This is a genomic window from Pseudomonas sp. CCI4.2 (assembly GCF_034350045.1).
In the GTDB taxonomy this organism is placed as follows: domain Bacteria; phylum Pseudomonadota; class Gammaproteobacteria; order Pseudomonadales; family Pseudomonadaceae; genus Aquipseudomonas.
On sequence record NZ_CP133781.1, the window covers coordinates 1,195,272 to 1,252,942 of the forward strand.

General features: G+C 55.9%; 48 protein-coding genes, 1 tRNA gene and 2 pseudogenes (2 of these 51 cut by a window edge). 32 read left to right on the plus strand and 19 right to left on the minus strand.

Annotation, left to right across the window (positions count from 1 at the left end; all coding sequences use genetic code 11):
* The 6 genes and pseudogenes from RHM65_RS05255 to RHM65_RS05280 all read left to right on the plus strand — a co-directional run.
* Positions 1-194: the 3' end of an SfnB family sulfur acquisition oxidoreductase gene (locus RHM65_RS05255; protein ID WP_322166986.1), read on the plus strand. The gene continues 1,012 nt to the left of window position 1, outside the view; the window shows 194 of its 1,206 coding nt (coding positions 1,013-1,206); its start codon lies off the left edge, out of view; the stop codon is at positions 192-194.
* Positions 194-1,555, plus strand: a complete 1,362-nt coding sequence (locus RHM65_RS05260; protein WP_322184434.1) for an LLM class flavin-dependent oxidoreductase — start codon at positions 194-196, stop codon at positions 1,553-1,555. Before RHM65_RS05255 ends, RHM65_RS05260 begins: the two co-directional genes overlap by 1 nt.
* Before the next feature lie 170 nt (positions 1,556-1,725).
* Positions 1,726-2,460: pseudogene (locus tag RHM65_RS05265) on the plus strand (MetQ/NlpA family ABC transporter substrate-binding protein); the annotation flags it as partial.
* 2 nt (positions 2,461-2,462) lie between these two features.
* Complete coding sequence (locus tag RHM65_RS05270) at positions 2,463-3,584, plus strand: methionine ABC transporter ATP-binding protein (protein ID WP_322184435.1); 1,122 nt, start codon at positions 2,463-2,465, stop codon at positions 3,582-3,584.
* Positions 3,574-4,218 carry a methionine ABC transporter permease gene (locus RHM65_RS05275; protein ID WP_322166982.1) on the plus strand — a complete coding sequence of 215 codons (645 nt, stop codon included), beginning with the start codon at positions 3,574-3,576 and terminating at the stop codon, positions 4,216-4,218. The genes RHM65_RS05270 and RHM65_RS05275 overlap by 11 nt, the downstream gene beginning before the upstream one ends.
* A 44-nt stretch (positions 4,219-4,262) precedes the next feature.
* A complete protein-coding gene (locus tag RHM65_RS05280) occupies positions 4,263-4,889 on the plus strand; it encodes a class I SAM-dependent methyltransferase (RefSeq protein WP_322166981.1) in 627 nt (208 codons plus the stop codon).
* Positions 4,890-4,987: 98 nt separating this feature from the next.
* On the opposite strand, the gene RHM65_RS05285 is transcribed toward RHM65_RS05280, so the two are convergent.
* Genes RHM65_RS05285 through RHM65_RS05295 form a run of 3 tightly spaced genes read right to left on the minus strand, consistent with a single transcriptional unit; the run spans position 4,988 to position 10,277 of the window.
* Positions 4,988-8,095, minus strand: coding sequence for an efflux RND transporter permease subunit (locus RHM65_RS05285; RefSeq protein ID WP_322184436.1), 3,108 nt, complete (start codon positions 8,093-8,095; stop codon positions 4,988-4,990).
* Positions 8,092-9,162, minus strand: coding sequence for an efflux RND transporter periplasmic adaptor subunit (locus tag RHM65_RS05290; RefSeq protein ID WP_322184437.1), 1,071 nt, complete (start codon positions 9,160-9,162; stop codon positions 8,092-8,094). Before RHM65_RS05290 ends, RHM65_RS05285 begins: the two co-directional genes overlap by 4 nt.
* Positions 9,159-10,277, minus strand: a complete 1,119-nt coding sequence (locus RHM65_RS05295; protein WP_322166978.1) for an efflux RND transporter periplasmic adaptor subunit — start codon at positions 10,275-10,277, stop codon at positions 9,159-9,161. The genes RHM65_RS05290 and RHM65_RS05295 overlap by 4 nt, the downstream gene beginning before the upstream one ends.
* A 164-nt stretch (positions 10,278-10,441) precedes the next feature.
* Here RHM65_RS05295 and RHM65_RS05300 point away from each other — a divergent pair, with 164 nt between their 5' ends.
* The gene (locus tag RHM65_RS05300; protein ID WP_322166977.1) at positions 10,442-10,825 is read left to right on the plus strand and encodes an AAA family ATPase; all 384 of its coding nucleotides are present in this window, start codon (positions 10,442-10,444) and stop codon (positions 10,823-10,825) included.
* Between the two features lie 46 nt (positions 10,826-10,871).
* Positions 10,872-10,949: pseudogene (locus tag RHM65_RS05305) on the plus strand (DUF1249 domain-containing protein); the annotation flags it as partial.
* Between the two features lie 192 nt (positions 10,950-11,141).
* Here RHM65_RS05305 and RHM65_RS05310 read toward each other — a convergent pair.
* From RHM65_RS05310 to RHM65_RS05320, 4 genes are all read right to left on the minus strand, one after another.
* Positions 11,142-11,750, minus strand: coding sequence for a hypothetical protein (locus tag RHM65_RS05310; RefSeq protein WP_322166976.1), 609 nt, complete (start codon positions 11,748-11,750; stop codon positions 11,142-11,144).
* Positions 11,751-11,957: 207 nt separating this feature from the next.
* Positions 11,958-12,404, minus strand: coding sequence for a HipA domain-containing protein (locus tag RHM65_RS05315; protein ID WP_416194745.1), 447 nt, complete (start codon positions 12,402-12,404; stop codon positions 11,958-11,960).
* 89 nt (positions 12,405-12,493) lie between these two features.
* Positions 12,494-12,643, minus strand: coding sequence for a hypothetical protein (locus RHM65_RS25285; RefSeq protein ID WP_416194744.1), 150 nt, complete (start codon positions 12,641-12,643; stop codon positions 12,494-12,496).
* A complete protein-coding gene (locus RHM65_RS05320; protein ID WP_322166975.1) occupies positions 12,643-12,987 on the minus strand; it encodes a helix-turn-helix domain-containing protein in 345 nt (114 codons plus the stop codon). Before RHM65_RS05320 ends, RHM65_RS25285 begins: the two co-directional genes overlap by 1 nt.
* A gap of 465 nt (positions 12,988-13,452) precedes the next feature.
* Here RHM65_RS05320 and RHM65_RS05325 point away from each other — a divergent pair, with 465 nt between their 5' ends.
* Complete coding sequence (locus RHM65_RS05325; protein WP_322166974.1) at positions 13,453-15,132, plus strand: putative bifunctional diguanylate cyclase/phosphodiesterase; 1,680 nt, start codon at positions 13,453-13,455, stop codon at positions 15,130-15,132.
* Between the two features lie 79 nt (positions 15,133-15,211).
* On the plus strand, positions 15,212-19,078 hold the full coding sequence (locus RHM65_RS05330; RefSeq protein ID WP_322166973.1) for a CHASE domain-containing protein: 3,867 nt from the start codon (positions 15,212-15,214) through the stop codon (positions 19,076-19,078).
* Positions 19,079-19,272: 194 nt separating this feature from the next.
* On the opposite strand, the gene RHM65_RS05335 is transcribed toward RHM65_RS05330, so the two are convergent.
* A tRNA-Arg gene (locus tag RHM65_RS05335) sits at positions 19,273-19,349 on the minus strand.
* Between the two features lie 351 nt (positions 19,350-19,700).
* Here RHM65_RS05335 and gabD point away from each other — a divergent pair.
* The 3 genes from gabD (at position 19,701) to RHM65_RS05350 (ending at position 23,869) form a co-directional block, all read left to right on the plus strand.
* Positions 19,701-21,143 (plus strand): NADP-dependent succinate-semialdehyde dehydrogenase, encoded by a 1,443-nt coding sequence (gabD, locus tag RHM65_RS05340; RefSeq protein WP_322184438.1) that lies wholly within the window; start codon positions 19,701-19,703, stop codon positions 21,141-21,143.
* 139 nt (positions 21,144-21,282) lie between these two features.
* On the plus strand, positions 21,283-22,563 hold the full coding sequence (gabT, locus tag RHM65_RS05345; protein ID WP_322166971.1) for a 4-aminobutyrate--2-oxoglutarate transaminase: 1,281 nt from the start codon (positions 21,283-21,285) through the stop codon (positions 22,561-22,563).
* 94 nt (positions 22,564-22,657) lie between these two features.
* Positions 22,658-23,869, plus strand: coding sequence for an HDOD domain-containing protein (locus RHM65_RS05350; protein ID WP_322184439.1), 1,212 nt, complete (start codon positions 22,658-22,660; stop codon positions 23,867-23,869).
* 32 nt (positions 23,870-23,901) lie between these two features.
* On the opposite strand, the gene RHM65_RS05355 is transcribed toward RHM65_RS05350, so the two are convergent.
* Positions 23,902-24,894, minus strand: a complete 993-nt coding sequence (locus RHM65_RS05355) for a sensor domain-containing diguanylate cyclase (RefSeq protein WP_322166969.1) — start codon at positions 24,892-24,894, stop codon at positions 23,902-23,904.
* A gap of 137 nt (positions 24,895-25,031) precedes the next feature.
* On the minus strand, positions 25,032-26,213 hold the full coding sequence (gene desA / locus RHM65_RS05360) for a delta-9 fatty acid desaturase DesA (protein ID WP_322166968.1): 1,182 nt from the start codon (positions 26,211-26,213) through the stop codon (positions 25,032-25,034).
* 156 nt (positions 26,214-26,369) lie between these two features.
* Here desA and dibA point away from each other — a divergent pair, with 156 nt between their 5' ends.
* The 8 genes from dibA (at position 26,370) to RHM65_RS05400 (ending at position 33,938) form a co-directional block, all read left to right on the plus strand.
* Entirely contained in the window at positions 26,370-28,289 is a 1,920-nt protein-coding gene (gene dibA / locus RHM65_RS05365; protein ID WP_322184440.1) for a phosphodiesterase DibA, read from the plus strand.
* Positions 28,290-28,483: 194 nt separating this feature from the next.
* Positions 28,484-28,666 carry a sulfur starvation response protein OscA gene (gene oscA / locus RHM65_RS05370; protein ID WP_322166966.1) on the plus strand — a complete coding sequence of 61 codons (183 nt, stop codon included), beginning with the start codon at positions 28,484-28,486 and terminating at the stop codon, positions 28,664-28,666.
* Between the two features lie 47 nt (positions 28,667-28,713).
* On the plus strand, positions 28,714-29,721 hold the full coding sequence (locus RHM65_RS05375) for a sulfate ABC transporter substrate-binding protein (protein WP_322166965.1): 1,008 nt from the start codon (positions 28,714-28,716) through the stop codon (positions 29,719-29,721).
* A gap of 90 nt (positions 29,722-29,811) precedes the next feature.
* Complete coding sequence (gene cysT, locus RHM65_RS05380; protein ID WP_322166964.1) at positions 29,812-30,630, plus strand: sulfate ABC transporter permease subunit CysT; 819 nt, start codon at positions 29,812-29,814, stop codon at positions 30,628-30,630.
* A gap of 13 nt (positions 30,631-30,643) precedes the next feature.
* A complete protein-coding gene (cysW, locus tag RHM65_RS05385) occupies positions 30,644-31,516 on the plus strand; it encodes a sulfate ABC transporter permease subunit CysW (RefSeq protein ID WP_322166963.1) in 873 nt (290 codons plus the stop codon).
* A 3-nt stretch (positions 31,517-31,519) separates the two neighbouring features.
* Positions 31,520-32,509, plus strand: a complete 990-nt coding sequence (locus RHM65_RS05390) for a sulfate ABC transporter ATP-binding protein (protein WP_322166962.1) — start codon at positions 31,520-31,522, stop codon at positions 32,507-32,509.
* A 45-nt stretch (positions 32,510-32,554) separates the two neighbouring features.
* Positions 32,555-33,238 (plus strand): Crp/Fnr family transcriptional regulator, encoded by a 684-nt coding sequence (locus tag RHM65_RS05395; protein WP_322166961.1) that lies wholly within the window; start codon positions 32,555-32,557, stop codon positions 33,236-33,238.
* A gap of 37 nt (positions 33,239-33,275) precedes the next feature.
* Positions 33,276-33,938 carry a response regulator gene (locus RHM65_RS05400; protein WP_322184441.1) on the plus strand — a complete coding sequence of 221 codons (663 nt, stop codon included), beginning with the start codon at positions 33,276-33,278 and terminating at the stop codon, positions 33,936-33,938.
* A gap of 472 nt (positions 33,939-34,410) precedes the next feature.
* Here the strand turns inward: RHM65_RS05400 and RHM65_RS05405 are convergent, their stop codons facing one another.
* A complete protein-coding gene (locus RHM65_RS05405) occupies positions 34,411-35,418 on the minus strand; it encodes an AraC family transcriptional regulator (protein ID WP_322184442.1) in 1,008 nt (335 codons plus the stop codon).
* 126 nt (positions 35,419-35,544) lie between these two features.
* Between RHM65_RS05405 and RHM65_RS05410 the strand changes: the two genes are divergently transcribed.
* The 4 genes from RHM65_RS05410 to RHM65_RS05425 all read left to right on the plus strand — a co-directional run bounded on the left by RHM65_RS05410 (position 35,545) and on the right by RHM65_RS05425 (position 39,686).
* Positions 35,545-36,618, plus strand: a complete 1,074-nt coding sequence (locus RHM65_RS05410; protein ID WP_322184443.1) for a fatty acid desaturase — start codon at positions 35,545-35,547, stop codon at positions 36,616-36,618.
* A gap of 486 nt (positions 36,619-37,104) precedes the next feature.
* Positions 37,105-37,686, plus strand: a complete 582-nt coding sequence (locus tag RHM65_RS05415; protein ID WP_322184444.1) for an alpha/beta hydrolase — start codon at positions 37,105-37,107, stop codon at positions 37,684-37,686.
* An 84-nt stretch (positions 37,687-37,770) separates the two neighbouring features.
* Positions 37,771-38,709: a sigma 54-interacting transcriptional regulator gene (locus RHM65_RS05420; protein WP_322166956.1), complete on the plus strand. Its 939-nt coding sequence runs from the start codon at positions 37,771-37,773 to the stop codon at positions 38,707-38,709.
* Positions 38,710-38,903: 194 nt separating this feature from the next.
* Complete coding sequence (locus RHM65_RS05425; RefSeq protein WP_322184445.1) at positions 38,904-39,686, plus strand: MetQ/NlpA family ABC transporter substrate-binding protein; 783 nt, start codon at positions 38,904-38,906, stop codon at positions 39,684-39,686.
* Between the two features lie 307 nt (positions 39,687-39,993).
* On the opposite strand, the gene RHM65_RS05430 is transcribed toward RHM65_RS05425, so the two are convergent.
* The 4 genes from RHM65_RS05430 to RHM65_RS05445 form a co-directional block, all read right to left on the minus strand.
* Entirely contained in the window at positions 39,994-41,169 is a 1,176-nt protein-coding gene (locus RHM65_RS05430) for a Wadjet anti-phage system protein JetD domain-containing protein (protein ID WP_322166954.1), read from the minus strand.
* Positions 41,166-44,528: an ATP-binding protein gene (locus RHM65_RS05435; protein ID WP_322184446.1), complete on the minus strand. Its 3,363-nt coding sequence runs from the start codon at positions 44,526-44,528 to the stop codon at positions 41,166-41,168. Before RHM65_RS05435 ends, RHM65_RS05430 begins: the two co-directional genes overlap by 4 nt.
* Positions 44,529-44,596: 68 nt before the next feature.
* A complete protein-coding gene (locus tag RHM65_RS05440) occupies positions 44,597-45,232 on the minus strand; it encodes a DUF4194 domain-containing protein (protein ID WP_322166952.1) in 636 nt (211 codons plus the stop codon).
* A 2-nt stretch (positions 45,233-45,234) separates the two neighbouring features.
* A complete protein-coding gene (locus RHM65_RS05445; RefSeq protein WP_322166951.1) occupies positions 45,235-46,686 on the minus strand; it encodes a DUF3375 domain-containing protein in 1,452 nt (483 codons plus the stop codon).
* A gap of 360 nt (positions 46,687-47,046) precedes the next feature.
* Here RHM65_RS05445 and RHM65_RS05450 point away from each other — a divergent pair, with 360 nt between their 5' ends.
* On the plus strand, positions 47,047-47,745 hold the full coding sequence (locus RHM65_RS05450) for a sulfotransferase family 2 domain-containing protein (RefSeq protein WP_322185264.1): 699 nt from the start codon (positions 47,047-47,049) through the stop codon (positions 47,743-47,745).
* A complete protein-coding gene (gene cysC / locus RHM65_RS05455; protein WP_322166950.1) occupies positions 47,738-48,334 on the plus strand; it encodes an adenylyl-sulfate kinase in 597 nt (198 codons plus the stop codon). The genes RHM65_RS05450 and cysC overlap by 8 nt, the downstream gene beginning before the upstream one ends.
* Before the next feature lie 101 nt (positions 48,335-48,435).
* Here the strand turns inward: cysC and RHM65_RS05460 are convergent, their stop codons facing one another.
* A complete protein-coding gene (locus RHM65_RS05460; RefSeq protein WP_322166949.1) occupies positions 48,436-49,392 on the minus strand; it encodes a threonine dehydratase in 957 nt (318 codons plus the stop codon).
* A gap of 99 nt (positions 49,393-49,491) precedes the next feature.
* Between RHM65_RS05460 and RHM65_RS05465 the strand changes: the two genes are divergently transcribed.
* Positions 49,492-50,847: a PLP-dependent aminotransferase family protein gene (locus tag RHM65_RS05465; protein WP_322166948.1), complete on the plus strand. Its 1,356-nt coding sequence runs from the start codon at positions 49,492-49,494 to the stop codon at positions 50,845-50,847.
* Here RHM65_RS05465 and RHM65_RS05470 read toward each other — a convergent pair.
* Entirely contained in the window at positions 50,841-51,779 is a 939-nt protein-coding gene (locus RHM65_RS05470) for a LysR family transcriptional regulator (protein WP_322166947.1), read from the minus strand. The two genes, RHM65_RS05465 and RHM65_RS05470, sit on opposite strands and share 7 nt — an antisense overlap.
* A gap of 210 nt (positions 51,780-51,989) precedes the next feature.
* Complete coding sequence (locus RHM65_RS05475; protein ID WP_322184447.1) at positions 51,990-53,483, minus strand: YdgA family protein; 1,494 nt, start codon at positions 53,481-53,483, stop codon at positions 51,990-51,992.
* A 115-nt stretch (positions 53,484-53,598) separates the two neighbouring features.
* Between RHM65_RS05475 and RHM65_RS05480 the strand changes: the two genes are divergently transcribed.
* The 4 genes from RHM65_RS05480 to RHM65_RS05495 all read left to right on the plus strand — a co-directional run bounded on the left by RHM65_RS05480 (position 53,599) and on the right by RHM65_RS05495 (position 56,717).
* Positions 53,599-54,285, plus strand: coding sequence for an HAD-IA family hydrolase (locus RHM65_RS05480; RefSeq protein WP_322184448.1), 687 nt, complete (start codon positions 53,599-53,601; stop codon positions 54,283-54,285).
* A gap of 364 nt (positions 54,286-54,649) precedes the next feature.
* A complete protein-coding gene (locus tag RHM65_RS05485) occupies positions 54,650-54,925 on the plus strand; it encodes a hypothetical protein (RefSeq protein ID WP_322166944.1) in 276 nt (91 codons plus the stop codon).
* A 190-nt stretch (positions 54,926-55,115) separates the two neighbouring features.
* The gene (locus RHM65_RS05490; protein ID WP_322166943.1) at positions 55,116-56,123 is read left to right on the plus strand and encodes an aldo/keto reductase; all 1,008 of its coding nucleotides are present in this window, start codon (positions 55,116-55,118) and stop codon (positions 56,121-56,123) included.
* Between the two features lie 255 nt (positions 56,124-56,378).
* Positions 56,379-56,717 (plus strand): tryptophan synthase subunit beta, encoded by a 339-nt coding sequence (locus RHM65_RS05495; RefSeq protein ID WP_322166942.1) that lies wholly within the window; start codon positions 56,379-56,381, stop codon positions 56,715-56,717.
* Between the two features lie 22 nt (positions 56,718-56,739).
* Here RHM65_RS05495 and lapD read toward each other — a convergent pair whose 3' ends face one another.
* Positions 56,740-57,671 carry the end of a cyclic di-GMP receptor LapD gene (gene lapD, locus RHM65_RS05500; protein WP_322184449.1) on the minus strand. Its footprint extends 1,015 nt past the window's final position, so only the last 932 of its 1,947 coding nucleotides appear in the window; the start codon falls outside the window, past its right edge — the gene reads right to left on this strand; it ends in the stop codon at positions 56,740-56,742.

Genomic DNA, 57,671 nt, shown 5'->3' on the forward strand with positions numbered 1-57,671 from the left:
ATATTTCCCTCGCCGCAGGCAGCACCTTGTTTGAATTGGCCGGCAGTCAGGCGACCTTGGCTGAACACGGCCTCGACCGTCATTGGCGCAACGCCCGGGTGCATACGCTGCACGACCCGGTGCGCTGGAAATTCCACGCCATCGGCAACTACTACCTCAATCACGAAAATCCTCCACTGCGGGGGACGATCTGATGCCAAAGAAAAAGATTCTGCTTAACGCGTTCAACATGAATTGCATTGGACACATCAACCACGGCCTGTGGACCCACCCACGGGACACTTCGACCGAGTACAAAACCCTCGAATACTGGACCGAACTGGCGCAATTGCTGGAGCGCGGTTTGTTCGACGGGCTGTTTATCGCCGATATCGTCGGCGTGTATGACGTCTACCAGCATTCGGTTGATGTCCCGCTTAAAGAGGCGATCCAGTTGCCGGTCAACGACCCGCTGCTGCTGTTATCGGCCATGGCCGCCGTCACGAAAAACCTCGGCTTCGGCCTGACCGTCAACCTCACGTATGAGGCGCCCTATCTGTTCGCCCGACGCATGTCGACCCTGGATCACCTGAGTCGGGGTCGAGTGGGCTGGAACATTGTCACCGGTTATCTGGACAGCGCGGCCAAAGCCATGGGCCTCACCGAACAGATCGAACATGACCGTCGCTACGACCAGGCCGACGAGTACCTGGAAGTGCTCTACAAACTCTGGGAAGGCAGTTGGGAAGACGACGCGGTCATCAATGATCGCCAACAACGGGTCTACGCCCAGCCAAGCAAAGTGCATAAGGTCGAACACAAGGGCGAGTTCTATCAGGTCGAGGGTTATCACCTGTGCGAACCGTCGATTCAGCGTACGCCGGTGTTATTTCAGGCGGGCACGTCCGAGCGCGGTATACAGTTCGGCGGGCGGCACGCTGAGTGCGTATTCATCAGCGGTCAAAACAAAGCCGCGACCCGAGAACAGGTGGACAAGGTCCGCAAAAGCGCGGTCGCCGCCGGCCGCAAACCGGAAGACGTGAGGATATTCATGGGCCTCAACGTGATCGTCGGCGCCACTGAAGAGCTGGCCCGGGCCAAGCAGCGTGAGTACCAGGAATACGCCAGTGCTGAAGCCGGGGTCGCGCATTTCGCGGCCTCGACCGGAATCGACTTCGCCGAGTACGAACTGGACGAGCCCATTCAGTACGTGAAGAGCAACGCGATTCAATCCGCCACCAAAACCCTGAAAAACAACGACTGGACCCGTCGTCACTTGCTCGACCAGCACGCCTTGGGCGGACGCTATATCACCTTGGTCGGCTCGCCTGAGCAAGTGGCGGATGAACTGGAATCCTGGATCGCCGAAACCGGCCTCGACGGCTTCAACCTGACCCGGATCGTGACCCCGGAAAGCTACGTCGACTTTATCGATTTGGTGATCCCGGAGCTGCAACACCGTGGCTCGTACAAGACGGCGTATGACGCCGGGAGCTTGCGCGAGAAATTGTTTCATCAGGGACCACGGTTGCCTGACTCGCATGCGGGTGCTGGGTATCGCCATGTTTCTGAGTAAAGCCAGACCCATTCGCAGGCAAGCCTGCTCCCACAATTCCCGTGCAGGCTGTGTGGGAGCAGGCTTGCCTGCGAAGGCGGCCTAACAAACAACATCAATTCATCTGGAACGCACCCATGACAAAAACCCTGATCGCCCTCGCCTTAAGCGTACTCACCCTGACCGCTCACGCCGACGACAAACCGCTCAAAATCGGCACCACTGCTGCGTTCTCGATTCCATTGGAAGCCGCTGTTGAAGAAGCCGGCAGGCAGGGCCTGAAAGTCGAACTGGTGGAGTTCAGCGACTGGATCGCACCCAATGTCAGCCTCGCGGCGGGCGACATCGATGTGAACTACTTTCAGCACATTCCTTTCCTGGAAAACGCCAACGCAGCAGCAGGCTTCCATCTGGTGCCGTTCGCACCGGGGATTATCAACAACGTCGGGTTGTACTCGAAACGCTACAAAAGCTTTGATGAGCTGCCAGTGGGCGCCACCGTGGCCATCGCCAACGACCCGATCAATAGCGGGCGCGGCCTGCAACTGTTGGCCAAGGCCGGGCTGATCACGCTCAAACCGGGCGTCGGTTACAAAGCCACCGAAGAAGACATCACAGCCAACCCGAAAAAAATCAAACTGATTCAGGTCGAGGCCGTGCAGCTGGTCCGCGCCTATGACGATGCCGATCTGGTGCAAGGCTACCCGGCGTACATTCGTCTCTCGAAGACCTTCGACGCAGGCTCGGCTTTGTTGTTTGACGGGCTGGACCACAAGGAATACGTGATCCAGTTTGTGATCAAGCCCGAAAGCAAAACCGACCCACGCATAGCCAAGTTCGTTGATATCTACCAGCACTCACCGGTGGTCCGCGCGGCGCTCGATAAAGCCCACGGCAAGCTGTATCAAGCTGGCTGGGAAAGCTGAATATGAGCGCAACCGCCCAACGTCGACTGATACTTGAACCGTCCGGGGCTACAGCGACGACAGCACTGCACCCGGACTTGAACCGCGCCCACGTTCGCTTCATTCATCTGGGCAAAACCTACGACAGCAAACAGGGCCCGGTGGACGCTTTACAGAACATCGACCTGGCGATTCAGCGCGGTGAAGTATTTGGCATCATCGGCCGCAGCGGCGCGGGCAAATCGTCGCTGATTCGCACCATCAATCGCCTGGAGCGTCCGAGCAGCGGGTGGGTGTTGATCGACCACGTGGACATCGCCGAGTTCGACGAAGACCACTTGGTGCAGCTGCGTCGGCGCATCGGCATGATCTTTCAGCACTTCAACTTGATGTCCGCCAAAACCGTGTGGCAGAACGTTGAATTGCCCTTGAAAGTCGCCGGAGTACCCCGTGAACAGCGCCAGCGCAAAGTCACCGAATTGCTGGAATTGGTAGGTTTGCAGGACAAACACAAGGTCTATCCGGCGCAGTTGTCCGGCGGCCAGAAACAGCGTGTGGGGATTGCCCGCGCGCTGGTGCATGACCCGGCGATTTTGCTGTGCGACGAAGCCACGTCGGCGCTGGACCCAGAGACCACGCAATCAATCCTCGGCCTGCTGCGCGAGATCAACCAGCGGCTGGGCCTTACGATCATTTTGATCACCCATGAGATGGCGGTGATTCGCGATATCTGTGACCGCGTTGTGGTGCTGGAACAGGGCCAAGTGGTTGAGCAAGGCCCGGTCTGGCAAGTGTTCGGTAACCCGCAGCACGACGTCAGTAAAACCCTGCTCGCACCCTTGCAACACGGACTGCCCGAGGATTTATTGGCGCGGATGAGATCGCAGCCGCAGCAAGCCCATGCCGCCGTAGTGTTGGACCTGCATTTCACTGGCGTCAGCGGCGAAGAGCCGGATCTAGCGGAGTTGTTTAATACGCTCGGTGGGCGAGTCAGTCTGATGCAGGGCGGCGTCCAGCGCATTCAGGGCCGTGCGCTGGGGCATCTGATTTTGTCGGTATCTCGGTCGCCCCATGGTCGCGAAGAATTGCTGGCCCGCGCCCGCACCGTGGCGCAACGTGCGGAGGTATTAGGCTATGTGGTTTGACCGATTGCTACAGGGCACCCTCGATACGTTTTTGATGGTGGGCGTGTCGTCATTAATTGCTTTGTTGGTGGGCGTTCCGCTGGCGGTTTTGCTGGTCACCAGCGGCAAGGGCGGGATATACGAAGCGCCCGCACTGAACCGCGTACTGGGGGTGGTCGTTAACCTGTTCCGTTCGATTCCGTTTCTGATTTTGATGGTGGCGCTGATCCCGTTCACCCGACTGATCGTCGGTACAACGTATGGGGTGTGGGCTGCCGTCGTACCGCTGACCATCGCCGCCACGCCGTTCTTTGCGCGCATCGCCGAGGTCAGTGTGCGGGAAGTCGATCACGGGTTGATCGAAGCCGCTCAGGCCATGGGGTGCCGTCGTTGGCACATCATCTGGCACGTCCTGCTGCCCGAATCGCTGCCGGGCATCGTTGGCGGCTTCACGATTACTCTGGTGACCATGATCAATTCATCCGCCATGGCCGGGGCCATTGGTGCAGGCGGTTTAGGTGACATTGCTTACCGCTACGGCTATCAGCGCTTCGACAGCCAGGTGATGCTGACGGTAATCGTGCTGTTGGTGGTGGTGGTTGCGGTGATTCAAATGGGGGGCGATCGACTGGCGCACGTCTTGAACAAACGCTGAGCAAGGGTATATTCACCGCTTATCTATGCCCAGACAGACTCGCCATGAAACTCGATCCGCAGGACCTCGCACAAATAACCGCTGCCACCGTCGGTCATTACAACGCTGTGGCCGACGACTTTCGCGAAGGAACCTGGGGTCACGACGTCAGCCAGAACATTGCCGCGTTGCTGCGGCATATCGAAGGTAACGCGCCGTTTCAGATTCTCGACTTCGGCTGCGGGCCGGGGCGTGATCTGAAGACGTTTACGGCGATGGGGCATATTGCAGTCGGACTCGATGGCTCAGAGCGCTTTGCCCAGATGGCCCGTGAAGAAACCGGCTGCGAGGTGCTGCAACAGAACTTCCTTGAGCTTGACCTGCCCGCCTGGCGCTTCGATGGAATCTTCGCCAACGCCGTGCTATTCCACGTGCCACGCCAGGAACTGCCCCGCGTCTTGCGCCAATTGCACGAAGCATTGAAACCTCGCGGTGTTCTGTTCAGCTCCAACCCTCGGGGCGAGAACGAAGAAGGCTGGAACGGCAGTCGATACGGCTCTTATCACGACCTAAAGAACTGGCGCGAACTGCTTAATGGGGCGGGGTTTGTGGAGTTGGAACATTATTACCGGCCCGAAGGACTGCCCTTGGATCAACAGCCTTGGCTGGCGAGTGTGTGGCGTAAGGTTTGAAGGAATGCGCGGTTTGAACTGACCCCTTCCCGAATAAATTCGGTCCCACAGATTTAATTTTCGATCACCCTGTGGGACCGAACTTGTTCGGGAAGAATTCAACGCGGTGTATCTGGCTGACCATCGAGTTCAGCTTGCTTGGCTTGGGCCTCGTCACGCTGCTCTTCGCTCGGTTCTTCAATCCGATACCACGCCACATACAGCGCAGGCAGGAACAGTAACGTCAGCAGCGTGGCGATAATAATTCCGCCAATCATCGCGTAGGCCATGGGGCCCCAGAACACTTCCCGGGCGATGGGGATCATGGCCAAGCTGGCGGCGGCAGCGGTGAGCAGGATGGGGCGACGACGATGTTGGGTCGCTTTGACCACCGCGTCCCACGGCAAGTAATCGCCGCGTTCATAGGCGTCAATCTGCGTCACCAAAATCACCGAGTTGCGGATGATGATACCGATCAACGCCAGAATTCCGAGGATCGCCACAAAACCCAAGGGCGTGCCGGTCGGAATCAGCGCCAGCACCACGCCGATTAGCCCCAGTGGCGCAACGCTCGCAACCAAAAACATCTTCTGCACACTCTGCAGTTGAATCATCAAGAACGTCGCCATGAGGAACGCCATCAACGGTACTACTTTGGCAATCGGTCCTTGGGCCTTGCCGCTTTCTTCCACGGTGCCACCGGTGGCGACTTTAAAGCCCACCGGTAAGCCGCTGGCGAATTTATCGATGTCGGGTTTGAGCTGTTTTACCAAGTCAGTCGGTTGAATCGAATCGCGCACGGCCGCTTTGACGGTGATGGTCGGTTTACGGTCTCGACGCCACACCAGCGGTTGTTCCAATTCATAACGCACCGTGGCAAACGCCAACAACGGAATCGAGGTGCCGCTTGGCGTGACAATTTGCAGGTTTTGCAATGTCTCCGGCGTACCGCGCTCGGCGTCTTCTGCGCGGCCGACGACGTTGATCAGGTAAATATCGTCCCGTACTTGGGTGACGGGCGAGCCGGTGACGATGCTGTTCATCAATTGCGCCACGTCCTGGGACGACAACCCCAACTGTCGGGCCTTGTCTTGGGCGATATCGATGCGCAGCACTTTGCCGGGCTCGTTCCAATCGTAGATGATTTCGCCAATGTGCGAATTTTGACCCAGTAAGGTCGCCAGCTCGATAGCGTGCTGGCGAACTTTGTCGATGTCTTTGCCGCTCACCCTGTACTGAATCGGACGCCCCACCGGCGGCCCCATTTCCAGCGGTTGCACGTAGCTGCCGATGCCAACGAAGTCATCGCGCAGGCGGTTTTTCAGGCGTTGGGTCAATGCGCCACGCTGCTCCAGACCTTTGCTGACGATCACCAGTTGCGCGTAGTACGGGTTTTCCAGTTGCTGATCCAGCGGCAAATAAAAGCGCACCGCGCCCTGACCTATGTAAGTGCTCCAGCGCGCAATGTCCGGGTCGTCCTTGAGTGTGGCTTCAAGCCGATCCACCGCTTTGCGGGTTTTATTGATCGAAGCGTTTTGCGGCAGGTTCAAGTCCACTAGAATTTCCGGCCGGTCTGACGACGGAAAAAACTGATTCTGGACGAAGCGCATTGAAAACACTGCCATCGCAAACAACAGCACGGTGATGAGGATCGTCCACCACCGGTTGCGCATCGCCAACAGCATGCCGCCGTTGAACGCCCGTGCGAGGCGTCCCGGTTTTTCTGATTTCTTTTTGATGTTCTCGCTGAGGATGTGAACGCCAAGCACCGGCGCGAACAACACTGCAACCACCCACGACACCAGCATCGCCACGGCAATGACCGCGAACAGAGTGAACGTGTATTCCCCGGCAGAGCTGGCGTTGAGGCCAATTGGCACGAACCCGGCCACGGTGACCAAGGTGCCGGTCAACATCGGAAACGCCGTCGAGGTGTAGGCGAAGGTAGCGGCTTGTTCTTTAGTTTCCCCCAGCTCCAGGCGGGTGACCATCATCTCCACCGTGATCATGGCGTCGTCCACCAACAGGCCGAGGGCGATGATCAACGCGCCGAGGGAAATTCGCTGCATGGTGATGCCGCTGTATTCCATGAAGACGAAGACCATCGCCAACACCAACGGAATCGAACACGCGACCACCAATCCGGCGCGCACGCCGAGACTGATAAAGCTGACGATCAATACGATGGCCACCGCCTCGAACAGTGCGCTGGTGAAGCCGCCGACGGCCTTCTCCACCACTTGCGCCTGATCCGACACGTTGTGTACGCCGACGCCCACTGGCAGGTCGGCGGTAGCGGCGTCCATCTGTGAATGCAGGGCGTTACCGAATGTCTGGATGTTGCCGCCTTTCTGCATGGCGATGGCCAAGCCAATGGCGGGCTTGCCGTTGAAGCGGAACATCGGTGTAGGCGGGTCGGTGTAACCTCGGCTGATGTCGGCAATGTCGCTCAGGCGATAGAAGCGGTCATTAAGCCGTAAGTTGACCGTCTCAAGGTCTTTTTCCGAGGCGAACTGGCCCGACGTGCGCACGGTAATCCGTTCCGGCCCGGCTTCGATGACCCCGGCCGGCGTGACCGTGTTTTGCGATTGCAGACTTTGCACGACTTGCCGCTGATCCAGGCCTAACGCAGCCAACTTGCGGGTGGAGAAATTCAGGTACAGCACCTCGTCCTGCTGGCCTATCATCTCGACCTTGCCCAGACCCGGTACCGCGCGGATGCCAGCCCTGACTTGCTCCACGTAGTCACGCAACTGGCGCATGGACAAGCCATCAGCGGTAAACGCATAGATTGAGCCGTACACGTCGCCGAATTCGTCGTTAAACGCCGGCCCTTGAATGCCCTGGGGAAAGTTGCCGCGAATGTCGTTGATCTTCTTGCGAACCTGGTACCAGATTTCCGGAATGGCCTTGGCATTGGTGGTGTCGCGCAGATAAACAAACACCGTCGATTCGCCAGGCCGGGTGTAGCTTTTGACGTAATCAAGGGAGTCCAGTTCTTCTAGTTTTTTCTCGATACGGTCGGTGACTTGCTCCAGGGTTTCATCCACTGTGGCACCGGGCCACCGGGTTTGAATGACCATAGTTTTGATGGTGAACGAAGGGTCTTCTTCACGCCCAAGATTCAGGTACGAAAACACCCCCATCAACAACGCGACGAACATCAGGTACCAAACAAACGATTGGTGTTTGATGGCCCAATCGGACAGGTTGAAGTTCCCTTTCATCGTGGGGCATCCTTATCGACTTTAACTTTTTGGCCAGGCTTGAGGCTGTTCACACCGGCACTGACCACGCGCTCGCCGGCCTTCACGCCCGCCACCAAAACCACGCTGTCATCGTCGCGGCTTATAACGTTGACCTCTCGCGGGGCGACGGTTTGGTTTTGCACGTCGACGATCCAGATTTGGGTCTTACCATCGACGTTCTGCACGGCGTTGATCGGCAGCTGTACCCGGGGTTCGATCGCGGTGGTGAGGGTAACGCTGATGGCAGTGCCGAGACGAAATGCGGTGGGAGTGTCAGTTAACGTCAGGCGCGCACGGCGGGTACGGGTCGAGCGTTCAGCTTGGGGCTCAATTTCGCGAAGCGTAGCGGTGGTGTTGATCTCCGGCGCCAACTGAGCCGCCACCTTGAATTCCACGCCTTCGTGCAGCTCATCGGCCAGCGACGCAGGCAGGTCAATTACCGCTTCTTTGATGTCGGGCCGTGCCAGTGTCACCACTTTTTGTCCGGCACTGACCACTTGCCCGGCCTCGACTTTCCAGTTGGTCACCACCGCCGCGTGATCGGCACGCAGGTCGCTGTAGTTGAGCTGATCCTGGGCCTGAGTGACCGCCGCCCTCGCTTGCTCCAGCGAGGCGCGGGTGGTACGCAAATCCGTCTGGGCAATATCGAGTTGGGCCTGAGCCCCTACGCCCCGGTCGAACAACTCTTGTTGGCGGCGTGCATTGGCCTGAGTGTTGATCCACTGCGCTTCGATTCGCGCCAAATCGCCTTGGCGGGCCCGCAGGTTATTTTGCTGATCGGTGGGATCAAGGGTCGCCAACAGCTGGCCGTTCTCCACTTCACTGCCAACGTCGACACTGCGTTGGGCGATGCGGCCTGACACACGAAACCCCAGCGTGCTTTCGTAGCGGGCCTGAATATTTCCGGCAAAGCGCCCGAGGTTTTCCACGGATTGCGGCTGGACCTCGATGGACAACACCGGGCGCACCGGTTCAGGCGGTGGCTCGGGTTTGCTACAAGCACTGATCATCAGGCTGCTCAGCACCATCAATGACAGGCGCTTCATGGCTGCGCCTTCGCGGTGGCGGGCTGGGGCGGTTGGGCAATCTCGACCTGCATATCGGGGTGCAATAACTGGCCACCGGCAACCACTGCTTTTTCGTCAGCGTTCAACCCCTCGCTGATGACCACGCTGCCGGTCAAATAGCGGGCGACTTTAACGGCGTGCAAATTAGCAATGCCTTGGTCGTCAACCACCCAAACGGCCGGTTGCCCCAGTTGATCACCGAGGCCTTTGGTCAGTGCCGCCCACGGCAGTTGGACGCTGGCTTTGGCCGGCACGCTCAAGGCTGCACTGACCACCGAGCCCAGCTCCATACCCGCCGGTAATTGCGTCAGTGTGATTTTGACTTGCAGCGTGCCGGTCTGCGCGGAGACGGCGGGCGTTACTTCACGGACTTTGCCAGACACCTTGATGGCCGGGTTGTCGAGCAAGGTCACCTGCACCGCCTGATCAGTAGGAGGGTCGACGAACAGCGATTCATAGACGTTGAATACCGCATCACGCTCGCCATCGCGCGCCAAGCCAAAAATCGGCACGGTGGCTTGCACCACTTGCCCGACTTCCGCCTGCCGCGAGGTAATAATGCCCGGCGCATCCGCCACCAGCGCGGTGTAACCCAACTGCTCACGGGCATTGGCCAACTGCGCCTGAGCCGCCTTCAGCGCGCTTTGGCTGCTGCGCAACGCCGCCTGTGCCGAATCGTATTCGCTGCGGCTGGTATACCCTTTGGGCAGTAATTTTTCCTGGCGCACAAACGCTGCGCTGGTCTGTTGGACTCTCGCTTGCTCAGCGGCTTGGGCGGCGACAGCTGAGTCAACGCTGGTTTGTAGGTCTTTGGGGTCAAGTTTGGCCAGAACTTGTTTGGCCGAGACCCGATCACCGACGTCGACCATCCGCTGAATGATTTTGCCGCCCACGCGGAATGACAATTGAGTCTGCACCCGTGCCTGAATATCGCCCGTCAGCGACACGGCGGCGGCGAAGTCGGCGGTTTTCACCTGCTGGACGTAAACCCTGGGGCGCTGCGGTTCTTGCGGTTTTTTGTCGCCACAACCGACCAATAAGCCAAGCACCACGCTCAAGCTGACCACGGCATATTTTGATCGATGAGCGGGCATGCAGACTCCTTTGCAAATGCCGTGACAGACACGCGGTACAGGTTGTAGGAAATCATTTCTAAATCTGAGGTATGCGACTGTGAGCGTAGATCAGGGTTCCGTCACTGACTAAACTCATGGTTTATGGAAATAGGTGGGCCTCATACGCCCTCAAGGACGTCAGCATGTTGAAAACTCTCGCCGTGGCCAATTACCGCTCGATCAATTCGTTGGTAATGCCTCTTGGGCGCCTTAACGTCATCACCGGACCCAATGGCAGCGGCAAATCAAACCTCTACCGAGCGCTGCGCCTGTTAGCCGAAACCGCTCAAGGCGGCGTCATTAATGCGCTGGCACGCGAAGGCGGTCTGTTGCCCGCGCTGGCCCGGTTGATTATTCAAGCGTCGCAGCATTGCCAAGTCTGGGTGGTCTCCCACGCCAGCCGCTTGATCGCCGCGCTGGAAAACGACCCAAGCTGCAACCCCATCGTGCTGGAAAAAAACTTCGGCCAAACCGCAATCGTGGGGCAAGGCATGCTCGATGCCCCAGCTTGGCATTGGCCGGATTGAATGAGATGTTTAGGGACGGCCTGAAGTAAGCCGTTCTTTTTCCGGAAAGTCAGGTGTCCCATTGTTCTTGGGTGAGTGGCTGAGTCACTGTTTGGCGTGTGGGCATGAGTGTGAAGTGGTGCGCTGGGTGTTCTTCCAGGGGACGACGTTGTCAATCTCGCTCAGGAAATATCACGGCGGGTTCGCTTACGTTTATCTGCGTACTCGGCATCGGCGAAAGAAATCTGCCCCATCGGAGTACCAACCATTCAGCTCATGTGATGGAAGACATTTCACCAGATTTTAAAACCTTTTTCAGAGTTTCCCCTAGGCACTATTAATTGCCGCTTATACCACCCGTATTCGCAATGGAGAAAAACCTGACACACGAAAGTTTACCGTCAATTCCGTTATGGTAAGCGCCTGAAATATACTTAACGCCAGGTGTCACTTCTTGACCTATGCCGACGCCAGTATCGAGACGTTTCACAATGCCTGTTGTAGTGTGGTGCGCCATCACTTTGTACTCAAAGTAATCATCATCATACAAATGACTGTCACCGCATTTCTTATCATAGAAACCAAAACTCATTATCCCCGCGTCAATAAGCCTATAGCCATAGGCTTCGTCGTTATTGCAGCCATAAATATGGCTGTCCAGATACACGTCTACCTCTCCTTTTGTCCCAATTTCCGGAAGGGGAATCGTACATCTTAACTGCCAGGTTCCGTTGCCTGTAGTCGGAGCGGTATTTTTGTACAGTTCAAGTGATCCGTTGGCCATGGGTGTGGCGCTAGCGGCAGACACGCCCTCATCTGCCCCCATCGCTAAACCACCCGTAAACAAAAGGCTTGTACATACCGCTAACACGCTACAACGCCGTTTATTAAATCGATTGATGGCAACCCGGCTGTTCAATACTTCCTTTTTTTTCAAAATATCCATATTTTTCTACTCAACAAGTATTTAATGGCTTAACCCAGCCTTAATAAAACACTTATGGGCGAACGAGAACAACTGCCATTAATGACAGTCACTAGAACGTCTCGCAACAATAATTTATTAACAGATCGCGATCCGCTATATCGTCAGCGCGAGTTAGTCTCTGTTGATTCCCATTGAAACCGATTCAATTGCAAAGGCGTCGCACTGTTAATCGTGCAGGCGCACGGCGCTAGTAGCCTCCCGCGCCATTTCCAACTCAGCGCCTTGCAGCCACTGTCCGTAGTATTCTTTCAACTCCTGCTCCCATCCAGCCACTTCATCAAGCACGTGTTCGGCGTAGTCAAGCGACAGCGCGAAATGGGCGTGGTGACTTAGCAGGTTCTTGCGGCTGATCTTGGTTCCTTCCCGGCCAACCGCCATCACCAACGTTTGAGCAGGCCCTTCACCCAAGACCGGCAACACGTCGTAAATCGGCGATAGACGCCATTGTCCATCCAGCCAAATGATTGCGTGGTTGCGAGGATGGTCGTCGCTGTTTCCCACCAAAGCGGTGTAGCACATGGGCTTGAAGAATACGGTCGTTGTTCGGTGACTTGAGCAAAAAATCGATGGGCGCCAGATCTTGACCGTAAACGCGATGAAGTAATCGCTCACCCCAGCCGTCAGGCATGGCGTCGTTGATGAAGCCTGGAATGCCCCGTTTTTTTGAAACGCCTGTGTAGGCTTCTGCGCGCAATGGATAGTTAACGGGGTCGGGCACCCACCCACCCACCGCGCGCCACGTAGTCGGGCGCATAGATAAACTCACCGACTTTACCCTGCAAGGTCAGCCTGCCAAGCGTCAGCAGCTCGCGCGTGACCGGATGCTCCATGTAGATGTAGGCACGAGACATCAAAAATCCTCCGCCTTAGGCTTAGACAGTCGGACACGCTTGGAAGCAAGGTTCGTTTGAGCATCTTGATGAGCGGCATACCGAATCATCTGTGACGTATTTTCGATGCCTTCCAGTGAACTGAAAAGCATCTCGCTAATACCCAAGCGCCACAGCACCAACATGAACGACCTAAGGTCAACGTGCTCCGACCCATTCTCAATTTTGCGCAGCGTATGCTCTGAAATTCCGAGGCTGGTTTTGAGGTCGGTCTGGCGCAGGCCCAGGTCCACGCGCTTAGCCTTTACTAAAAGCCCGATTTTACTAAGCGAATCGCCGCAACCTACTGGGAAAAAGTCTTTCATAACACGCCTCAGATTGAGCTTTATCTGCAATAAGGCTGACTGTAGCACGGCTTATAAATTCAGATGAGGGGGGTAAAGTTGATGATGGCGGGGGGTTACTTACGCTGTAGGCCTCTTAGAGGCTGGTAACAGTAGCGAGCAAATTTTGACGAGGTGAGACTGGCAAAAAAAGCATGTTTCCAGAAAAGTGGGGGGATACCGCATCATCTACGACGCGCCCGTGATGCCTTCCACTCTGCATGCGCTCGCAAACAGCTGGGCCTAAACGCTAAGGATTCTAGATAGGTGTACAGCTAAATCTATGAAAGCCCCGTGCAGCGTGCTATCTATATCCGGCAGTTTCTAGGCGCCATCAAAATGACATTGATCTGACTGAGGGCCCTTTGCCAACTAATAGCCGTATACATAGACACGCCCGGCACCCAATTAGCGACGGCTCCTCAGGTCCGAGTCAGGAGCAACAGCATGCGCAACAAAATATTTGGCGAACCAGTCATTCTGGTGGTCGACGATCAAGCTACAGATGTCAGGATTCTGACTGAAGCGGTGCGCGATCTAGGCCAAGTATATTTTGTCACCGATGGCCGGTCCGCCTTGGAAGCCGCCAGGCGTTGGCGACCCGATGTGGTTTTACTCGACATCCAGATGCCGGACATGAATGGTTTTGCGGTGTGCAAGGCGCTCAAATCCGACCCGAAGACATGTGACAGCGCTGTTATTTTCGTGACATCCCACACGCAAACTGAAAACGAGCTACGGGCGCTCGAGTACGGCGGTGTCCATTTTTTACAGAAACCGTTGAACATTCCGGTAGCCCGAGCGCACATCAAGGCGCATATCGCGCTTCGTTCGGAGGCAAAAAAACTCGCTAACCATGATGCATTGACTGAGCTTCCCAACCGCACCCTTTTGTACGATCGCACGGATCAGGCGTTGCAACAGGCTCGGCATAGCCGAGGAAAGGTGGCCTTGCTACTGATCGATTTAGATCATTTCAAGGCGATCAACGATGCGGTCGGCCATGCCATCGGTGATGCGGTCTTGCAAGTGGTCGCGACTCGCCTGAAAGAATACGTGCGCGTGATCGACACGGTTAGTCGTCAAGGCGGCGATTCATTTATGGTGCTCATGCCGGAGTTGGAGAACTTCGACGCGGTGGGCGATTTTTCTGCTGAACTGCTCTCAATCATCAGTAAGCGGATTTACGTGGAGGATATGCACTACGACGTCACCGCTAGCATTGGCATCGGTTTGTTCCCAGATGACAGCGACACGCTGGAGTCGCTGTATTGGCACGCCGATACAGCCATGTATCAAGCCAAGCAACACGGTAGAAATACCTACTGTTTCTTTTCTGCAGAAATCGAAACCAGCCTGCGTGCCCGGCACCAGCTCGAGCTAAGTCTGCGTAGCGCCCTTGAACAGGGTGACTTTCGGGTCTTCTACCAAAGTAAGGTGGACGCCAGAACCTGCCAGGTGGTGGGCATTGAGGCCTTGGTGCGCTTGTGCAGTAACGGCGTTATCGTGCTCCCAAATCAATTCATCCCGCTGGCTGAGGAAACTGGACTGATCATCCCCATTGGCGAATTCGTTCTCAGGCAGGCCTGTTACGACGCCAAGTCTTTATCCGATCGCGGCCATGCAATCCCGGTGAGCGTCAATATTTCTGCCCAACAATTTCAGGTCCACTCCTTCCTTGACATGGTTAAGGCGATTCTTAGCGAATCAGGGCTGGAGCCCAACATGTTGGAGCTGGAAATAACGGAAGGTGTTTTGGTTCAGGATATCGATATCACGTGCGAAACACTGGCGGCCCTAAGGAGTATGGGGATACGCATTTCGGTGGATGACTTCGGCACAGGATATTCAAGCCTGGCGTACTTGAAGCGCTTTCCAGTGAACATCCTGAAGATTGACCAAAGCTTCGTGCGGACCATGCTTGAAGATAAAAGTGATGCAGCCATCGTGGCCACGATTATCAAGCTTGCCCAGGTGCTTGGACTCGAGCTGGTCGCGGAGGGTGTAGAAACCGAAGAGCAGGCACAGGCCCTTTTATCATTGGGCTGCCATGTCATGCAGGGCTACCTCTATTGCCGCCCGATTCCTTTCTCCGGGATGTCCGTGCTGCTCGACAATAACAAATAGTAACGAGCGTCAAAGGCCCGCCCGTGCTCATGACTAGGGGCCTTTTGATTGACGCCGCTGTCTATTGGAGCTTCATACAATGAATAAAAATAACAGCGTGGCCCCTATCAGCCTTGGGGCGTTCTTAACGCTGGTGGTTGGATTACTGGCGACGGCTTTAGGTGCCTGGGCGTTGCGCGAAGCCAATGACAATCAAGCACGGACGGCGGTCCAGACTGAAACGCTAGAAGCCGCCGATGCGGTAGCGGATAGATTGAAGCTCTACGAATATGGCTTACGCGGTGCGCGCGGGGTCGTGTTAACCGCAGGGGAGGATTTGATTACGCTCGACGCGTTCCACCGCTATAGCCAGACGCGCGACCTGGCTGTTGAATTTCCTGGTGCAAGGGGCTTTGGTTTTATTCGCAGGGTGCCGGTGGCGCAAGAAAAGCAATTCCTGGCGGAGGCGAGACATGATGGACAGCCCAACTTTTCAATCAAGCAGCTGACCCCGCAAACAGATGAACGTTTTGTAATTCAGTACATTGAACCCTTGGAGCAAAATCAGCGTGCTCTGGGCCTTGATATAGCATCGGACCCTAGTCGTCGAGAGGCCGCGCGCAAGGCCATCCGCACTGGCAAGGCCCAACTCACCGCACCGATTACGTTGGTTCAGGCTGATGATAAACAGCATCAAGGGTTTTTGATGCTTATGCCCATCTACCGAGACACGTTGGCCCCTACTAGCGTTGCCCAGCGTGAGCAGAGTGCATTTGGCTGGAGTTATGCTCCATTGGTGATTGCCGACGTGCTGGCTAGTTTCCCCGGAAAAAATGATTCGATCCATCTAACGCTGACCGACATTACCGTGCCAGGGCAGGAAATACCGTTCTACGACAACGCCAACGCCCCACCCAGTCCCCAGAGCCGTTTCACGAACAAGGTTCAACTTGACCTGTATGGCCGTCATTGGCTGCTGGAGGTCAGCCCCTCTCCTGCGTTTATTCAACGATTGAACTTGGTATCGCCCAGGCTGGTATTTTCCATCGGAGTCCTGATTACCTTGCTGCTCACCGTGTTAGTCGGCCTTGGTAGCGTGAGCCGTCAGCGTCGATCACTCGTGGTTGCCCAGCAAGCCTGGTTGGCAGCGATCGTCGAAAGCTCGTCGGATGGCATTATCGGCAAGACCCTCGAAGGCATCGTGACGAGCTGGAATAAAGGCGCCGAGCAGCTATTTGGCTACACCTCTTTAGAAGCCGTCGGTCAGCCGTTGTCCAAGCTGATCATGCCGGACGGTTACGAGCGGGAGAAAATCGACATCCTGGAAAAAATTAGTCAGGGAGAACATATATCCAGCTTCCAGACCAAACGTCACCGCCGAGACAACAGTTTGATCGATGTCTCGGTGACTATCTCACCCATCCGTGACGAGACCGGGTTAATTGTCGGTGCCTCAAAAACGGTACGGGATATCACCACTGAAAAAAATAACGAAGCAAAAATCCTGGAGCTGAACTCAAGTCTCGAAGAGCAGGTTATCCAGCGCACATCACAATTGAGCGAGCTGAACATGCTGCTCACCGGCGTGCTGAACTCTGCCTCTCAAGTGTCGATCATCGCCACGGATCTTGATGGAGTGATTCAGGTATTCAACAAGGGGTCCGAGAGACTCTTAGGTTACAAGGCCGATGAGATGGTAAACAGGCACACACCCTCAATCATCCATGTGCCCGAGGAAGTTGCGGCTCGCGGCGTGGAGTTGAGCGCCGAATACGGCCAGCCTATCGAAGGTTTCCGCGCACTGGTGTACAAGGCGAAAATTGAAGGCGTGGCGCAAACCCATGAGTGGAGTTATGTACGCAAGGATGGTTCGCGTTTCCCAGTGATATTGGTCGTGACCGCCATGCGCGATGGCAACGGTCAGCTCAGTGGTTACTTGGGCATTGCGATAGACATTACCGTGCGCAGAGAACTGGAATCCAGCCTACGACACGCGAAAGAGCAGGCGGATGCCGCGAGTGCTGCCAAATCTACTTTTTTGGCGAATATGAGCCACGAAATCCGCACACCGATGAATGCGGTATTGGGCATGTTGCAGTTGGTGCTGCGCACCGAAATGAACGTTCGCCAATACGAATACGTGACCAAGGCGCAGACAGCTGCCAAGTCACTGCTGAGGCTACTTAATGACATCCTCGATTACTCTAAAATTGAGGCCAATAAGTTACAACTGGACCTGCACCCCTTTGAACTTGAGGCGCTATTGCGCGATCTCGCCGTGATACTGGCAGGGAACCAAGAGGGGGAAGAGGTCGAAGTGATGTTCGATCTTGATGTCGGACTGCCTAGCATGTTGATTGGAGACAGTTTTCGCCTGCAACAAATCTTGATCAACCTGGCGGGAAACGCCCTCAAATTTACCTCCCACGGACAGGTGGTCGTCAGCGTCAAACAGCTCGATGGCTCGGCGCAAAGCGTCCGTTTACGCATCGCGATTACCGACACCGGAATCGGCATTAGTCCTGAACAGCTCGAACGAATATTCGATGGGTTCACTCAAGCTGAGGCCTCGACTTCACGCCGCTTTGGTGGGACGGGGCTGGGGCTGGTGATCTGTCAAAAGATGGTCAGGCTAATGGGCGGAGTACTCCAGGTAGACAGCCAGCCGGGTATAGGCAGCCGCTTCTGGTTTGACCTTGAACTCGATGTTGCACAAGACACCCCGTTGGGGGCTAGCGACGTTGTCGAGTTCCCGGCGATGCGTATTTTGATTGTCGACGATAACGCCATTGCCTGCGAAATCATGATGCGTACCGTCAATGCGTTGGGCTGGCAGGCGGACTGTGTGATGGACGGCGCATTGGCCGTTGAGCATGTCCGGGAAGCCCGAGAACAAGGGCAAGGCTATGGCGTGGTCTTGATGGATTGGCGCATGCCCGGAATGGATGGCCTAAGCGCGGCTGAAGTCATTCATCGCCAAGGCACCCATCAGCCTGCGCCTATCGTGATTATGATCACCGCTTGTGGTCGAGAGGCGCTCAACGATGTCCACGAGGAAGGCAACGCACCTTTCGTTGGGCTGCTTACAAAACCCGTAACCCCCCATCAGTTGGCCGCCACGATACGGGATGCGGTCAACGGGACTCGGATGCCACACCCTGGTGCCTATTCCCCGGCATTTCAACGTTCGACGCGCTTGGCGGGGCTTCGGTTATTGGTCGTGGAAGACAATATGATCAATCGGCAGATTGCCGAGTCGCTGCTCAGCAGCGAGGGCGCGACTGTTGCCTTGGCCGAAAGCGGCATTGAAGGCGTCAACCGGGTCATTGCGACTACCGAGGTTTTCGATGCGGTGTTGATGGATATGCAGATGCCGGATATCGACGGACTTGAAGCCACCCGGCGCATCCGCGCAGACCCGCGTTTCGCGAATCTGCCCATCGTGGCAATGACGGCGAACGCGTCGAAAACCGACCGGGAAGCTTGCCTTGCGGCGGGCATGAATGAGCATCTCGGCAAACCCATCGACCTTGAGCAACTGATTGCGACCTTGTTAGCTCAGACTGGAAAATCGCCTGATGGGCTGACTGCGGAAGCAGAAGAAGAACACGACCACGTCCTGGAATCACGTGCATCGATATCCCGGCGTATGGGCGGCAACCTCGAACTGATCAGAAATGGACTAAAAGATTTTGGTTCTGACATGCACCGGCAGTTCGCAAAACTGCACGACCACATTAACAGCCAAGATACCGCCGGCGCGAAGTCGGTCCTGCATGCCGTCAAGGGCAGTGCGGGGACGATGGGGGCAATGGCACTATCATTACGAGCCGGGCAGTTGGAGTCGCAACTGCTGCAGCCGGGTGTTCATGTGCTGAGTGATGTTCTGACCGACACGGGGCTTGAGCAGTTGAACGGGTTGATGATCCTTAGCCTTGAACGATTGAATGTCGAATATGCGCAGTGAGCCGTCCATTTGACTGATGGTGCATCGGATCGGACTCGTCATGACGGTTGAGCCTTTCGGCTGAAAGGTAGCACAGCAGGTGAAGTCAACTTCCGTTGACGCAGTTGTACTTGAGGCCGCGATTTGGTTTTGGAGGTTTTGCTGGGCCGGACAGCCACTGTTGCGGATTTGCACTGTAGTGCAAAGGAAGAAGATGGTGCACCAGGCGGGATTCGAACCCACGACCACTGCCTTCGGAGGGCAGTACTCTATCCAGCTGAGCTACTGGTGCGACGCGGGCGCCATGATACTCATCTGGCTGCCGGGCGTCCATGCCGGTGAGTGCTGTTGTTGATATCGCACGTTACCGGATGTAAGGGTGACGTTGATCCGAAATTTTCAGCGCTTTTCACGTTTTTGTTCTTTTTTTCGAACAGACTATTGTCCTTTACCCCAGCAGACCCTAGGATTCGTTTGAGATTTCAAACGCTTTTGGCGGGATGCTGAAGCGCACGGTCTACACTGAGTGCGCGCTGAGTACTGAGTACGGTGAATGATTTCCTGACGGCAGCCTTTATAGAGGCGCCTTTGAACAATCAAAAAATTCGCTCCGCGCCTGCGCGGTGCTGTTTAGGAGGCCGACATGCAGCTTAAAGACACCCAATTGTTTCGCCAGCAAGCCTTTATCGATGGCGTTTGGCTGGATGCGGACAATGGCCAGACGATCAAAGTCAACAACCCGGCCACCAACGAGATTCTCGGGACTGTGCCGAAGATGGGTGCTGTTGAAACCCGTCGCGCGATTGAGGCAGCCAACAATGCGTTGCCGGCCTGGCGTGGACTGACCGCCAAAGAACGTTCGAACAAGCTGCGTCGCTGGTTCGAATTGATTATTGAAAACCAGGACGACCTCGCTCGCCTGATGACCCTTGAACAGGGTAAGCCGCTGGCCGAAGCCAAAGGCGAAATCGTTTACGCCGCTTCCTTTATTGAATGGTTTGCCGAAGAAGCCAAGCGCGTCTACGGCGACGTAATCCCTGGCCACCAACCCGACAAGCGCTTGATCGTAATCAAGCAGCCGATTGGTGTGACTGCTGCCATTACTCCGTGGAACTTCCCGGCGGCGATGATCACCCGTAAAGCCGGCCCGGCATTGGCCGCCGGTTGCACCATGGTGCTCAAGCCGGCGTCGCAAACCCCGTTTTCGGCGTTGGCGTTGGCTGAGCTAGCGCACCGTGCGGGCATTCCGAAAGGCGTGTTCAGCGTTGTAACTGGCAGTGCCGGCGACATCGGTGGCGAGCTGACCAGCAACCCGATCGTGCGTAAATTGTCCTTCACCGGCTCGACCGAAGTCGGTCGCCAATTGATGGCTGAATGCGCCAAGGACATCAAAAAAGTGTCCCTGGAATTGGGCGGCAACGCGCCATTCATCGTGTTCGACGACGCAGACCTGGATAAGGCCGTCGAAGGCGCGATCATCTCCAAATACCGCAACAACGGTCAGACCTGTGTCTGCGCCAACCGCTTGTACATTCAAGACGCTGTTTACGACACCTTCGCCGAAAAACTGAAAGTCGCGGTGGCTAAACTCAAGATCGGCAACGGTCTGGAAGACGGCACCACCACTGGCCCGTTGATCGACGAAAAAGCCGTGGCCAAGGTCAAGGAACACATCGCTGACGCCATCAGCAAAGGCGCCACCGTTTTATTGGGCGGCAACAGCATGGAAGGCAACTTCTTCGAGCCGACCATTTTGGTCAACGTGTCGAAAGACGCGGCAGTCTCCAAAGAAGAAACCTTCGGCCCCTTGGCGCCGCTGTTCCGCTTCAAAGACGAAGCTGAAGTCATCGCGATGGCCAACGACACTGAGTTCGGTCTGGCGTCGTACTTCTATGCCCGTGACCTGAGCCGCGTGTTCCGTGTATCCGAAGCATTGGAATACGGCATGGTTGGCGTCAACACCGGGCTGATCTCCAACGAAGTCGCGCCCTTTGGCGGGATCAAGGCGTCGGGCCTGGGCCGTGAAGGCTCCAAGTACGGCATCGAAGATTATCTGGAAATCAAATACCTGTGCCTGGGCATCTAATTCTGTCAGCACAGTAGCGTTACGCACTTCAGTGGTAGCCGGGAAGGTGCAGCAGTCGATCATCGAATGCTGCTGCACCTTTCAACCGGCCGCTTAATCCTTGAACCACACCGCCCGATGAGCGGTGAATGAGGAAACCATGTCCCAAACTAACGAATCCTTGATGAAACGCCGCAACGCCGCTGTTCCGCGCGGTGTTGGTCAGATCCACCCGATTTTTGCTGCTTCGGCGAAAAACGCCACCGTTACTGACGTTGAAGGGCGCGAGTTCATCGACTTTGCTGGCGGTATCGCGGTATTGAACACCGGTCACCTGCACCCGAAAATTATCGCGGCTGTACAGGAACAACTGACCAAGCTGACTCACACCTGCTTCCAGGTGTTGGCTTACGAGCCTTACGTTGAGCTGTGCGAAAAGATCAACGCTCTGGTACCGGGTGATTTCGACAAAAAAACCCTGCTGGTGACTACCGGTTCCGAAGCGGTAGAAAACGCCGTCAAGATCGCCCGCGCCGCCACTGGCCGCACCGGCGTGATCGCGTTCACCGGCGCGTATCATGGCCGCACCATGATGACCTTAGGTCTGACCGGTAAAGTCGTGCCGTATTCGGCAGGCATGGGCTTGATGCCCGGCGGCATCTTCCGCGCAGTGTTCCCGTGCGCGCTGCATGGCGTGACGTCTGACGATTCCATCGCCAGCATCGAACGGATTTTCAAGAACGATGCCGAGCCACGTGACATCGCCGCGATCATCATCGAGCCTGTTCAGGGCGAAGGTGGTTTCTACGTTGCGCCGAAAGACTTCATGCTTCGCCTGCGTGCGCTGTGCGACAAGCACGGCATTTTGCTGATCGCTGATGAAGTGCAAACCGGCGCTGGCCGTACCGGTACGTTCTTCGCCATGGAACAAATGGGCGTTGTTGCTGACCTGACCACCTTTGCCAAATCCATCGCGGGCGGTTTCCCGTTGGCGGGCGTTTGCGGCAAAGCCGAATACATGGACTCCATTATTCCAGGCGGCTTGGGCGGCACGTATGCCGGTAGCCCGGTTGCTTGCGCTGCTGCACTGGCGGTTCTGCAAGTATTCGAAGAAGAACACTTGCTCGACCGTTGCAAAGCCGTCGGCGAACGCCTGGTGACTGGCCTGAAAGCTATTCAGGCCAAACATCCGGTGATCGGTGAAGTGCGTGCCTTGGGCGCAATGATTGCGCTGGAGCTGTTTGAAGATGGCGACTCGCATAAGCCAAACGCTGCGGCGGTTGCTCAAATCGTCGCCAAAGCCCGCGACAAGGGTTTGATCCTGCTGTCGTGCGGCACGTACGGCAATGTGTTGCGCGTGCTGGTGCCGCTCACTGCTGATGACGCGTTGTTAGACAAAGGTTTGGCGATTCTAGAAGAGTGCTTCGCCGAACTCGTGTAAAACGTGTCCGAGCAGACAGAAAAACCCGCCTCGGCGGGTTTTTTCCGTTTCAGGCCTTGGCTGAAGTACAGATACCGTCGTTGGAGAGTATTGAATGACCGCTGTAGATTTACCCGCTGCACCGCGCGTACTGATCGCGGATGCAGACCCTGGGGTACGAAACGCGCTGATTGAACTGGTCCTGAGCGTACGCCGTGATGCGTACCTGGAAGTCTGTTCAGACGGACCGCGTGCACTGGAGTGGCTTGACCTTCACCCCGTCAACCTGATCATTGCCGATTGGGACTTGCCGGGTTCCGATGGCTTGAGTTTGTTGCGCGGGGTTCGGGAGCAGCAGCAACAGCCGGCGGTCCCTTTCATATTGCTGAGCAACCGTAGCGACAGCGCCAGCGTGCGCGAAGCCGTTCTTCAGTCGCCTACGGCTTATCTGACCAAACCACTGAACCTGGAGGGTTTGCGTCTGCGCTTGGAAAGTTTATTGCTGCCTGCCGACGAGTACATTGACCCTGAAGCTCGCACGCTCATCCAAGGAATCACGCTGTCTCAGTTTCTCGAAAAACGTCGTGAAACTGCTGAAGGCGCGCCGCTGTCGTTGAATGTGCGCGAAGCGGTTTCAAGCAGCCAAGGTAAGGCGGGTGTTGATCTGGCACTGCTGGAAAAGGCACTGCACGTAGATCCTCACGTTGCCGCCGTGTTGATTGCTGCTGCCAACAGCGCCGCCCAACACTTGGGCAAAGCGGCTCAAACCTTGCCACAGGCTTTGCAGTCGCTGGGGCCCACTGCGAGCATTAATCTGTTGCTTGGGTTGCCCAAGAAGCAAAACGCAATGCTTAAGAGCCCCGCGCTGATCGAGCATGCCCGCAAGCTGTGGTCGTCATCCCTGCTCACCGCCAACTACGCCCGCTCGCTGGCACGTCTGCTGGAGCTGGATCAGGAGCGCTGCTTTTGCGCTGGTTTACTGCACAACCTGGGTGATCTGAGTGTGCTGCGCTGCCTACAGGAGTGGCTGTCGTGCGGGGGGCAACTGGACGAAGACGCCGTGGAAAACGCGCTCACGAAATTCGGTGCCGGCTTTGGTTCCGCCCTGCGCACTCGCTGGCGTTTGCCGCTGGAGTTGCGAGAGCTGATTGCGGCGGTGTATCAATTCTCGGCCGGCGTTCAATCCCGCGAAGCTTTGGTCATGACCGTCGCAGCACAATTGGCAAGGTTAGGCCCGGACGAAGAAGTCGACGCCTTGGCAAGCAGCAAGGCTGCCCGCCTGTTGAAAGTCGGGACGTCGGAACTAGGTCGGTTGCGCAAAAAATAGACACATTTGGCAGACAAGCCTGCGTCAGTTAATCAAACCAGCACGATTTGATTTTTGCCCTGACGCTTGGCCTGATACATCGCCGCATCCGCGCGGGCGTACAGGACTTCAAGCCCGGTATCGTCTTCGCCCAGATTGGTCAGGCCTTGGCTGACAGTGATGCCAAATGCTTTATCGTCGCATTGAAAACTCAAACGCTGAATTTCCCGCTGCAACCGTTCGGCGATCTGCTGGGCCATGTCTGGCGCGCAGCCTGGGAACACCGCAGCAAACTCTTCGCCGCCGATGCGCCCGAACAAGTCGCCCCGGCGCAGCGCGGTTCGTCCACATTCAGCAATGCGTTGCAGCACTTGATCGCCTTCCTGATGCCCGTAACTGTCGTTCACCAACTTGAAGTCATCAATGTCCAGCAACAGGAAGGCCAGTGGTCGGCCCAACAAGCGGGCTTGTTCGAACTCGTGCTGGGCGCAGTCGAAGAAGTGACGCCGATTGCTGCTTTGAGTCAGAACGTCGGTGGTCGCGAGGCGTTGCAGTTCGCCTTCCAGCTGTTTCTTCTCGGTGATGTCTTCAGCGATACCCACCACGGTCAGGCGATGGTCGCGTTCCTGGCGGTTGATAAAGCATTTGTCGCTCAGCCAGCGAACCTCACCATCTGCGCGAATGATCCTGTATTCCCGATCTTCAATGGAGCCCTTATCGAGGACGTTCATCAAGCTTCGTTCGGCGTAGTCCAGATCGTCTGGGTAAATACTGTCGCGCCATTCGTTGTAGTCGGCCAGCAGAAGGCCCGCTGAGCGACCAAAAATTCGCTCGTAGGCAGGGCTGACATAAATCATCTGCTGGGTTTCCCAATCGAACGCCCACAACACGGCGTTAACACTACCCAATAGCGAACTAAATAAATGTTCGCGCTCACTCAAGCGCGCAACTTCGGCTTGAGCATGCATTAACGCGAGCAGCGTTTCGGCCGCCGCCGGTAGATCGATGGGTAAGGGAGTAGCCGTAAGGAGTTTCGGATTATCCATGGGCACGGCATCTCACAAAGACGTGCGGCGCTCAGCCACAACTAAACCCATTAACTAGCGAGTTGAGGTTCAGATTGATTGTAGGAGACGAAGTTCCGGAAGGCGCGCTCCCAGGCGGGGCGCGCCGATCAACGGTGTCAGGCAGAAGGGCGAAGCGAGTACGTTTTTAGTTGATTAGCAAATTCACGCAGTGACTGGATGCCACTGGCTTCAGCTTCATGTACCCAATCCTTGATCGCGGCCAGCATGTCATGCCCGTTAGTACTGGTTTTAAGCCATATTTGTTGCAGCGCCAGGCGCTTTTCGTAGATCACTTTCAGCGCTTGGCTGTGTTCCAGCATGGACTGAATGTGCTGCAGATGTTTCTCGTCGAGCAAGCTGGTCTCACGTGAAAGCAACCGCTTGGCGCGATGAAACTGATGCCGTACCGACGCATCGGCTTTGGCCAGTTCTTGGGCAACCAGCGGCCCAATCACCAATTTGCGGTATTGAGCCATGATCTGGAAGCGATTGTTCAGAATCGCCATCGCGGTGTCCATGTCCAGCGAACCTTTGCCTTCCACCCGATGGGCGATGGGCGCGACCCGCTGAACCTTGGCCAAATGCAGAAGGCTGAACAGTTTTATCCAGGCCCAGCCGATGTCGAATTCCCATTTCTTGACCGACAATTTGGCCGAATTAGGGTACGTGTGGTGGTTGTTATGTAGCTCTTCACCGCCGATCAAAATGCCCCATGGCACCAGATTGGTCGCCGCATCACGGCATTCGAAGTTGCGATAACCCACCGCATGCCCCAGCCCATTGACCACGCCTGCGGCCCAGAAGGGGATCCACATCATCTGAATTGCCCACACGGTGATACCGATCACGCCAAACAGCGCTACATCGATCAGCGCCATGAGGGTAATACCTAGAACCGGGAAGCGGGTGTAAAGATTGCGCTCAACCCAGTCGTTGGGACAGTTCTTGCCATAGATGCGCAAGGTTTCCGGATTTTGTGCTTCTGCACGGTATAACTCGGCACCTTTACGCAGCACTGTAGATAAGCCTAGGATCACCGGACTGTGAGGATCGTCGACGGTTTCGCATTTAGCGTGATGTTTGCGGTGAATCGCAGTCCACTCACGCGTATTCTGTGCTGTGCTTAGCCACAGCCAGAAGCGGAAAAAATGTTTAAGGCCCGAGTTGAGTTCCAGCGCACGGTGGGCCGAGTAGCGATGCAGGTAGACCGTGACACCAATAATGGTCACATGGGTCATGATTAAAGTGACCGCCACCAGTTGCCACACCGATAGGTCAAGTAGACCGTTGTTCCACATAGACTCAGTAGCCCTCAATTAGCGCTCGATAAAGATAAAAACAGCAACGCGCATTATCACTAAGCCACCAGATAAAACCAGTCGCCCTTTTAGATAAGAGTCGCCGGATGTTTCTACCCTATAATCCGCGCCTTTCGTGAGGACTTTCGTATATTTATGTCACTTTCGTCCCGGGATGCCTTACGCACGGCCCTTTTCTACACATTGCTGTCGATTCTGTGGCTGGAGCTCAGCACGCTTGTACTCCCAGTGCTTATCGAAGATCCGGCTGGATTGCTTCGCTGGCAGCTGATCAATGGCTGTGGGTGGATGGCTTTCAGCGCTGCGTTCGTCTATTTCGCTCGCGCCCGCTTGCTGAACATCATGGGCGTGGGCGCTCGCCTGGGTCAGCAGAAAAAAGACCAGGAACGCTTGCGCCAGGCCGCTGTAGTGTTCGACAGCACCAGTGAAGGGGTGTTGGTCAGTGACAGCCACGGTTTGATCGTCCACGTGAACCGTGCCTTCATGGAAATTACCGGGTATCAGGAAGAGGAAGTCCTCGGGCTGAACCCGAACAAATTCAAGTCCGGCCGCCATGACCTGGCGTTCTATCAAGTAATGTTCAAGTCGCTGCACGACACCGGTCAGTGGAGTGGCGAAATCTGGAACCGACGCAAAAGCGGTGAGGTTTACCCGCAATGGCAAAATATTCGCAGCATCAAGGATGACCACGGTGTCATCACGCACTACGTGGCCGTGTTTTCCGACATCTCCGCGATCAAGCGCTCGCAAAGCGAATTCATGCACCTCGCGCACCACGATCCACTGACCGATTTGCCCAATCGCCTGCTTTTCACCGACCGTACCCGTCAGGCCTTGGCGCACGCCCAAGCGCAAAAACGTGGCTGTGCCCTGCTGTTAATCGACCTGGATCACTTCAAAAATATCAACGACAGCCTGGGTCACAACGTTGGCGACCAAGTGCTGAAAATCGTCGCGCAGCGGTTGCACACGTTATTCGACAACGGTATGACCTTGGCCCGGCTCGGCGGTGATGAATTTGCCGTGCTGGCTGAGAACTGCCAGCAAGTGATGCAAGCCGCAGAACTGGCCCAGAAAATCATTGATGGCCTGAAACAACCGTTCACGGTTGATCAGCATCAGCTGTTCATCAGCGCCAGCATCGGTATCAGCCTGTTTCCCAACGACGCGCTGAATGCCGAGCAGTTGTTGCGCAACGCCGACTCTGCGCTGTTCAAAGCCAAAAACGATGGCCGCGAAGGGTACGCCCTGTATACCGAAGAACTGACTGCCCACGCCCAGCAACGGGTCGAACTCGCCGGTGAGCTGCGTCGCGCTATCGAGCATGAAGAACTACGAGTGTTTTATCAGCCGGTACACGATCTTTACAGTGGTCGCATGCTGGGGGTCGAAGCGCTGGTGCGTTGGCAGCATCCTGAGCGTGGGCTGGTGTCACCCGGTGAGTTTATTCCGATTGCCGAACAAAGTGGCCTGATCGCCGACATCGACGCCTGGGTACTGAAAACGTCCTGTCGGCAGATGCGTGAATGGCGCGAATCGGGTTTTGATCTCGAATTTGTCGCGGTGAACGTCTCCAGCCGGGTGTTTGGTCACAGTGATTTGTACCAACAAGTGGCGCGGGTACTGAGCGAAACCGGGCTCGATCCAGCGTTTCTGGAATTGGAAGTCACCGAAAGTGCGGTGATGGAAGACCCCGAAATGGCCCTTGAGCAGCTGCACCGCCTGCGTGAGCTGGGCTTGCGATTGGCCATAGACGATTTCGGTACCGGCTACTCTTCGCTGTTGCGGCTCAAGAGCATGCCGGTGCATAAGCTCAAAATTGATCAGGGGTTTGTCGCCGGGCTTCCTCATGACGAAGACGACGCCGCCATTGTCCGGATCATCATTGCGCTGGGGCAGGCGTTAGGCATGAAGGTACTTGCAGAGGGCATTGAACGACCTGAACAAGCGAGTTTTCTGTTGGAAAACCACTGTGAACTAGGCCAAGGCTACTTATTCGGCCGTCCACAACCGCCGGAAGAGTTGAATAGCAAGTTGCAGCGCGTGCCTCACTAAGCCGCAAATACAAGGTGTTGGAGCTGCGCAATGCGCTCTAAGCCTAGCCAAAAATCTAATTATTCTTTTTAGTTATATCTGCATTCTTAAACAGTCTTTTTAAGAATAACCGCGCATCTCTAAGATTAGCGTCACGCCGCAAGTAGTCGCCTTCGAACCGCTACTGCAGGCACCTCTATTCAAGGAGCAGCACCATGAGCGCATCTGTGCGTAGCGTTGACGGCCAAGACGAAGCAAGCATCCTGCGTGAAATTCAAAGCGCTTTGCGTGATCTGCGCTTCGGCGCGGTAGAAATCACGGTGCACAACGCGCAAGTGGTGCAGATCGAACGCAAAGAAAAATTCCGCCTGCAAACCCCCAGTACCAAGCCTAGCTAAATCGTGTTCATAAAAACTAAAAACAGAATCGTCCAGGAGCTTCACCCATGTCTATTCGCCTTTTAGCCTTGGCTGCCATCGCCAGCGCCGTTTTTGCGGGTTCAGCTGTTGCCAAGGATATTGAGCTGCTGAACGTGTCCTACGACCCGACACGTGAGCTTTATCAGGATTACAACGCAGAGTTCATCAGCTTCTGGAAGCAAACCCATGCTGACGACAACGTCAAAATACAGCAGTCCCATGGCGGTTCGGGCAAGCAGGGTCGAGCCGTCATCGACGGTTTGCGCGCTGACGTGGTGACCTTGGCTTTGGCCGGTGACATCGACGAAATCAGCAAGTTGGGGCAAGCGATCCCGGCCAACTGGCAAACCCGACTGCCGGACGCAAGCACACCCTACACCTCGACCATCGTGTTCCTGGTGCGCAAAGGCAACCCGAAAGGCATCAAAGATTGGGGCGACCTGATCAAGAAAGATGTGTCAGTGATCACACCTAACCCGAAAACGTCGGGCGGCGCACGCTGGAACTTCCTGGCAGCCTGGGCCTATGGCCTGAAGGCCGGTGGCAGCGAAGCCAAGGCGCAAGAATACGTCCAAGCGCTGTTCAAACACGTACCGATTCTGGACACCGGCGCTCGCGGTTCAACCATTACCTTCGTCAACAACGGTCAGGGCGATGTGCTGCTGGCGTGGGAAAACGAAGCGTATCTGGCCTTGAAAGAAGACGGCGGCGCCGACAAGTTCGACATCGTTGTACCGTCCCTGTCGATTCTGGCTGAGCCGCCGGTATCGATAGTCGACAAAAACGTCGACAAGAAAGGCACTCGCGAAATAGCTACAGCGTACTTGGAACACCTATACAGCCCGGCCGGCCAGGAAATCGCAGCGAAGAACTTTTATCGCCCTCGCGACAAAGCCGTCGCGGCTAAATACGCCAATCAATTCCCGAAATTGGACTTGGTGACTATCGACAAGGACTTCGGTGGCTGGAAAACTGCGCAACCGAAATTCTTCAACGATGGCGGCGTGTTTGATCAGATTTACCAGCCGCAATAATTGGCAGGCCGGCCCCTGAAAAAAGTGGGTCGCTGTTTGGCCTTCAGCCCGGATCCTGGTCCGGGCTTCGCGCGTTAACCAAGGACTTTTATGTCGCGTCGTATCTCCCCCGTCATACCCGGCTTCGGGCTGACGCTGGGCTACACCTTGGTGTACCTCAGCTTGATTGTGTTGATTCCGCTGTCAGCCATGTTCATCCATGCATCGCAGCTGACCTGGGATCAGTTCTGGGCCATCGTGACCGCACCGCGTGTGCTGGCCGCGCTCAAACTGAGTTTTGGAACTGCGTTTTGCGCCGCCATCATCAACGGCGTGATCGGCACGTTGCTGGCGTGGGTGTTGGTGCGTTACACCTTCCCAGGTCGCAAGATTATCGATGCGATGATCGACCTGCCTTTCGCGCTGCCCACCGCCGTTGCCGGTATCGCCCTGACCGCGTTGTATACGCCAACGGGTCTGGTCGGGCAGTTCGCAGCAGACATGGGCATCAAAATCGCTTACGCACCCTTCGGTATTACCCTGGCGCTGACCTTCGTCACGCTGCCCTTTGTGGTGCGGACCGTGCAGCCGGTGCTGGCAGACTTTCCCCGTGAAGTCGAAGAAGCCGCCGCTTGCCTTGGCGCCAAGCCGCTGCAAGTCTTCCGCTACATTTTGGTTCCCGCGTTGCTTCCAGCGTGGCTGACCGGGTTCGCCCTGGCCTTTGCCCGTGGGGTTGGCGAGTACGGCTCGGTGATTTTTATCGCCGGTAACATGCCGATGAAAACCGAAATTCTGCCGCTGTTGATCATGGTCAAGCTCGATCAATACGACTACACCGGCGCAACGGCCATCGGCGTGATGATGCTGGTGGTTTCTTTCATTCTGCTGCTGCTGATCAACTTGTTGCAGCGCCGCATCGAAACCCCATAAGGAGGCGCACCGCATGTCCAATTCAACGCTTATTGCCGCCTCCACCGCCAACGCTGCCCGGCGTGGCAGCGCGGTTTCACGACGTATTTTTATCAGCCTGGGCTGGCTGGTGTTCATCCTGTTTTTGGCGCTGCCGCTGTTTATCGTGGTGTCCCAAGGATTGAGCAAAGGGCTTGGCGCGTTCTTCACCGCGATCTTTGAGCCGGACGCTTTATCGGCGCTCAAGCTCACAGTCATCGCCGTAGTGATTTCGGTGCCGCTCAACGTGCTGTTCGGCGTCAGCGCCGCGTGGTGCGTGAGCAAATATTCGTTCCGGGGCAAAAGCATTCTGGTGACCTTGATCGACTTACCGTTCTCGGTCTCGCCGGTGATCGCCGGTCTCGTCTACGTGCTGATGTTCGGCGCCCAGGGCTTGTTCGGCCCCTGGTTGCAGGACCACGACATTCAGATCGTGTTTGCGTTGCCGGGCATCGTGTTGGCGACGATTTTTGTCACCGTGCCGTTCGTGGCCCGTGAACTGATCCCACTGATGCAGGAACAGGGCACCCAGGAAGAAGAAGCCGCACGGCTGCTGGGCGCCAATGGCTGGCAGATGTTTTGGTACGTAACCGTGCCGAACATCAAGTGGGGGCTGATCTATGGCGTGGTGCTGTGTACGGCGCGGGCCATGGGCGAGTTCGGCGCGGTTTCGGTAGTTTCCGGGCACATTCGTGGTGTCACCAACACCCTGCCGCTGCACGTTGAGATTCTCTACAACGAATACAATCACGTCGCAGCGTTTGCCGTGGCGAGCCTGTTGCTGATCATGGCGCTGTTCATCCTGCTGCTCAAGCAGTGGAGCGAGTCGCGCATTACCCGTCTGCGCCAAAGCGCGGCGGAGGAATAATTCATGTCGATCGAAGTCCGTAATGTCAGCAAAAACTTCAATGCCTTTAAAGCGCTGAATTCCATCAATCTGAATATTCAGAGTGGCGAACTCGTCGCATTGCTCGGCCCATCTGGCTGTGGCAAGACCACCTTGCTGCGCATTATTGCCGGCCTGGAAACCCCCGATGAAGGCAGCATCGTTTTCCACGGTGAAGACGTTTCCGAGCACGATGTGCGTGATCGCAATGTCGGATTTGTGTTCCAGCATTACGCGTTGTTCCGGCACATGACGGTGTTCGACAACGTTGCGTTCGGTCTGCGAATGAAACCGAAGAAGCAGCGCCCGACCGAAAGCCAGATTGCGGTCAAGGTTCATGAGCTGCTGAACATGGTCCAGCTGGATTGGTTATCGGATCGCTACCCGGAGCAATTGTCCGGTGGTCAGCGCCAACGCATCGCGCTGGCCCGTGCCCTGGCGGTTGAGCCCAAAGTGTTGCTGCTCGACGAACCCTTTGGTGCGCTTGATGCCAAGGTTCGTAAAGAGCTGCGCCGCTGGCTGGCGCGCTTACACGAAGACATCAACCTGACCTCGGTATTTGTGACCCATGACCAGGAAGAAGCCATGGAAGTGGCAGACCGCATCGTCGTGATGAACAAAGGCGTGATCGAGCAGATTGGCTCGCCGGGCGACGTGTATGAAAACCCGGCCAGCGATTTCGTGTATCACTTCCTCGGCGATTCCAACCGGTTACACCTTGGCGAAGACAATCACGTATTGTTCCGTCCCCACGAAGTGTCGCTGTCGCGCCACGAGCTGGAAGACCACCACGCGGCTGAAGTGCGTGACATCCGGCCATTGGGCGCGACCACCCGTGTGACGTTGAAGGTCGAAGGCCAGAGCGAGTTGATCGAAGCCGAAGTGGTCAAAGACCATGACAGCCTCACCGGCCTGGCGCGCGGCGAAACATTGTTTTTCAAACCCAAGGTCTGGCAGAAGCTGACCGACAGCTAATCGATCTTGAGTGGTTAGCCGTAATTAGAAAATCAGGGAGATGGCATGACTGGAGCGTTATGGCGAGGCCGACTGCTGACCAATTATTGGTTCAGTAATTTACCCGCAGCTTTACAAGATGGCGTGCTCGACGCGGCAAAACTGCGTCGCCTTACGCCTGGCAAGATGTTGTTCCGCCGCGGTGATCCTCCGTGCGGTCTGTATGCAGTGGTTGAAGGGGCGGTTCGGGTCGGCAACGACCAAGAGCACATTAAACTGACCGTACCCTCTTCGACCGATCTGCCTTTCTGGTTTGGCGAAGTGTCGTTGTTTGACGGACTGCCTCGTACCCAAGATGTCTTTTCCCATGCTCACAGCATCGTGTTGCATATACCGCAAACGGATCTGGAGCGGATATTGGGAAATAACCCCGCGTATCGGCGTCAGTTTGCCTCGCTGTTAGAAGAGAAACTCCGTGTGACTGGCGCGCAATTGGAGCAGCACGGCCAATTGACCACCGTTGCCCGCGTGGCTTTTTTTCTGCTGCTGATCAGTCAGGGCTATGGCCCGATCAATGGGTCGCCCTGGTTCATGCGGCTGCCATCGACTCAGTTGGCGCGCTGGCTCACCCTCTCAAAGCCGACGCTGGTGAGTGTCTTGAACGATTTGCAGCAACGGGGAGTCGTGAAACTAAGCCCTGACGAAATCGAAATTATGGATTTTAATAAACTGCGTGCGGCAGCTAGTTAATCGGCTTAGCCTAACGGCACGATGAATGAGGTGCGCCATGCGTTTGCTGTTAGTTGAAAACGATGCCAATACGGCCAATCATCTGGCCAAGGGGCTTGGCGAATCCGGCTTTGTGGTGGATGTCGCGCTTAACGGCCTGTCAGGTCGCCACTTTGTCGAAGAGCAAACGTACGATCTGGTGATCCTCGATGTCATGTTGCCGGGCCTTAATGGCTGGCAACTGCTGCAACTGATCCGTCAGCGAGGCACCACACCGGTATTGTTTCTGACCGCTCGCGACGCCATCGAAGACCGGCTGCGTGGGTTGGAACTGGGCGCCGATGACTACCTGCTCAAGCCCTTCACCTTTGAAGAGCTATTGGTGCGGGTGCGTACGTTGTTGCGACGCGGCCCGACCGGCACTGCCGACAGCTACGCCATCGCCGACTTGGAGATCGACGTGCAACGCCAGCGGGTCAGTCGTGGCGGGCAACGGATTTCCCTAAGCGATCAAGAGTTCGAACTGCTGCAATTGCTGGCAAGCCGCCAAGGCGACGTGATTTCTCGCTCACTGATTGCTTCGCAAGTCTTCAACAACGACAGCCAGAAAGTCGAGATCGCGATACACCGCCTGCGTTCGAAAATCGACGAACGCTATTTGCCGAAACTGATCCACACCATAGGTAACGTGGGGTATCAGTTGGCGGTGCTAAACAACTGAATAAGCCGGTTCTCTGTAGGCGCCAACGTGTTGGGGAAAAGTCGACGCGGTTTATCTGAAGTACCGCGCAATGCCTTCCCGATGAATTCGGTCCCACCGGCTTTGGCAATGCACACATTTCTGTAGGAGCAAGCTGCCGAAGGCTGCGATCATATTTTCAGTGCCCCCTCTTCTGTGTCTGCCGAAATCTTTGTGGGAGTTGGCTTGCCAACGAAAGCGTCATTACAAACGCCTTAGGTTTCAGGTCGACATCAGCGGCGCGATGACCGGCCTCTTCGCAGGCAAGCCTGCTCCCACAGGATTTGTGGCTGCTTGCTACCAACCGTGTCAATGAAAGTGGTTGCTGCGACAACACGTTGACGGACTATTTCAGGGCATGAATGGATTCGGGAAGCTTTCTGCCACGCCGCATCTATCGCCTCGCCAACACGTTGGCCCCTACAGAGAGAGGTAGTTGATTAAGGGACTCTGATTACTTGCCTAACCTATCCCGGAACTGGCTCGGCGTCTGCCCAGTCCAGCGTTTGAAGGCGCGGCTGAAGCTGCTGGTATCTGCAAACCCCAGCAGGTAAGCGATTTCGCTCATGGATGTGCGCGGCTCGCGCATGTGCTGGATCGCAAGATTCTGCCGGCACTGATTCAGCAGCAAATCATACCGAAAGCCTTCGTCGGCCAGATGCCGTTGCAAGCTGCGCAAGCTCAGGTGCAGGGTTTGCGCAATGTACTCGGCGGACGGTTCACCATCGGGCAATTGTGCTTCTATCGCGGCGCGAACCCGGCGTTCCCAGGTCATCGGCTTGAGCTGTTCGAGGGTGCGCTTGAGCACCGTTTCATTGTGCTCAGCCAGTTCCGGATTGCCATCTTCCAGCGGACTGTCGAAGTCGGAGGATGCGAACTCCAACAAATTTTCTTTAGCGGAAAACACGATTGGCGCCCGAAACACATCGTGCCAAGGCTGCGGGTCCAACGGTTCGGGGCGCTGAAGGTGCACGGCCAGCGGAACGTAATCACGGCCTAACCGGTTGCGACAGGTACGCACGTAGATCGCCGCAAAGGCATCAATGGCCTCGGCAGCGGGCGCGGGGTTGCCTTCGGCGGCGCTGAAGCGAAACTCATAGCGCTCAGCCGTGCGACGCAGGTCCAACGCCAACACATCGCTGACCACCTTGTGATAACGCACGATGCGCTCGAACACTTCCTGGAGCGTGCCGCTGGCCACCAACGCGTAGCCCAGCGCATGAAACGTGGTTGGGCTGACAAAGCGCGATACCCGCAAACCAATGGCCGGGTCGCCGCTGGCCTGCACCGCCAAGTGCCACAGCCGCGTGGTTGCGGTTACCGGGTAGCGCGCATTCGGGTCGTCCATCAGTTGTGGATCCAGCCCGGCGGTTTGGCACAGCGCAGCACTGTCGAGGCCAAGGGCGTCGAGTTGCTTGCGCAGGGCGCGGGTCCAACTGGCGAGAGTCGTAGGCTCAGTCATAACGATTGGCGCGTGCGGTCAATAGGTTGGCGTTTGCGGGCGGGCGGGGTCGCACCCAGGAGTGCACTCTGTCATCCATCGGTAACCCCTTCGATAAAGCTAGCTCAATAATCAGAGGATGGAAGCATGCTGGGTACTTCTGCAAGTCCTGACAGACTGAATGCACAACAGCGATCAGCGCATATTCGCGCGGTGGTGATGGCCCGTGGCGACGAATTGCGCCAGCGCTACCCGATCCTCAAGCACCAAGACGCCATTGGTGTTGGCATTCTGACGGTTGCCCTGAGCGGCATGCTCGCCAGCGCAGCGCTGTATATCGCCGGTTACATGGCGTGGTGGGTTTGCCTGCTGCTGAATGCCTTTCTCGCGTCGCTGACCCATGAGTTGGAACACGACCTGATTCACAGCATGTATTTCCGCAAGCAGCGCATCCCGCACAACTTGATGTTGGCGCTGGTCTGGATGGCACGCCCAAGCACCATCAACCCCTGGATCAGACGCCACCTGCACCTCAACCACCACAAGGTGTCCGGCACCGAAACCGACATGGAAGAGCGCGCCATCACCAACGGTGAGCCTTGGGGTTTTGCGCGGCTGCTGATGGTGGGCGATAACGTCATGTCGTCGCTGATTCGCATGCTCCAGGCGAAAACCTGGTCGCACAAGTTTTCGATCCTCAAACGCACGCTGCGGGTTTACGCGCCGTTGGCCCTGCTGAATTGGGGAACCTGGTACGTGTTCCTTGGTTTCCACGCGGCCAATGGCATTGCTCATGTTTTCGGTGCGCCCATTGATTGGTCGGCGAATACCCTGGCGGCAATGCACGTGATCGATATCGCCGTGGTGGTGCTGGTTGGCCCCAATGTGCTGCGCACGTTTTGCCTGCACTTCGTCAGTTCCAACATGCATTACTACGGCGATGTGGAGCTGGGCAACGTGATGCAGCAATGCCAAGTGCTTAATTCAAAATGGATGTGGCCGTTGCAGGCATTCTGCTTCAACTTCGGCAGCACCCACGGCATCCACCACTTCGTCGTGAAAGAACCGTTCTACATCCGCCAGATGACCAGCCCGGTCGCGCATAAAGTCATGGCGCAAATGGGCGTACGGTTTAATGACTTCGGTACGTTTAGCCGGGCAAACCGGTTTGTTCGGGTGAAAGAAACGGCCGATGAAGGCGTACGATCGGCGCAGGTTTGATGTGCCTGACATACCGCATGTTTAGGATGCGAACTTGTTCGCGAGGCGGTTTACCTGACGCTCCGCGTGAAATCTTTCGCCAACACGTTAGCGCCTAAAGATCTGTAACCGTGCCATGGCCTCCATCGAAAAGGATGGGATTACCAATTGTCCGTGATCACCGCCAAGTAGTTTTTCTGTCACAGAGTGTAGATAGCATCTGATTAAAGGTTTTGTGGGTCGCTCCTTAGGCAGGGTGCGGCCCTTTTTTATTCTCCATTTTCACCCCGTTGTCGAAGCTGCCGAAGGCTGTGATTAGGCCTGAAAGGTCTTCAAGGCGCTTAACCACCACGACCGGTGCCGGGTCGCATCGCATCGCATTCTTCGACAACCCTCACGGTCTTTTTATTCCTTTAAGGCATTAATAAATAGCTTCTTATTCCTTAACGAATATATCCCTCGTCTCTATACTTTGCCCTTGAACGCAACGTGCAGGAGACGCATCCCATGCGTAATGAGTCGATCCGTTATCTGATAGTGCCAGGCTGGCAAGGATCGCCAGACGATCACTGGCAGACGCATTGGCAGAACAGCTTGCCCAACAGCGCGCGTGTGGAGCAGGCCGACTGGCTTAAACCGCGCCTTGAAGATTGGGTGGGTGAATTGCAGCGTGCGATTGCCGCTGACAGTACGCCGGTGATTCTCATCGCTCACAGCTTGGGTTGCGTCACGGTGGCGCATTGGGCCGAGTTGGCACCACGGCAGTCGCTTCAACAAGTTCGGGGGGCCCTGCTGGTCGCACCGGCTGATGTCGAGCGGCCGACGTGTTCGCCCGCCTTACGCAACTTTGCGCCGATTCCGGCTCAACTGCTGCCGTTTCCCACCCAAGTGATCAGTTCGGACAACGACTTGGCGGTTAGCACGGAGCGCGCCCTGAAGCTGGCGCTTAGCTGGGGCGCTGAGGTCAGCATTCTCAGCGGTGCCGGGCACATCAATGTGAAGTCCGGGCATCAACGCTGGGAGCAAGGGTTCGCCTATTTATACCGCCTGCAAAACAGCATCGAACTGCACACGCTTCGCCGCGCTTGAATTCAAATTTCTCGTCGGACCGCTTGGTCCTACTGTCTACTTTTTACGCTTGAGTCGTCGTAAAGGCTCAGGCGGGAGTTCGCCATGAGCCTTGATGAAACCTTTGGCCAGCCGCTGCTGACCTTCCCCGATGCAGAAAAAAGCCCGCTGAGCATTCGTGCCAAAGCACTGGTCTTTGTCGATCCGCGCTCACGTCAGTTGCGCAAAGAGATGGAAAGCCTCGCTCCCCGGAGCCTGCCGGTGTTGATTCGCGGCGAGACCGGTAGCGGCAAAGAATTGCTAGCCCGGCACATTCACCGCAGCAGCGATCGGGCGGGGCTCTTCGTTTCTGTGAATTGCGGCGCCATTAGCCCAAACTACGCCGACGCAGAATTATTTGGTTATACCGCCAGCGCCCACAGCGGCTCGGTCAGCAGCCGCGCGGGCTGGTTTGGCTCAGCCAATGGCGGGACGTTATATTTGGATGAGATTGGCGATCTGCCGTTACCGATCCAGACCAAGCTTTTGGCCGCACTGGAAAACCATGAGGTGACCCGCGTCGGCGCCCAGCAACCGAGCCCGGTGGACGTGCGCTTAGTGGCCGCCACCAGCATTGATCTGGCGCAGGCGGTGGCGGTCGGAAAATTCAACGAACGGTTATTCCATTACCTGAGCGAAGGCAGCCTTGAGCTGCCGGCGTTGCGCGAGCGGGTGGGGGATATTTTGTCGTTGGCGGAATATTTTTTAGGAATTTACAGCCATCGACTGAACCTACCCGTTCCGTTAATCAGTGAAACCGCCCAGCAGGTGCTTGAGTTGCACAGCTGGCCGGGCAACACCCGAGAGCTGGAAAATGTCATCCACTTCGCACTTTTGGTGAGCAGCGGCGACGAGATACTTCCCGAGCACCTCAACCTACCCGACGCTACGGGTCCCTTGAGCCAGATCAAAAGGCAGGCCGAGCGATTGTTCACCGGCACCGACACTGGCCAACTGGCTGAATTAAAACAATTACTTGATGAGCTGACCAAGCGCATCGCTTAGCCGCGAAGATAATGGCGCATCGCCGTATTTAGCACCAAAAGGCATAACAATCGCAGCAAAAATTATTGTCATGGAATAACAAATGTCGGTAATGTCCGCTCCACGCCGCCGGTCTTTCGTTATGAAGCTAGACTGCTGGCAAATCTACCTAACCGCCGTCAATTGGCGACCGCGATTTTCGCTAAGGACTCTGCATGAAAAAGACGTTGTTAATGACCGCTCTGGCGGCTGCACTTTCGATCGGCTTGGCTCACGCCGGTGAAAAACTGGTTGTCGGCGCAACAGCCGTTCCGCATGCCGAGATACTTGAATTGATCAAGCCTCAGTTGGCCAAAGAAGGCGTGGACCTGGAAATCAAGGTTTTCAGTGACTACGTTCAACCGAACGTACAAGTCTTCGAAAAACGCCTGGACGCCAACTACTTCGAAACCAAGCCTTACCTGGACGGCTTCAACACCGGCAAGAAAGCTAACTTGGTAACGGTGATCGGCGTCCACGTTGAACCCTTCGGCGGCTACTCGAAAAAATTCAAAAGCCTGGCTGATCTGCCAGACGGCGCCACCGTTGCCATTCCTAACGAAGGCAGCAACGCCGGTCGTTCCCTGCTGCTGCTGCAGAAAGGTGGCTTGATCACCCTAAAAGATCCAACCAACGCCTTGGCAACGCCGAAAGACATCGCGACCAACCCCAAGCACCTGAAATTCCGCGAGCTGGAATCGGCGTTGCTGCCACGCGCGCTGGATCAAGTTGATCTGGACATGATCAACACCAACTACGCGCTGGAAGCCAAGCTAAATCCTAAGAAGGATGCGTTGATTCTCGAAGGCGCTGATTCGCCTTACGTGAACTTCCTGGTGGCTCGCCCTGATAATCAGAACAGCGACGCGATTCAGAAATTGGCCAAAGCGCTGACCAGCCCTGAAGTCAAAGCATTCATTGCCAAGAAGTACGACGGCGCGGTACTGCCGGCGTTCTGATTACAGATTTAAGCGATACCGTTTTTTACGCCGACGGCTTACACAGCGTCGGCTTTTTTTATTCTGAATCTGTGCCTCGCCAAATACGGCGCTGGGGTTTCATTAACACGGTTGATAGCAAGCAGCCGCAGATACTGTGGGAGTAGGCTTGCCTGCGATGACGGCCGTAATCGCGCTGCTGATGTCAACCTGAAACGCTAGGGCGCTTGCACTGCCGCTTTCGTTGGCAAGCCCACAGAGATTTCGGCAGACACTTGCTCCTACGAGGCCTACGTCTTGCTTCGCAACCGCTCGATGTCGGCGCTGATCACCCCGCCTTCCTCAACGCCTCCTCCACCCGGCCAAATCCTATCCATTCCTGCTCCAATCGCAACCCGCCCCGAATCCGGTTATCCCGTACCTCATCGAATAGCGCCCGCTCCTCATCCGTGAGGTTCGGTAGGTCATGCAGCACTTGCTGCTTCTCCACCCCCCACAAGTCTTCATGGGCCATCAGCGTTTCCCGGTCCATGAGGAACGATTCGACGTGATCAAAGCGGCGGCGGAGGTGGTCGAGGATGGCGAAGCCGTGGGTGTCGATGTCGCCCCAGTAATGAATTGTGCAGCGTGACAGCCAACTGGCGCGCCCCAACGCCTCCCAGCCGTAGCCCGCGCCAAAAATAACGATGGCGTTGGCTACAGGGGGAAAGGCGAGGAAGTTGGTTTCGTTTTCGGTAATGAATACGCGTGCAACGGGCAAGTTGAGACGGGAGAAATTGCCTGCGTCCAGGGTGATGTCCGCAAGGGCTGAGCCGGGCAACAGCGGGATTGAATCGTCGAGCACGCGGAAACGGATTCGGACGGGTTTATCGAGAAAACCGTAGCGAGCAGCAAAGTTGCTTACGCCGGAGTGCTCAGGAGCAATGGCTCGCTCAGGCAGTACGAGATCAAACAGTTCGCTAAGCGTTACCTTGTGCCCTTCGATGAACTTGCTGTGGATACCCGGAATATCGACTTGCCTCAGATAAATGCCAGGACGCGGATGTTCAATGATCCAAGCCACGGTGTTAAGCAGATGACCCCATTGCGCCGCAAGCCCTATGGCCACCAGTGGCCGCGCGGCCAACCAGGTCAGTAGCGTAGGGTGTTGCTCACGGGTAATGGCGACCAACTCGGAAAACAGTTTCAAGTCCTCGCTTTTACCAATGAGCACGATTGCCGCCTCGCGGGTGTCCACCCACGCAGCCGTTGGCACGCGCTGGGCGCCCAGGATGCGATGGTTCACTTCGCGCCACTCAACCCGAATGTGCGGAATCGTAGCAATGGCGTTAATCCAAGGTCTGACCACCTCAAACTGGCTACTCAACTCCGTGGAGCTGGGCGATTTCAGCGTCAGACGCTTCGGCACCCAAGCCTCGCCCGTCACGTGCGGACGCAACAGATCACCACGCGCCCACAGTCGCCGAAGCTGCTCTTTCAGATCGTTTGCAGTAGTCCAGTTCATGACAAAAAATCTGCCTTGTTCAAGCGGTACTCTTCGATAGTGAGATTGCGCAGCTTGGACGCCCGCCCCCCGTCGTTTTGGACGAACCCCACGCTAGAAACAAACGGCTCGATGATGTGGATTTTTTGCAGCGGCGTGACGATCAGCAGTTGCAGGTTGAGTTGCTGAAACAGTTTTAACCCGTACTGCGCCGACTCATCAGAGCCTCGACCGAAGGCTTCATCGATGACCACGAAACGGAACGAGCGCGAACGCACAGCCCCCCACTCCAGACCGAACTGATAAGCCAGGCTGGCGGCAAGAATGGTGTAGGCCAGTTTCTCTTTTTGCCCGCCGGACTTACCGCCCGAGTCGGAATAATGCTCATGCTCACGGTGGTCTTCGCGCCAGCGCTCGCTGGCTGCAAACAGAAACCAGTTGCGCACGTCGGTGACCTTGGCGGTCCAGCGCCGGTCTTGCTCTGACAGGCCTTCGCGGCCGCGAAACCGGTCGATGATGGACTTCACCTGGAGGAACTTGGCTTCGGAATATTGAACGTCGTCGGAGCCGGAGAGCGCGCCTTCGGTACAGGCGCGCAGCTCCGTCTGGAAATCTCGAATTTCAGCGTCCGGACTGACCTGGGACTCCAGCACGATATAACGGCCTGGGTTGTAGTCGATCTGCCCTAACGATTCGTTGATTCTGGCAATACGCTCTTTGATGGTTTCTCGTTCGCGGGCTAACTGGCCGTTGAAGTTGGCGATCTCGTTGATGGTGTTGACGTTGAGCAGCTCTTTGAAACGGGCCTCGAATCTTGGCAAATCGTCGCTGTTCAACTGGTCCAGCAACAATCGATATTCAGGCGCTGCGTCCAGATCGGCATCGAATTCACTGGTTTCAAGCACGTAGGCGGTTTTAAAGTCGGTCATCGCCTTGATGATCTTTTCGCCGAGCCGTCTTAACACGGCTTCCTCAGCGTCGATTTTCCCTTGCAGAACTTTGCGCACGTCACTCTCGCGGCCATCGCACGACTCAACTTTGAGCGAATGATCGTTCAATACGTCCTTTCCCAGCGTCTCCAAGCGCGAGCGTGTTGCAGCCGGGATATCGATCAGGAACTGGCTGGTTTCGACGTGCAGTGCGGTGGCGGCTTCATGCTTGCTTTCGTGATTTCCAAGATCTCGTTCCAATGCCAACAGTTGCTTTTCTGTGTCCTCCAACTCGCCTTTTACTTTTGTGAGCTGAGCACTGAGTTGCAGCAAAGTGTCGCTGGCGGCCTCCAGCTCGGCTTTTTCGTCTTGCAAGCGTGCAACGGATGACGCGCAAGCTGCCCAATCCAGCTCCCGGTACTCATTGAACTCACTGAGCCGCCCAAGTGCGTCGAGTTGTTCTCGTAATTGCTTTTGATGTTTTTCACCGCTAGCAATCTCTGATCCGATAGCACTCAGTCGGGACTCCAGACTGGCTTTCGTCGCCTCCATCGCCGAGATTTTTTCGGCGTTGCTCCAACCCAACACATACCGGCTACGGTCATCCAGGCGATGACGGTCATCTTTCTCGTGGCGCTCCCCCGCGGCTTTGATCTGACCGGACTTAGAGATAGCGCGAACTTCACGGCGAAATTGCTCAGGTGTTTCGCAACAGGCGTAATTAAAGCGGTGAGCCAGTTCACGCTCCAACCACGGGTAAAAAACCGAATCGGGTTTGACGCTTAACTTTCGAACCAACGATTCCGGGTGTAAGTCTGGTTTATCAGCCTGACGTGCAGCGCGGACCCGGAAGTACACCAAACGCCCGGCCAGGTGGGTGCGATCAACCCAGGCGGCAACCTGCGCGTAATGCTCGTCCGGGACCAACAAGGCGAGACCGAAGTTATGCAAAACGCGCTCAATGGCGCCCTCCCATTCACGGTGTTCTGAGCGAACCTGAAGCAGTTCGCCGACAAACGGCATGGCTTCTTCGCTGATCGCCAACGCATCGCAGAGCGCCGCGCGCATTTTGATTTGAGCTGACGGAATGTTGCTGCGCCGTGCCTTGAGGCTGTTGATCTCTTGAGACAGCTGCTCATGCTCACGCCGGCCTTCGCGCAGCGACACGCCACACTCCATGACCTGATTCTGGACCTCTGCCTCCTGCTGGCTGACGTCTTCGCGGCGAGCCGAGGTACGCTGCCGCACCTGAGTAAACTCACGTTCATCATTGACGCAAGGCTCGCCCGACAACGCCAACAGTTCTGCGTAGCGCTGCGCACGTTGTTGCCGTCGTCCGAGTTCCTGCTGCTGCTCACGAATTTCAGCCGCTAACTGCTCCAGCCGCGCACCGCCATGGTCTGCCACTGCCTGCTTGAGCGATTCCACGTCTTTGCGCTGACTGTCACGCTGTTCAATAAAGTGTTCTTTTTTACTGACCAAACGCGCCTGCTCTTCGGCCAAACGCTGTAAGCGTCGATCCAGCAGACCCAGTTTCAGCTCTGAGAACCAGGGCTTTAATGCTTCTCGACACTCACGTAAAGATTCTAGTTCAGCAACTTGCCCACGGTGCCTGTCACAGTCGGCCACCAGCGGCACCAGTAACTCCACTTGGCGCTTGGCCTTGAGCACTGCGGCATGGGCGCGGCTCAAGTCGTCGAAGTGCGCAATCAATGCGCTGATCCGTTGAGCGGCATCGAAGGGTTCGAGCATATGGCTGCGGACAAAGTCGGTCAGATTACCCACCGACTTCATCGACACCGTTTGATGAAACAGCTCCATCGCTTGTTCGTTGTCGATCCCCAGGTGTCGCCGAAACCAGGCGCCGTACTTGGAAAAAGAATCTTCAATTTCGGCGCCCGATGCTCGCAGTCTTTTACGCAACTGCGGCATTTGCGAGCCGAAGTTGGCAAAGTCTTTGGTGATGGATAGGTCCTGTTCGGCGCCTACAAAAAAACGCTCGGGCTGAACGTGCCCTTCCTTCATCCAGAACACTTGAGCCAAGGTAACGGTCTGATCGTAGCCGGCGTTATAAAACACGCCGAGGATGACTGAATACTTACTGTGATCGCGCAATGCGACGGGCTTGGCAGAGCCGGTTGCGTCATTGCGTTCAGATTTGAAATGGCCCAGCACGTACGAACGCAATGTCCGCTCTTTGTTGTCGGCGCCGGCCGCCTTGTTGTAAACAATGCGATGGGCCGGCACCAGTAAGGTCGTGATGGCGTCCACCAACGTGGATTTTCCAGAACCTATGTCGCCTGTGAGTAAACCGTTTTTCCCATTGGGCGATAACGTCCATACACGGTCATCAAAGGTGCCCCAATTAAAAACTTCCAGCCGCTGTAACCGGAAGCCCGACAACGTGTCATCAGCGACAAAGTCCAACCCTAACGATTGCGGTTCATTCATGACTTATCTCCCTTATGCCATTAGCGTGCGGCAACCCCACGTCCATGTGCTTGTGCTCTAGTGCCTGTTTAATTGCTGATCTCGCCCGAGAGTCGTGCGCGATATTGCGCCAGCCGAATATCGAACTCCGCTAGCCATTGCGCGTCGACAAAGGCCTTGAGAATGCGCCGGACCTCATACGTGACGGGCGCGCTTGACCCCTTCAGACGATGCAAAAATCCCAGCTCAACCACTTTGCCGATATGCGTGTCGATCTGGTCGATGAGCTTTGCTTCATTGCTGCTATCGGGCAGGAATACCCTTACCAACTCGACGAGTTCGTCGCGGTTCAGGATCATTCGCGTCTCGCCACCACTGGCGTCGAATTCGGCCAGTTTTTTGCGTAACAGCGCCAGTAACAAGCTGACGGGAAAGGACAACGGACGCCGCGCAATCAGCCGCGGCACTTTGGAAGCGCCCTCTTCTTCAGACGGTTCAGCCCGGCTCTGTAGAAAAGCATAGCCTTCGGACTCATCCAGTGTCAGGTCCAGCCCAATAACGGCGACGTAATCGCGAACCCGCGCCTGCAAGCCGAGTAGCGCGACCCACACCCCCTCGTTCGCTTCCCGATAAATCACCCCTTTCAGGAGCGACACCACCAACGTCGAAAGGTCCGATTGTGCAGGCGGCGTTGCAACGTCAAGGTCAGATGGCTCGTCGTTCATGGTCATCTCACGAAAATAATGCGTGGCAGCAAAGCCTGTTTGTTCACGGACGTGCCATCGCTCGCCAGGGCCTCCCAATAAATCGTCTCAGGTGTGTTTTCATCAATGACGGTGTTGAATGATTCAGTACCGAGTTGCAGATAAGCGACGAGTTCCGCCAAGCCCTGTTCGATGGGCTGCAATTGGGTCAGTTCACGCAGGCTAATCTGCGTCCGGTCTTGCAGGGCATGCCGGATATGAGCCGCTAACTGCGCGCAATCAACTACTACTTGGGAATACAGCGCCCCGGCATCCAGATCCTCGTCGCCTGCCATTAAGGCGATGTCGGCGAACACAGCGCTGAGGGCTGGCGTGTGCAGCGGACGCTCCATCGGCAAATCGAAGCTCGCCACCAGCTCGGCGATGTCCATGAAGTTCCCAGGCGGCGGGTTATCACGTACACCCAAGGTTTTCGCTTCGATACCGCGCAGAATGTCCATGATGCGTCGGTTCTCTAACCAGACTTTATCGTCCAAAAAGCGCCGCAATTGATGGGACAACTGCGCGACCGTTCGCTGCGTATGCTCTCCCGCTTCCAACCAATCGTAATGCACCCGTCGCGTCCGGATGTCCGGTTTCAATTCAACAACAGGCGCCAATGCCAGCACTCGATCAAGCAGATCGGTGAGTTCTTCCTGACGACGGCTCGACATCAGGAATGCCCAGAATGCTTTGAAACTGCGTCCTTGATCCGAGTCCGAAATGGCATCGCGTTGACCCATGATTTCTTCCAACAAAGCGCCTTTGGCCCCATCCCACAACGCAATGCGCTCGCGCACGCGTCGATCCAGCAGACGGAAGTTATGCTCGACCTCACGGAAGTCAGACAACAACTCTCTGGCCAATTGGGTGAACTGCTGAAAGCGATCTTTTAGCGCAGTGCTGTCCAACAAGGGAACATCGCCAGCCAAAATTTGGACTATTTCTGCGTCGATATCGTCTCGACGTTTTTGCAACTCGGCGACACGTTTGGCGGGGTCAGCCTCGCTGCCTTCACTCATTTGCTTCAAGAGCTCAAACAAGGTGAGCAGGCGTGATTCGGTGCCTACGAAACTACGCTCGGTGAGCGACTCCAACCAAGTAATGGCTTTTTCCGTCGAAGGGGTTAAATCAAACTGCGGTTCGTCAGACCCTTGGCGGTAAAACTTACGCAACCAACCCTTGTCGGGGCTGGCCCATTCATCCAGGTAAAAAAGCGCCGACTTTGGAAACGCATCGCCCCCCAACCGTCTGCGCAATACGTACAGCTCATCCTCCAAGGCCTCAGCCAGATCAGCAGCAGAGACAACCCGCACGTTCGTGACTACGAAGGCTTGGTACAGAAAGCTGGCCACCAGCGGCGCATGACCCGAACGCAATAATCGCCAGGCGGGATGATGAGCGAGCATGGCTTCGAGAGTGGAGTAATCAATCATTGATTGTTTTCTAGACCGGGCCGGGAACAAGAAACAATGTAGCCGCGCGGCATTTTTTTCCAGCGCTGAATTGATTCACTATTCATTCGGATAGTTATCGAGTAGTGCCCAAAGCCGTGGAATCTGAGGCAGTGAGAGGACACTCGACATTACCCAATAGCGCGCCTGAGGAGACTGGGCGTATATTCGCGCCCGCAACCCCGAACTTACAATTAATTTACAATTAACTTACAATTCTTGACACAAAATTCACATTAACCAATCGACTGTTTTTTAATGTAAATAGTGTGAAAATATTGTGGGATTAAATATTCGCAGCTGTATCCTGAGTCACTGATTATCAAAAAGTTATAGGCTGCCATAATGACCAGGTTGTTTTGGAAGTTAATTCCAAAGGTGCAGCGAGAACTCTTGCTTGAGCGACTTTCGATAGTTGACCGGCAGGTTGTGGACAAAGCGCTGTCTGGGAGAATTCGATTTCCTAAGGTCTTCGACGAGCTTAAGTGCGTATTTATCCACGTCCCAAAATGCGCGGGTAGCAGTGTCGCCATGTCGCTTTTTGGCGACACCCCAACCGGCCATCTGCCGCTGTATTGGTATGAGAAAGAATTCGCTGAACGTTACGCACACTATTTCAAATTTGGCTTCGTGCGTGACCCACTGCAACGCGCGTGGTCGGCGTACAGCTACTTGCTAACCAATACTCAACGGCGTGATAAAGCCGCCAACGAGCTCGTCAATAAGTACCCTAGTTTCGACGCGTTTATCGACAATTGGCTGCACCCGGAAAACATCACCAAACAGATACATTTTGTACCGCAACATTGTTTTCTGGAAAATTCGATGGGTTCCATAGACGTCGATTTCATTGGGCGGCAAGAAAGCCTTATTCCCGACTTCCTGGCACTGTGTGAACATCTGAATGTCAAAGCCGAACTCCAACACATCAACCGTACCTCGCGAGATGGCGACGAGAACCGCGACTTCTGCTCCGCTGCAACCCGACGCAAAGTGCGCGAGGTATACGCCCGTGATTACGAACTCTTCGCCTATGACTAATGTGCGGCCCCTGATCATTGCGCCGAAGTTGGCGGTCGGACAAGCGTTGCGTGCAGGCATGAAGCAACAGCGCGCATGTTGCGTCTGGTTTACCGGTTTGTCGGGTGCTGGAAAATCCACACTGGGTAACCAACTGGATCAAGCCCTGCAATCTCGAGGCATGCACAGTTACCTGTTGGATGGTGATCGGCTCCGTCTAGGCCTTTGCCAAGATTTGGGCATGACTGACGCTGATCGCCATGAAAACGTGCGGCGCATTGCTGAAGTGGCCAAACTCATGGTCGACGCGGGGTTAATTGTTATCGTCTCGGCCATCTCGCCCTTTCGTGCGGATCGTGACGCCAGTCGAGATTCGTTCGCCGAAGATGAGTTCTTTGAAGTTCACGTCAACACTCCGCTTTCGGAATGTGTCCGCCGTGATGCAAAAGGTCTGTATCGAGCCGTGAAAGAAGGACGAATTACCAACTTCACCGGCATCGACAGTCCATACGAAGCGCCCCTGACACCCGAGTTTGTGATTGATACCAGCTTGAGTGACTGTGAGGCGTTTATTGAGAAGTTGGTCAGGCAGTTGCGTGGCGGTTTTTAGAAGCTTAAACCTGAAAGTGCCAACGGGTTGGCGAAGCGATGTAACTGATACATCGCATTAAGCCTTCGCCAACCAGTTGGCTCTTCAGGGATGGCGTTAACTCACATCCCGCCCAACACCCGCCCAAACATTTCACGGTCAATATTTGCCCCGCTCAATATCACTGCGACCTTGTGCCCCCTCTGCTGACCGCGCTCTTTCACCAACGCCGCCAACCCCGCCGCGCCGGCGCCTTCTGCGGTGTTATGCGTGTCTTCGTGAAAGATACGGATGGCGCTGGCGATGTCGTGCTCGCTGACACGGACGATCCGCGCCGCGCCGTTGCGGATGATTTCGAACGCTTCTGGCAGGGGAATGCGGCAAGCCATCCCGTCGGCGAAGGTGTTGGCGGTTTCGGTGGTGATTATTTTGCCTTGCTCGACGCTTTGGGCATAGGCGTCGGCGTGTTCGGAGACGACCCCGACGATCTCGGTTTTCAAGCCCAGTAGATCACGGGTCTGAATCAGCCCACAAATACCTGAACCCATGCCGATGGGCACGTAGACAGTTTTCAGGTCTGGCACCGCCTCGAGCAATTCCAAGGCGTAGGTTGCGACGCCGAGGATCAAATCCGGGTGGAACGCCGGGACGCTTTCATAGCCGTGTTGTTCAGCTTGGCGGGCCGCTTCGGTGCGGGCTTCGTCGAAGTCTTGGCCGTATTCAATCAGTTGGGCGCCCATTGCACGCATGGCGGCGTTTTTTTCCTGGGAGTTGCCAAGGGGCACGACGACGATGATGGGCAGTCCTGCATTTCGTGCGGCTGTTGCCAGGCTTTGTCCATGATTGCCCCGCGTGGCCGTCACCAGCCCGGTCACGTTTGGTTTGCGCTTGAGCAAACCCTGAACGTAGAGCAGACCGCCGCGTACTTTGAAAGCGCCGGTCGGTGCGTGGTTTTCGTGTTTGACCCACACCTCGCAACCCAACCGTTCGGCCAAGCGTGGCCAGGCGTACTGCGCAGTTGCTGGAATCAAGGGGCGGATGGTGTGTGTAGCGTGGCGCAACGCGATCAGGTCAAACATAAAGCACCGTGCTCTTAGGTAAGTGTTGGGCGGGTTTGACCTGATCTTAGGCGCAGAGCATTGTATGGGTTAAATCTTATATTGCATGAGCAACAATAAATGTGGACGCCGACGCTAACGGATTCAGGCCAGCCAAAATACTTGGCGTTGGTAGAGGCCATTACCCAAGCCATTGAAAGCGGCGAGCTTAAAGTGGGTGAGCGACTGCCACCGCAACGACGTCTGGCGTGGAATTTAGGATTGAACCCGAGCACGACGATGCAAGCCTATCGCGAGGCGGCGCGCAGGCATTTGGTCTCGGGGGAAGTTGGACGAGGCACCTATGTGCTGGCAGGGAGCAAGGAAGCGACGCTGTTCCGCCTCAAACAACCCGCTGAGCGCTCGGCCGTCATTGATCTATCGACCAATGTGCCGGTAACCCACGAAAACAGCGCAGACGAAGTGGCCGCCCTCTCCGCGCTGATCAACGGCGGACACGCGCAGCGCTTACAAAACTACCTGAGTGCGGATGACTTGGCCTTCGGTAGAGCTCAAGGCGCGGCCTGGCTAAACCTTCGCGGCCTGAACCTGCCGCCAGAACACCTCATGCTTTGCAACGGAGCCCAACATGGATTGTTCATGGCGTTATTGTCGCTCTGTCAGCCTGGCGATCCGGTACTAGTGGAAGCATTCACGGCACCGGGAATCAAGGCGGCGGGTCGACAATTGCGTTTGCCATTGCACGGCATTGCCCTTGACCGCCAAGGCATCATTGCGGACGAGCTTGATCGAATGGCGCGTGCAACCGGTGCAAAAGTCGTCGTGCTGACGCCCATTCTGCAGAACCCGACATCGACCATTATGTCGCCACAACGCCAATTGGAAATCGCCGAGGTCGCTCGCCAGCATGATCTGTTGATCATTGAAGACGATGTGTACGGCGCATTGACCACCACGCCGCCGCTGACCCGACTGCTGGGCAACCGCGGTTTGCTAGTCACCAGCCTGTCAAAAACAGTAGCACCGGGTTTGCGTGTTGGCTGGATCGCTGCTGACCCGACGTTGCTCGAATTAATCGATCCCCACGCCCAGGCAACGCATTGGGGCGTTTCACCGTTGTGTCTGGCCATCGCCAGTCAGTGGATAAGTGACGGCACCGCGCTGCGCCGATTGGCGTGGCAGACCGAAGAAACCACTCAGCGTTGGCGCTTGGCGAAGAAGATTCTCGGGGCCGCGTTGTACCAGCAGGAAATCCCTTCACCCCACGCGTGGATCACCAGCGACATGCCGTCGATGGCGCTGACTCAGGCCTGCCGCTCTGATCTCGTCGACGTGGTGCCAGCGGAGGTGTTCGCGGTCAAGCAAAACGACGTCCACGCGATACGCATCAGCTTGTGTGCGGCAGGGGATCGGGCGCAGTTAAAAATCGCACTTGAGCGGGTCGCGACAATCATCGCCAAACAGCCCGCTCAATAAACCGTGTGGGTCATCAAGTCGCCCTCATGCGCGGCCAAAAACAGCGGCACAGATTCGCGCAAATATTCGACCCAGGTTTTGATTTTCGCATCCAGAAACTGCCGTGACGGGTAGACCGCGTAGAGGTTGGTCTCCTGCAACCGATACCTAGGCAGGATTCGAACCAGCGTTCCGTTGCGTAGCCCATCAATGGCCGAAGAGACCGGCTGAACGCCTATGCCCATGCCACTTTGGATGGCCACTGTCATGGCGTCGGCGGTGTTCACGTGGAATGGGAATCGGGAAAGAATCACCGTTTCTTCACCGTCCGGGCCGTCGAAAATCAGCTTTTCTTGAGGAATCGCTGCGTTAACAATGCGCAGGCAATCGTGCTCAAGCAACTCGGCAGGCGTGCTTGGTTGACCGTGTTTTTCAATGTAGCCGGGCGATGCGCAAAGGATGTTGTAGGTAATGCCGAGCCGTTGCGAGATGAACCCGGAATCCGGCAGGTCGCTGGCGATCAGTATCGACACGTCATAGCCTTCCTCCAGCAAATCCGGGAGCTTGTTGGAGAGGGTCAGGTCGAAGGTGACTTCCGGATGGGTCTCACGGTAACGCGCGATAGCAGCGATTACGTAGTGCGTACCAATGCCAGACATCGCATGTACTTTCAGATTACCGGCCGGTTTGGCTTGGGCGACACTGGCTTCGGTTTCAGCGTCAAGAATGTCTTCGAGGATACGCTCGCAACGTGCCAGATATCGTTTACCGGCTTCGGTCAGCGCGATACGTCGTGTGGTTCGGTTGAGCAGTCGGGTGTGAAGGTGAGCTTCTAATTGGGAAACGGCCTTGGAGATATTGGCCGTTGTTTTGTCCATAAGCTCAGCTGCAGCAGTGAAACTTCCTGTCTGGGCAACCAGACTGAAAGCACGCATATTTTGAAAGGTGTCCATCGGATTCCCGTAAGTCGAACGCGGGAAAATGTTACCTGATGAGACAACTTTTGACACTGATACCTAAGGCGTAGCACTTGGAGTCTGTGGACGGGCCCGCCCCAATCCGTGGGAGCGAATTTATTCGCGAAGGCGTCGGCACATTCAACTCCGTGGTGCCTGATAAGCCGTATTCGCGAGTAAATTCGCACACAGTACTTGCGTTGCCGGCTACTGCCCTGCACCACTCATCGCGGAAAACTTGCTGGCAATAAGGCTGACAAACTGGATGCCGGTCATTTTCTGGCCGTTGAAGTCTGCCATGCCGTCGGCGTAATGCAGGTGGGAGACCACGTTGTCACCGTCGACCTTGGCCAACTGTGACATGACCGCCACGCCGTCCACGATTTCACTCGCGTCCCGTGCCTGTTGCTCAATGACTTTAGGATCGGTCTGGCCATTGAGGGCCGCCGCCTGAGTCGCAAGGTCTTTAATCATCGGTTTGGACACCAGCAATTTGGCATCCAGTTCGGTGAGCATTTTATTGACCAAATCAGGCACCGGCTGGTCAAGCGGGCCTGGGTTCTTCAGATCCATAGCGAGACTGAAATGACTTTCGCCATTGGCCGTTTTAAGTGAGACCTTTTCCAGTTCGATGTGCGGTTTGGCCGCCAGAAGCTTCGCCAGTTCAGCATTCATTTGCGTCTGGTCGGCATCGCTCAGTTGCAACTTCACCGGTACGCCAGCCAACGCGGCGGCTTGTTGTTGGGGCTGAATTTTTTGCTGGTAAAGCGTGTAAAGCGCTTGGGTCGATGCGACGTCAAAGTTACCGAATTTCCATAACATTTGCGCAGCGCCGAAGTCCTTGCCGCCGTAGCTGATCATGTCGATGTCGTAGGTCACTTGTGCCGCGAGGTTGCCGCCCTCTTCTTGCATCAAGCTGGTGTTGACGAAATTCTTGAACTCCACCGGCGGTTTGTCGCCGATCTGGATTCCCGACTGGGCCATTTTGAAGTCGCTGTGCCCCAAGTAAAAACCTGAGGCGCCTTTAGTGCCGCCGGTATTGAAGGACAAGTTGTGAATATTGAAACTGACCGGGCCCTGTTCCGAAGGTACGTTGGCCTTGATGTCGTCGAGCGAGCCCGTGACTTTGACTTTTTCAGCGTTGGCGGTGGACTGCAACCACAGGTTAAGCCCGGAAAATTTAAGCGTGCCATTGGGCGAGTCGATATCCAGCGGCAGCAGTTCAAGGGTGCCTTCGGTGGAGTGGTCGTAACCAATATTGGTGTGGCCTTTAAGCGGCGCGACACCGTTGGTCAGGGCAAACCATTTTTCGGTGACTGAATTTTTTTCGATTTCGTAGTTACTGGCGGCCATGACCGGCATCAAGTTCAGCGACTTCACGCGCGACCATGGCAACGGACCGTGCTCGACGTTATCGACGAAAAGCAGCTCAACGTTTTCGTTACCCTTGCCCAATTTTGCGCTTTTGATATTCACCCGATAATGCGCCGTGCTGCTGAACACATGGCGATCAAGGGAAACCAGTTCCAGCGTCACGCTGCCATCGAAACCGTTAAGGGAGGATTTGATCTGGCGATTGGCCTCGTCGATTGCTGTGTGCAAAACGCCTTCCAGTTGAGTGCCGGTGTACCACGCCCCGGCAGAACTCAATGCGGCGACTGCTATGACAACGCCCACTGCAACCTTTACTGATTTTTTCATCTCTCTCCCGCCTGCTTGGCTATCCGTAAGCGGGTCAGATTATCATCTGCGGCTAGCCACGGTCTTCCCTCAGACGGTAGGCTGATGTTCGGATTTGAAAACGGGATCAGATGAAATGACTCAGCAACTCAAGAGCTTTGGCCCAATCAAGGCCGTTATTTTCGATATGGATGGCCTGTTGTTGGATACCGAGGGGATCTACACCGAAGTCACCGACATGATTGCAAGACGTTACGGCCGCTCGTTCGACTGGACGCTCAAACAGAACACCATTGGCCGTGGGGCGCGGGACTTCGCCGGCTACGTGATTGGCGCGCTGGACTTGCCGCTGTCCATCGATGAGTTCCTGACCATCCGTGAACCGCTGTTGGACGAACGCTTTCCGCGCGCTACCGCAATGCCAGGTGCCGAAGCGCTGGTCCGTCACTTGGCGACTCACAATATTCCTATCGCCGTTGGCACCAGCTCGTCGATTCATTACTTCAACGCCAAAACCACCTTGCACCGCCCATGGTTCGAGCTATTCGAAACGGTTGTGACGGCTGACGACCCGGAAGTCGGTGCCGCCAAGCCAGCGCCTGATATTTTCCTGGTCGCGGCCCGCCGTCTGGGCGTTGATCCAAAGGATTGCTTGGTGTTCGAGGACTCACCATTTGGCGTGACGGCGGCCAAGGCGGCGGGAATGTACGCAGTAGCGGTACCCGATTCGCACATGCCCATCGAGCAGTACGTTCATGCCGATCTGTGCCTGAAGTCGCTTGAGGAATTTCCGCTGGAAGCGTGGGGTTTGCCTAAGTTTTAACAACACTCCGTAGAAGCTGCCACGTCTTCCGACCAGCATGCTCTACGTTCTGAGTTGCCTGACAGCTGCGGGTGGAACCTTGTGCTTTTTAAGCGGGCTCAGGATCAAGACCGTCGCAGAGCATGGGACTTCTTTGTAAGTCTAGCCGCAGCAATTAGCCTTTTTCAATGCTTCCAAGCCGACCTGTCATCGCCCTTCACTTTTTGCCGAAAATCCTTTCAAACTATTGAGATATATCGACTTTATAGAACTATCATTTTCAATGATGGCCGGTACCACTCGTATTAACTTCTTAATAAAACAGCGCTGCGTAAAATCCAACCCATACCTAGTTAAACACTAGCAACACATTCGGAGCACCAACATGAAAACTTCAAAATTAATCTTCGGCTTGGCTTTCTCAGTATTGGCTAGCAGCGCTTTCGCGCTTCCTGCTTACGCCGCAGACGGTTCAGCTCATATCCACTCAGCCCAAGTTGCTGCTGACGGTGCTGATCACGTCGGTGCAAACCGTGTTGCTGCTGATGGCGCCGATCACGTTGGTGCAAACCGTGTTGCTGCTGATGGCGCTGACCACGTTGGTGCAAACCGTGTTGCGACTGATGGCGCTGACCACGTTGGTGCAAACCGCACTAGCTAATCGTTTCAACTATTCCTCTCAGCCCGGCTTTTGCCGGGCTTAATTTTGGGCGATAGAAAAGTGGGATGGCCGTAATCGTTGGTCAAGATCGCTTTCCGGTATTTGACAAAGGTGGAGGGATTGACGACGGTAGTAACGTTAATTCGCCGTATTTCGGTTTTCCTTTAACCCTTTGAAAAGGATCTTGAGCATGACTTATCGCATTCTCGGCCAGTCCGGCCTGCGCGTGTCCACGTTGACCCTTGGCTCGATGATGTTTGGTGAGCAAACCGGCACCGAAGAGTCGTTACGGATTATCGACAAAGCCTGGGATCAAGGTGTGAATTTCATTGATACAGCGGACGTTTATAACAACGGACGTTCAGAGGAAATTGTCGGTGAGGCCATTGCGTCACGCCGCAGTGACTGGGTGCTGGCGACCAAGGTGGGTTCGCCTCACCCCGGCACCACGCCGAACAACAGCGGGTTAAGTCGCAAGCACATATTCAACTGCATCGACGCTAGCTTGAGCCGACTGGGCACCGACTATGTGGACATCTATTACCTGCACCGCGAGGACCACAACACGCCGCTGGAGGTCACGGTTTCGGCGATTGGCGACTTGCTGCGTCAAGGCAAGATCCGCTATTGGGGCGTGTCCAACTTCCGGGGCTGGCGTATCGCGGAAATCGTCAATATCGCCCAGCGATTGGGTGTGGATAAACCGGTGATCAGCCAACCGTTGTACAACATCACCAATCGCCAAGCCGAGCTTGAACAAATCACCGCTGCTACCTTCCACGGCCTGGGTGTCGTGCCTTACAGCCCGTTAGCCCGTGGCGTCCTTAGTGGCAAATATGCGCCGGATGTCACTCCCGACAGCAACAGCCGTGCGGGGCGTCAGGACAAACGCATTATGGAAACCGAGTGGCGAGTCGAGTCGCTGCGTATCGCGCAGAAAATTCAGGCATACACCCAAGAGAAAGGCGTCGGCATCGTCGAGTTCGCCATTGCGTGGGTGTTGAACAATCAGGCGGTTACGTCGGCCATCGTCGGGCCGCGAACTGAAGAACAATGGGATGGGTACACCAAAGCCCAGAGCGTAAAAATCACCGCTGAAGACGAGGCGTTCATTGATTCGCTGGTGACACCCGGCCATGCGTCTACGCCAGGGTATAACGACGTTGCGCATTTTGTGTCGGGACGCGTGGTGCGTTAGCAGGGTAATGATTTGGCGAGGCTGAAGGACCGAATTTATTCGGGAAGCGGACGGCACAACGTGTCAGGCATAGCGCGCCGTTCCCTTCGCCCACAAGATTAGCTCCCACAGAGAGGTGAACTGCGATCTAGGTCGAACACCACGGCTAAAACGTCGGCCGTTCACGTGGCCGTTGGTGACGTGCATACTCACGCCAAACGCCTATGCTGGTGAGCATCGACGCGGTCACTCGCTCAATCTGATGAGGGATTTCCAATGTTTTACGTTCAACGCGATGCTCAGGGTGCGCTTGTTCGCGTAGAAGCCGCGCCGTATCCAGAATCCACCGGTATGTTGCCGCCCGACGATCAAGAACTTCAGACGTGGTACGCCAACGAGGCGGTTGAGACCAGCTTGAGCCAACTCAAGCAAAGCGACATGGAGATGATTCGGGTACTCGACGACTTGATCCAGGTGTTGACCCGTAAGGGCGTGATCCGTGTGACCGATCTACCGCCCGCCGCACAAGCCAAAGTGATGGACCGGACCCACGCTCGAGAAACCCTGGGCGGCCTGAGTCATCTGATCAACGATGATGAAACAGGTTTGATCTGACACCGCGTCAACCAGGAGCCATTTATTGCCATGGCGCGGGTTGGCCAAATAGCTGGCCCTGCACGCCTTGTATTCCCATCTCGCGAATGACCCGAAACTCGCCTTCGGTTTCTACGCGCTCGGCGATCAGCGGCAAATCAATGCTGTGCGCAGCGCGCTGAATGGCTTCGATAAACAAGCGCTTGTGACTTTCCTCGTCAATAGCTCGAATATAACTGCCATCGATCTTCAGGTAAGCGAGCCCCAACTGGGCCAGGTTGCCAATCATGCTGAAACGACCTCCGAAGTGCTGCACTGCCAGTGAGAATCCCAACTCCCGCAGGCGACGGGAAAGTTGCTCAAGAACGGCCTGCGAGGGCAGCTGCTCTTCACCTACTTCAAGGGTCAACCTGTCTCCCAATCGCGAATGCTGCTTCAGTATGTCGAACACTTTATTCAGCGCCAGAGGGTCCGCCAACGTTGCCGCAGACAGGTTTAAGGCCAGCGCTTGCTCATGCTGAGGCATCTGCTGCACAACCAATTCAAGCATGAGTTGGTCAAGGCGCGTTGACCAGCCGAAGCGTTCCAGCCACGGCAGGAATCGCCCAGCGGAAATCGTCTGTCCTTGATCATCCAGCAAGCGAGACAGAACTTTGTACTGCACCACCTGCTCTGGATTGCTGCTGCTTACGACGGGCTGGAAAAACAATTCGAAACGCCGCTGAGTCAGCGCCTGATCAAGCAATGTGTTCCAGGCATGCTGATCGTCGCCTAAATTGACGACTGCGCTGTGTTCGATGCAACTCCAACTGCGCTCACCTTCGATTTCAGCTTGAGATAACGCTTGATCACCCAGGCCCAACAGGGTTTGCGGCGAGTCGCCGGGGCTATAGGGCGCTAGACCAATATGAGCCACGGGGCTAACGTCCGATGCACCGGTTGCCTGCAGGCTGAGCAGCGAGCCTTCCAGGTCTT

What these genes read in the sequence shown, in the direction of transcription:
- RHM65_RS05350 (WP_322184439.1), top strand. Translation starts at nt 22,658, where the DNA reads ATGACCGCTGTAGATTTACCCGCTGCACCGCGCGTACTGATCGCGGAT.
- oscA (WP_322166966.1), top strand. Translation starts at nt 28,484, where the DNA reads ATGAGCGCATCTGTGCGTAGCGTTGACGGCCAAGACGAAGCAAGCATC.
- RHM65_RS05475 (WP_322184447.1), bottom strand. Translation starts at nt 53,483, where the DNA reads ATGAAAAAATCAGTAAAGGTTGCAGTGGGCGTTGTCATAGCAGTCGCC.
- RHM65_RS05410 (WP_322184443.1), top strand. Translation starts at nt 35,545, where the DNA reads ATGCTGGGTACTTCTGCAAGTCCTGACAGACTGAATGCACAACAGCGA.
- RHM65_RS05465 (WP_322166948.1), top strand. Translation starts at nt 49,492, where the DNA reads ATGTGGACGCCGACGCTAACGGATTCAGGCCAGCCAAAATACTTGGCG.
- RHM65_RS05415 (WP_322184444.1), top strand. Translation starts at nt 37,105, where the DNA reads ATGCGTAATGAGTCGATCCGTTATCTGATAGTGCCAGGCTGGCAAGGA.
- RHM65_RS05375 (WP_322166965.1), top strand. Translation starts at nt 28,714, where the DNA reads ATGTCTATTCGCCTTTTAGCCTTGGCTGCCATCGCCAGCGCCGTTTTT.
- cysT (WP_322166964.1), top strand. Translation starts at nt 29,812, where the DNA reads ATGTCGCGTCGTATCTCCCCCGTCATACCCGGCTTCGGGCTGACGCTG.
- RHM65_RS05325 (WP_322166974.1), top strand. Translation starts at nt 13,453, where the DNA reads ATGCGCAACAAAATATTTGGCGAACCAGTCATTCTGGTGGTCGACGAT.
- RHM65_RS05280 (WP_322166981.1), top strand. Translation starts at nt 4,263, where the DNA reads ATGAAACTCGATCCGCAGGACCTCGCACAAATAACCGCTGCCACCGTC.
- RHM65_RS05275 (WP_322166982.1), top strand. Translation starts at nt 3,574, where the DNA reads ATGTGGTTTGACCGATTGCTACAGGGCACCCTCGATACGTTTTTGATG.
- RHM65_RS05470 (WP_322166947.1), bottom strand. Translation starts at nt 51,779, where the DNA reads ATGGACACCTTTCAAAATATGCGTGCTTTCAGTCTGGTTGCCCAGACA.
- RHM65_RS05270 (WP_322184435.1), top strand. Translation starts at nt 2,463, where the DNA reads ATGAGCGCAACCGCCCAACGTCGACTGATACTTGAACCGTCCGGGGCT.
- RHM65_RS05495 (WP_322166942.1), top strand. Translation starts at nt 56,379, where the DNA reads ATGTTTTACGTTCAACGCGATGCTCAGGGTGCGCTTGTTCGCGTAGAA.
- RHM65_RS05490 (WP_322166943.1), top strand. Translation starts at nt 55,116, where the DNA reads ATGACTTATCGCATTCTCGGCCAGTCCGGCCTGCGCGTGTCCACGTTG.
- RHM65_RS05285 (WP_322184436.1), bottom strand. Translation starts at nt 8,095, where the DNA reads ATGAAAGGGAACTTCAACCTGTCCGATTGGGCCATCAAACACCAATCG.
- RHM65_RS05435 (WP_322184446.1), bottom strand. Translation starts at nt 44,528, where the DNA reads ATGAATGAACCGCAATCGTTAGGGTTGGACTTTGTCGCTGATGACACG.
- cysC (WP_322166950.1), top strand. Translation starts at nt 47,738, where the DNA reads ATGACTAATGTGCGGCCCCTGATCATTGCGCCGAAGTTGGCGGTCGGA.
- RHM65_RS05400 (WP_322184441.1), top strand. Translation starts at nt 33,276, where the DNA reads ATGCGTTTGCTGTTAGTTGAAAACGATGCCAATACGGCCAATCATCTG.
- dibA (WP_322184440.1), top strand. Translation starts at nt 26,370, where the DNA reads ATGTCACTTTCGTCCCGGGATGCCTTACGCACGGCCCTTTTCTACACA.
- RHM65_RS05310 (WP_322166976.1), bottom strand. Translation starts at nt 11,750, where the DNA reads ATGGATATTTTGAAAAAAAAGGAAGTATTGAACAGCCGGGTTGCCATC.
- RHM65_RS05330 (WP_322166973.1), top strand. Translation starts at nt 15,212, where the DNA reads ATGAATAAAAATAACAGCGTGGCCCCTATCAGCCTTGGGGCGTTCTTA.
- RHM65_RS05395 (WP_322166961.1), top strand. Translation starts at nt 32,555, where the DNA reads ATGACTGGAGCGTTATGGCGAGGCCGACTGCTGACCAATTATTGGTTC.
- RHM65_RS05355 (WP_322166969.1), bottom strand. Translation starts at nt 24,894, where the DNA reads ATGGATAATCCGAAACTCCTTACGGCTACTCCCTTACCCATCGATCTA.
- RHM65_RS25285 (WP_416194744.1), bottom strand. Translation starts at nt 12,643, where the DNA reads ATGTCTCGTGCCTACATCTACATGGAGCATCCGGTCACGCGCGAGCTG.
- RHM65_RS05390 (WP_322166962.1), top strand. Translation starts at nt 31,520, where the DNA reads ATGTCGATCGAAGTCCGTAATGTCAGCAAAAACTTCAATGCCTTTAAA.
- RHM65_RS05445 (WP_322166951.1), bottom strand. Translation starts at nt 46,686, where the DNA reads ATGATTGATTACTCCACTCTCGAAGCCATGCTCGCTCATCATCCCGCC.
- RHM65_RS05485 (WP_322166944.1), top strand. Translation starts at nt 54,650, where the DNA reads ATGAAAACTTCAAAATTAATCTTCGGCTTGGCTTTCTCAGTATTGGCT.
- cysW (WP_322166963.1), top strand. Translation starts at nt 30,644, where the DNA reads ATGTCCAATTCAACGCTTATTGCCGCCTCCACCGCCAACGCTGCCCGG.
- RHM65_RS05405 (WP_322184442.1), bottom strand. Translation starts at nt 35,418, where the DNA reads ATGACTGAGCCTACGACTCTCGCCAGTTGGACCCGCGCCCTGCGCAAG.
- RHM65_RS05430 (WP_322166954.1), bottom strand. Translation starts at nt 41,169, where the DNA reads ATGAACTGGACTACTGCAAACGATCTGAAAGAGCAGCTTCGGCGACTG.
- RHM65_RS05300 (WP_322166977.1), top strand. Translation starts at nt 10,442, where the DNA reads ATGTTGAAAACTCTCGCCGTGGCCAATTACCGCTCGATCAATTCGTTG.
- RHM65_RS05290 (WP_322184437.1), bottom strand. Translation starts at nt 9,162, where the DNA reads ATGAAGCGCCTGTCATTGATGGTGCTGAGCAGCCTGATGATCAGTGCT.
- RHM65_RS05320 (WP_322166975.1), bottom strand. Translation starts at nt 12,987, where the DNA reads ATGAAAGACTTTTTCCCAGTAGGTTGCGGCGATTCGCTTAGTAAAATC.
- RHM65_RS05425 (WP_322184445.1), top strand. Translation starts at nt 38,904, where the DNA reads ATGAAAAAGACGTTGTTAATGACCGCTCTGGCGGCTGCACTTTCGATC.
- RHM65_RS05420 (WP_322166956.1), top strand. Translation starts at nt 37,771, where the DNA reads ATGAGCCTTGATGAAACCTTTGGCCAGCCGCTGCTGACCTTCCCCGAT.
- gabT (WP_322166971.1), top strand. Translation starts at nt 21,283, where the DNA reads ATGTCCCAAACTAACGAATCCTTGATGAAACGCCGCAACGCCGCTGTT.
- desA (WP_322166968.1), bottom strand. Translation starts at nt 26,213, where the DNA reads ATGTGGAACAACGGTCTACTTGACCTATCGGTGTGGCAACTGGTGGCG.
- RHM65_RS05440 (WP_322166952.1), bottom strand. Translation starts at nt 45,232, where the DNA reads ATGAACGACGAGCCATCTGACCTTGACGTTGCAACGCCGCCTGCACAA.
- gabD (WP_322184438.1), top strand. Translation starts at nt 19,701, where the DNA reads ATGCAGCTTAAAGACACCCAATTGTTTCGCCAGCAAGCCTTTATCGAT.
- RHM65_RS05295 (WP_322166978.1), bottom strand. Translation starts at nt 10,277, where the DNA reads ATGCCCGCTCATCGATCAAAATATGCCGTGGTCAGCTTGAGCGTGGTG.
- RHM65_RS05480 (WP_322184448.1), top strand. Translation starts at nt 53,599, where the DNA reads ATGACTCAGCAACTCAAGAGCTTTGGCCCAATCAAGGCCGTTATTTTC.
- RHM65_RS05460 (WP_322166949.1), bottom strand. Translation starts at nt 49,392, where the DNA reads ATGTTTGACCTGATCGCGTTGCGCCACGCTACACACACCATCCGCCCC.
- RHM65_RS05260 (WP_322184434.1), top strand. Translation starts at nt 194, where the DNA reads ATGCCAAAGAAAAAGATTCTGCTTAACGCGTTCAACATGAATTGCATT.